The organism is Hydrogenophaga sp. PML113 (genome assembly GCF_001777155.1).
GTDB classification, from domain to species: domain Bacteria; phylum Pseudomonadota; class Gammaproteobacteria; order Burkholderiales; family Burkholderiaceae_C; genus Hydrogenophaga; species Hydrogenophaga borbori.
Window position 1 is genome coordinate 281,072 of the sequence record NZ_MIYM01000004.1, and the last position, 54,540, is coordinate 335,611.

The 54,540-nt window shown below is 71.4% G+C and carries 53 protein-coding genes, 1 tRNA gene, 4 pseudogenes and 1 riboswitch (2 of these 59 only partly in view); of the genes and pseudogenes, 34 read left to right on the forward strand and 24 right to left on the reverse strand.

The genetic code is table 11. The features are described 5' to 3' along the window. Positions 1-155, forward strand: partial view of a glycine zipper 2TM domain-containing protein gene (locus BHU06_RS09770; RefSeq protein ID WP_070398981.1) — the final stretch only. The gene continues 397 nt to the left of window position 1, outside the view; the window shows 155 of its 552 coding nt (coding positions 398-552); the start codon falls outside the window, past its left edge; its stop codon occupies positions 153-155. Positions 156-183: 28 nt separating this feature from the next. Here the strand turns inward: BHU06_RS09770 and BHU06_RS09775 are convergent, their stop codons facing one another. Further along, positions 184-567 carry a VOC family protein gene (locus BHU06_RS09775; RefSeq protein ID WP_070398982.1) on the reverse strand — a complete coding sequence of 128 codons (384 nt, stop codon included), beginning with the start codon at positions 565-567 and terminating at the stop codon, positions 184-186. Positions 568-636: 69 nt separating this feature from the next. Further along, positions 637-751, forward strand: a riboswitch (TPP riboswitch). 111 nt (positions 752-862) lie between these two features. On the opposite strand from BHU06_RS09775, the gene thiC reads away from it, so the two are divergent. The 7 genes and pseudogenes from thiC to BHU06_RS22970 all read left to right on the forward strand — a co-directional run bounded on the left by thiC (position 863) and on the right by BHU06_RS22970 (position 6,474). Continuing rightward, positions 863-2,761, forward strand: a complete 1,899-nt coding sequence (gene thiC, locus BHU06_RS09780; protein ID WP_070398983.1) for a phosphomethylpyrimidine synthase ThiC — start codon at positions 863-865, stop codon at positions 2,759-2,761. A gap of 2 nt (positions 2,762-2,763) precedes the next feature. Further along, entirely contained in the window at positions 2,764-3,852 is a 1,089-nt protein-coding gene (locus BHU06_RS09785) for an FAD-dependent oxidoreductase (protein ID WP_070398984.1), read from the forward strand. Then, complete coding sequence (gene thiS / locus BHU06_RS09790) at positions 3,849-4,064, forward strand: sulfur carrier protein ThiS (RefSeq protein ID WP_070398985.1); 216 nt, start codon at positions 3,849-3,851, stop codon at positions 4,062-4,064. The genes BHU06_RS09785 and thiS overlap by 4 nt, the downstream gene beginning before the upstream one ends. A 26-nt stretch (positions 4,065-4,090) precedes the next feature. Next, complete coding sequence (locus BHU06_RS09795) at positions 4,091-4,894, forward strand: thiazole synthase (protein ID WP_070398986.1); 804 nt, start codon at positions 4,091-4,093, stop codon at positions 4,892-4,894. A 33-nt stretch (positions 4,895-4,927) separates the two neighbouring features. Next, entirely contained in the window at positions 4,928-6,010 is a 1,083-nt protein-coding gene (locus BHU06_RS09800; protein WP_070398987.1) for a thiamine phosphate synthase, read from the forward strand. Beyond that, positions 6,007-6,246 (forward strand): annotated as a pseudogene (locus tag BHU06_RS22965) (DUF1653 domain-containing protein); the annotation flags it as partial. The gene BHU06_RS09800 and the pseudogene BHU06_RS22965, both read left to right, overlap by 4 nt. Before the next feature lie 18 nt (positions 6,247-6,264). After that, positions 6,265-6,474, forward strand: a complete 210-nt coding sequence (locus tag BHU06_RS22970) for an oxidoreductase-like domain-containing protein (protein ID WP_239478321.1) — start codon at positions 6,265-6,267, stop codon at positions 6,472-6,474. A 14-nt stretch (positions 6,475-6,488) separates the two neighbouring features. Here the strand turns inward: BHU06_RS22970 and BHU06_RS09810 are convergent, their stop codons facing one another. Beyond that, positions 6,489-7,577: a PA0069 family radical SAM protein gene (locus tag BHU06_RS09810; RefSeq protein WP_070398989.1), complete on the reverse strand. Its 1,089-nt coding sequence runs from the start codon at positions 7,575-7,577 to the stop codon at positions 6,489-6,491. Positions 7,578-7,829: 252 nt separating this feature from the next. Between BHU06_RS09810 and BHU06_RS09815 the strand changes: the two genes are divergently transcribed. From BHU06_RS09815 to BHU06_RS09860, 11 genes are all read left to right on the forward strand, one after another. Next, positions 7,830-8,864 carry a 3-oxoacyl-ACP synthase III family protein gene (locus tag BHU06_RS09815; RefSeq protein ID WP_070398990.1) on the forward strand — a complete coding sequence of 345 codons (1,035 nt, stop codon included), beginning with the start codon at positions 7,830-7,832 and terminating at the stop codon, positions 8,862-8,864. Positions 8,865-8,883: 19 nt separating this feature from the next. Beyond that, positions 8,884-9,153: an acyl carrier protein gene (locus tag BHU06_RS09820; protein ID WP_070398991.1), complete on the forward strand. Its 270-nt coding sequence runs from the start codon at positions 8,884-8,886 to the stop codon at positions 9,151-9,153. 13 nt (positions 9,154-9,166) lie between these two features. Beyond that, positions 9,167-10,303 carry a hypothetical protein gene (locus tag BHU06_RS09825; protein ID WP_175442830.1) on the forward strand — a complete coding sequence of 379 codons (1,137 nt, stop codon included), beginning with the start codon at positions 9,167-9,169 and terminating at the stop codon, positions 10,301-10,303. A 36-nt stretch (positions 10,304-10,339) separates the two neighbouring features. Further along, positions 10,340-12,283, forward strand: coding sequence for an asparagine synthase (glutamine-hydrolyzing) (asnB, locus tag BHU06_RS09830; protein ID WP_070398993.1), 1,944 nt, complete (start codon positions 10,340-10,342; stop codon positions 12,281-12,283). Then, entirely contained in the window at positions 12,280-13,812 is a 1,533-nt protein-coding gene (locus tag BHU06_RS09835) for a class I adenylate-forming enzyme family protein (RefSeq protein ID WP_254668145.1), read from the forward strand. The genes asnB and BHU06_RS09835 overlap by 4 nt, the downstream gene beginning before the upstream one ends. A gap of 35 nt (positions 13,813-13,847) precedes the next feature. Next, positions 13,848-14,105: an acyl carrier protein gene (locus tag BHU06_RS09840; RefSeq protein WP_070398994.1), complete on the forward strand. Its 258-nt coding sequence runs from the start codon at positions 13,848-13,850 to the stop codon at positions 14,103-14,105. Beyond that, positions 14,102-15,073 carry an NAD(+) synthase gene (nadE, locus tag BHU06_RS09845; protein ID WP_070398995.1) on the forward strand — a complete coding sequence of 324 codons (972 nt, stop codon included), beginning with the start codon at positions 14,102-14,104 and terminating at the stop codon, positions 15,071-15,073. The genes BHU06_RS09840 and nadE overlap by 4 nt, the downstream gene beginning before the upstream one ends. Positions 15,074-15,168: 95 nt before the next feature. Continuing rightward, positions 15,169-15,324 carry a hypothetical protein gene (locus BHU06_RS22810; protein WP_175442831.1) on the forward strand — a complete coding sequence of 52 codons (156 nt, stop codon included), beginning with the start codon at positions 15,169-15,171 and terminating at the stop codon, positions 15,322-15,324. A 39-nt stretch (positions 15,325-15,363) separates the two neighbouring features. Further along, positions 15,364-16,254, forward strand: coding sequence for a LysR family transcriptional regulator (locus BHU06_RS09850; RefSeq protein WP_070398996.1), 891 nt, complete (start codon positions 15,364-15,366; stop codon positions 16,252-16,254). Between the two features lie 96 nt (positions 16,255-16,350). Continuing rightward, entirely contained in the window at positions 16,351-17,340 is a 990-nt protein-coding gene (locus BHU06_RS09855) for a tripartite tricarboxylate transporter substrate binding protein (RefSeq protein WP_070398997.1), read from the forward strand. Next, complete coding sequence (locus BHU06_RS09860) at positions 17,340-18,302, forward strand: succinylglutamate desuccinylase/aspartoacylase family protein (protein ID WP_070398998.1); 963 nt, start codon at positions 17,340-17,342, stop codon at positions 18,300-18,302. Before BHU06_RS09855 ends, BHU06_RS09860 begins: the two co-directional genes overlap by 1 nt. Here the strand turns inward: BHU06_RS09860 and BHU06_RS09865 are convergent. Next, complete coding sequence (locus tag BHU06_RS09865; protein WP_070398999.1) at positions 18,299-19,627, reverse strand: glycerate kinase; 1,329 nt, start codon at positions 19,625-19,627, stop codon at positions 18,299-18,301. The two genes, BHU06_RS09860 and BHU06_RS09865, sit on opposite strands and share 4 nt — an antisense overlap. A 136-nt stretch (positions 19,628-19,763) precedes the next feature. Continuing rightward, positions 19,764-20,237, reverse strand: a complete 474-nt coding sequence (locus BHU06_RS09870) for an Lrp/AsnC family transcriptional regulator (protein WP_175442832.1) — start codon at positions 20,235-20,237, stop codon at positions 19,764-19,766. Positions 20,238-20,307: 70 nt separating this feature from the next. Between BHU06_RS09870 and BHU06_RS09875 the strand changes: the two genes are divergently transcribed. After that, positions 20,308-21,267: an EamA family transporter gene (locus BHU06_RS09875; RefSeq protein WP_070399000.1), complete on the forward strand. Its 960-nt coding sequence runs from the start codon at positions 20,308-20,310 to the stop codon at positions 21,265-21,267. On the opposite strand, the gene BHU06_RS09880 is transcribed toward BHU06_RS09875, so the two are convergent. Beyond that, on the reverse strand, positions 21,252-21,950 hold the full coding sequence (locus BHU06_RS09880) for an alpha/beta hydrolase (protein ID WP_070399001.1): 699 nt from the start codon (positions 21,948-21,950) through the stop codon (positions 21,252-21,254). The genes BHU06_RS09875 and BHU06_RS09880 overlap by 16 nt on opposite strands. Before the next feature lie 40 nt (positions 21,951-21,990). Here BHU06_RS09880 and BHU06_RS09885 point away from each other — a divergent pair, with 40 nt between their 5' ends. The 3 genes from BHU06_RS09885 to BHU06_RS09895 all read left to right on the forward strand — a co-directional run bounded on the left by BHU06_RS09885 (position 21,991) and on the right by BHU06_RS09895 (position 25,628). Then, positions 21,991-22,788, forward strand: a complete 798-nt coding sequence (locus BHU06_RS09885) for a 2-keto-4-pentenoate hydratase (RefSeq protein WP_070399002.1) — start codon at positions 21,991-21,993, stop codon at positions 22,786-22,788. Between the two features lie 96 nt (positions 22,789-22,884). After that, entirely contained in the window at positions 22,885-24,576 is a 1,692-nt protein-coding gene (locus BHU06_RS09890; protein WP_070399003.1) for an AMP-binding protein, read from the forward strand. Between the two features lie 74 nt (positions 24,577-24,650). Continuing rightward, positions 24,651-25,628, forward strand: coding sequence for an NAD-dependent epimerase (locus BHU06_RS09895; RefSeq protein ID WP_070399004.1), 978 nt, complete (start codon positions 24,651-24,653; stop codon positions 25,626-25,628). Here BHU06_RS09895 and BHU06_RS09900 read toward each other — a convergent pair. The 7 genes from BHU06_RS09900 to BHU06_RS09930 all read right to left on the reverse strand — a co-directional run bounded on the left by BHU06_RS09900 (position 25,616) and on the right by BHU06_RS09930 (position 30,329). Further along, complete coding sequence (locus tag BHU06_RS09900) at positions 25,616-26,110, reverse strand: low molecular weight protein-tyrosine-phosphatase (RefSeq protein ID WP_217494348.1); 495 nt, start codon at positions 26,108-26,110, stop codon at positions 25,616-25,618. The genes BHU06_RS09895 and BHU06_RS09900 overlap by 13 nt on opposite strands. A gap of 71 nt (positions 26,111-26,181) precedes the next feature. Beyond that, a complete protein-coding gene (locus BHU06_RS09905; RefSeq protein WP_070399006.1) occupies positions 26,182-26,607 on the reverse strand; it encodes a cytochrome c family protein in 426 nt (141 codons plus the stop codon). Positions 26,608-26,654: 47 nt separating this feature from the next. Continuing rightward, positions 26,655-27,224, reverse strand: a complete 570-nt coding sequence (locus BHU06_RS09910; protein WP_070399007.1) for a ferritin-like domain-containing protein — start codon at positions 27,222-27,224, stop codon at positions 26,655-26,657. A 102-nt stretch (positions 27,225-27,326) separates the two neighbouring features. Further along, complete coding sequence (locus BHU06_RS09915) at positions 27,327-28,025, reverse strand: RNA polymerase sigma factor (RefSeq protein ID WP_070399008.1); 699 nt, start codon at positions 28,023-28,025, stop codon at positions 27,327-27,329. Positions 28,026-28,090: 65 nt separating this feature from the next. Continuing rightward, positions 28,091-28,858, reverse strand: coding sequence for a metallophosphoesterase (locus BHU06_RS09920; protein ID WP_070399009.1), 768 nt, complete (start codon positions 28,856-28,858; stop codon positions 28,091-28,093). A gap of 115 nt (positions 28,859-28,973) precedes the next feature. Beyond that, complete coding sequence (locus tag BHU06_RS09925) at positions 28,974-29,282, reverse strand: H-NS family nucleoid-associated regulatory protein (RefSeq protein WP_070399010.1); 309 nt, start codon at positions 29,280-29,282, stop codon at positions 28,974-28,976. A gap of 72 nt (positions 29,283-29,354) precedes the next feature. Continuing rightward, positions 29,355-30,329 (reverse strand): RluA family pseudouridine synthase, encoded by a 975-nt coding sequence (locus BHU06_RS09930; RefSeq protein ID WP_070399011.1) that lies wholly within the window; start codon positions 30,327-30,329, stop codon positions 29,355-29,357. Between the two features lie 558 nt (positions 30,330-30,887). Here BHU06_RS09930 and BHU06_RS09935 point away from each other — a divergent pair. After that, the gene (locus BHU06_RS09935; RefSeq protein WP_070399012.1) at positions 30,888-33,818 is read left to right on the forward strand and encodes an Rne/Rng family ribonuclease; all 2,931 of its coding nucleotides are present in this window, start codon (positions 30,888-30,890) and stop codon (positions 33,816-33,818) included. A 114-nt stretch (positions 33,819-33,932) separates the two neighbouring features. On the opposite strand, the gene BHU06_RS09940 is transcribed toward BHU06_RS09935, so the two are convergent. From BHU06_RS09940 to hemC, 4 genes are read right to left on the reverse strand one after another with little or no spacing between them, the layout of a single operon-like run. Beyond that, positions 33,933-35,237 (reverse strand): heme biosynthesis protein HemY, encoded by a 1,305-nt coding sequence (locus BHU06_RS09940; RefSeq protein ID WP_070399221.1) that lies wholly within the window; start codon positions 35,235-35,237, stop codon positions 33,933-33,935. Positions 35,238-35,260: 23 nt separating this feature from the next. After that, positions 35,261-36,418: a uroporphyrinogen-III C-methyltransferase gene (locus tag BHU06_RS09945; protein ID WP_070399013.1), complete on the reverse strand. Its 1,158-nt coding sequence runs from the start codon at positions 36,416-36,418 to the stop codon at positions 35,261-35,263. Then, positions 36,415-37,242: a uroporphyrinogen-III synthase gene (locus tag BHU06_RS09950; protein WP_254668146.1), complete on the reverse strand. Its 828-nt coding sequence runs from the start codon at positions 37,240-37,242 to the stop codon at positions 36,415-36,417. Before BHU06_RS09950 ends, BHU06_RS09945 begins: the two co-directional genes overlap by 4 nt. Before the next feature lie 4 nt (positions 37,243-37,246). Beyond that, positions 37,247-38,191, reverse strand: coding sequence for a hydroxymethylbilane synthase (hemC, locus tag BHU06_RS09955; RefSeq protein ID WP_070399014.1), 945 nt, complete (start codon positions 38,189-38,191; stop codon positions 37,247-37,249). 148 nt (positions 38,192-38,339) lie between these two features. Between hemC and BHU06_RS09960 the strand changes: the two genes are divergently transcribed. The 8 genes from BHU06_RS09960 to BHU06_RS09995 all read left to right on the forward strand — a co-directional run bounded on the left by BHU06_RS09960 (position 38,340) and on the right by BHU06_RS09995 (position 47,422). Further along, positions 38,340-41,213: a phosphoenolpyruvate carboxylase gene (locus tag BHU06_RS09960; RefSeq protein ID WP_070399015.1), complete on the forward strand. Its 2,874-nt coding sequence runs from the start codon at positions 38,340-38,342 to the stop codon at positions 41,211-41,213. Between the two features lie 42 nt (positions 41,214-41,255). Further along, positions 41,256-42,119, forward strand: coding sequence for a 3',5'-nucleoside bisphosphate phosphatase (locus tag BHU06_RS09965; RefSeq protein ID WP_070399016.1), 864 nt, complete (start codon positions 41,256-41,258; stop codon positions 42,117-42,119). Beyond that, positions 42,119-43,024 (forward strand): DMT family transporter, encoded by a 906-nt coding sequence (locus BHU06_RS09970; protein WP_070399017.1) that lies wholly within the window; start codon positions 42,119-42,121, stop codon positions 43,022-43,024. The genes BHU06_RS09965 and BHU06_RS09970 overlap by 1 nt, the downstream gene beginning before the upstream one ends. Before the next feature lie 13 nt (positions 43,025-43,037). Next, positions 43,038-43,946 (forward strand): DMT family transporter, encoded by a 909-nt coding sequence (locus BHU06_RS09975; protein ID WP_070399018.1) that lies wholly within the window; start codon positions 43,038-43,040, stop codon positions 43,944-43,946. A gap of 94 nt (positions 43,947-44,040) precedes the next feature. Then, on the forward strand, positions 44,041-44,676 hold the full coding sequence (locus BHU06_RS09980; protein WP_070399019.1) for an L-threonylcarbamoyladenylate synthase: 636 nt from the start codon (positions 44,041-44,043) through the stop codon (positions 44,674-44,676). Between the two features lie 33 nt (positions 44,677-44,709). After that, positions 44,710-45,378 (forward strand): site-2 protease family protein, encoded by a 669-nt coding sequence (locus tag BHU06_RS09985; RefSeq protein WP_070399020.1) that lies wholly within the window; start codon positions 44,710-44,712, stop codon positions 45,376-45,378. Between the two features lies 1 nt (position 45,379). Then, complete coding sequence (locus tag BHU06_RS09990) at positions 45,380-46,681, forward strand: tryptophan--tRNA ligase (RefSeq protein ID WP_070399021.1); 1,302 nt, start codon at positions 45,380-45,382, stop codon at positions 46,679-46,681. A gap of 147 nt (positions 46,682-46,828) precedes the next feature. Then, entirely contained in the window at positions 46,829-47,422 is a 594-nt protein-coding gene (locus BHU06_RS09995) for a response regulator transcription factor (protein ID WP_009517829.1), read from the forward strand. Between the two features lie 52 nt (positions 47,423-47,474). Here BHU06_RS09995 and BHU06_RS10000 read toward each other — a convergent pair whose 3' ends face one another. After that, complete coding sequence (locus tag BHU06_RS10000; protein ID WP_070399022.1) at positions 47,475-48,899, reverse strand: HAMP domain-containing sensor histidine kinase; 1,425 nt, start codon at positions 48,897-48,899, stop codon at positions 47,475-47,477. 100 nt (positions 48,900-48,999) lie between these two features. Between BHU06_RS10000 and BHU06_RS10005 the strand changes: the two genes are divergently transcribed. Beyond that, positions 49,000-49,091: transfer RNA gene (locus BHU06_RS10005), tRNA-Ser, on the forward strand. Positions 49,092-49,235: 144 nt separating this feature from the next. On the opposite strand, the gene BHU06_RS22085 is transcribed toward BHU06_RS10005, so the two are convergent. After that, complete coding sequence (locus BHU06_RS22085; RefSeq protein ID WP_368072910.1) at positions 49,236-49,463, reverse strand: helix-turn-helix domain-containing protein; 228 nt, start codon at positions 49,461-49,463, stop codon at positions 49,236-49,238. Here BHU06_RS22085 and BHU06_RS10010 point away from each other — a divergent pair. Next, positions 49,434-50,021 (forward strand): lysozyme inhibitor LprI family protein, encoded by a 588-nt coding sequence (locus BHU06_RS10010; protein WP_139147036.1) that lies wholly within the window; start codon positions 49,434-49,436, stop codon positions 50,019-50,021. The two genes, BHU06_RS22085 and BHU06_RS10010, sit on opposite strands and share 30 nt — an antisense overlap. A gap of 301 nt (positions 50,022-50,322) precedes the next feature. Here the strand turns inward: BHU06_RS10010 and BHU06_RS10015 are convergent. The 6 genes and pseudogenes from BHU06_RS10015 to BHU06_RS23165 all read right to left on the reverse strand — a co-directional run. Next, positions 50,323-50,805 (reverse strand): annotated as a pseudogene (locus BHU06_RS10015) (transposase); the annotation flags it as partial. A gap of 59 nt (positions 50,806-50,864) precedes the next feature. Continuing rightward, positions 50,865-51,692: pseudogene (locus BHU06_RS23105) on the reverse strand (oxidoreductase); the annotation flags it as partial. A 10-nt stretch (positions 51,693-51,702) separates the two neighbouring features. Then, positions 51,703-52,482: an SDR family NAD(P)-dependent oxidoreductase gene (locus BHU06_RS10020; RefSeq protein ID WP_070399024.1), complete on the reverse strand. Its 780-nt coding sequence runs from the start codon at positions 52,480-52,482 to the stop codon at positions 51,703-51,705. Positions 52,483-52,490: 8 nt separating this feature from the next. Then, entirely contained in the window at positions 52,491-53,471 is a 981-nt protein-coding gene (locus BHU06_RS10025; protein WP_070399025.1) for a tripartite tricarboxylate transporter substrate binding protein, read from the reverse strand. Positions 53,472-53,513: 42 nt separating this feature from the next. After that, a complete protein-coding gene (locus tag BHU06_RS10030; RefSeq protein WP_254668148.1) occupies positions 53,514-54,449 on the reverse strand; it encodes an aromatic ring-hydroxylating dioxygenase subunit alpha in 936 nt (311 codons plus the stop codon). Between the two features lie 72 nt (positions 54,450-54,521). After that, a pseudogene (locus BHU06_RS23165) lies at positions 54,522-54,540 on the reverse strand (hypothetical protein) (its annotated part continues 59 nt past the right edge of the window); the annotation flags it as partial.

Genomic DNA, 54,540 nt, shown 5'->3' on the forward strand with positions numbered 1-54,540 from the left:
TGAACGACAAGTCGCAGAAGCTCTCCGGCTACGACGTGACCTACCGCCTCGACGGCCAGGACGCCACGGTCCGCACCTCGTTCAAGCCCGGCGCCACGCTGCCGGTGAAGGACGGCAAGGTGGACACCACGCCACCGGCCGCCGCGCGTTCCTGACCGGCCCCACCCGCGCAAGCGCGGGTGTTCAGCGCATCGAGTGCAGGCCGATCAGGTTGCCCTCGGTGTCGTTCACCAGGGCGATGAAGCCGTACTCGCCGATGGACATCTTGTCCTTGAAGACCGAGCCGCCGTGGGCCTTGGCGCGCGCCGCCTCGACGGCGCAGTCGTCGCAGACGAAGTACACCAGCGTGCTGTTGCCGCCGGAAGGCATGCCCGCCATCTTCACCAGCGCGCCGGGCGTGCCGTAGCCGTCCCTCACGGACGGAAAAGCCCACATATCCAGGGGTTCGCCGGGGGCCGGGTTGCCCAGCGGTTCCAGCGCGCCCTGAAACACCGCCTCGTAGAAGGCCTTGGCGCGCGGCATGTCCTGCACATAGATCTCGAACCAGCCCACGGGGTTGTTCTTCATGCGGGTCTCCTTGCAATCGATCGGTGGAAGGGCTTTCACTATGCCCACACCGGGCCCCGGCGTACACTCCCCTCTGCTCCGGGGTGCCCCGGCCTGTGAAGGCCCGGCGCTGAGATGGCTGAAATGCCGAACCCGTGAACTTGATCCGGCTAGTACCGGCGAAAGAAGAGCGCAGCCGAGATGAGCGGCATGCCAGCCCACCGCCCCATGGCGGCACGGGAGCCCGGCATGAACTCCCGCCCGGCGGTCCTCCGGAGCACACAGCCCCCGTTGCTCGCCACCAGGAGACCGCCCCATGAACGCCCCCGACAAGTTCGCCCCCCTGCTCACGCTCACGCGCGAGCCCTTCCCCGCCTCCACCAAGGTCTTCGTGCCCGGCGCGCAGGCCGGCGTGCAGGTGCCCATGCGCGAGATCGCGCTCACCAACGGCGAGCGCGTGACGGTCTACGACACCTCGGGCCCCTACACCGACCCGACGGTGAGCATCGACGTGCGGAAGGGCCTGGCCCCCGTGCGCGCGGCCTGGATCGAGGCCCGCGGCGACACCGAGGCCTACAGCGGGCGCGAGCGCCAGGCGCTGGACGACGGCGTGAAGCACGAGGTACCGGATGCGCACGCGGCCGAGCGCATCGCCGCCCTGCGCAGCGAGGCCGCCGCGCTGCAGCGCACGCCGCGCCGCGCCAAGGCCGGCGCCAACGTCACCCAGATGCACTACGCGCGCCAAGGCATCGTAACCCCCGAGATGGAGTACATCGCCATCCGCGAGAACGGCAAGCGCGACTGGATGCGCGAGTACCTCGGCGACCCCGAGCGCGAGGCACGCCTGCGCGGCAACCCCATGGGCGCGCGCATCCCCGAGATCATCACGCCCGAGTTCGTGCGCGAAGAGGTCGCGCGCGGGCGCGCCATCATCCCGGCCAACATCAACCACCCCGAGCTCGAGCCGATGATCATCGGCCGCAACTTCGGCGTGAAGATCAACGCCAACATCGGCAACTCGGCCGTCACCTCCAGCATCGAGGAAGAGGTGGAGAAGCTCGTGTGGTCCATCCGCTGGGGCGGCGACACGGTGATGGACCTCTCGACCGGCAAGAACATCCACACCACGCGCGATTGGATCGTGCGCAACTCGCCCGTGCCCATCGGCACCGTGCCCATCTACCAGGCGCTGGAGAAGGTGGGCGGCGTGGCCGAGGACCTCAGCTGGGAGATCTTCCGCGACACCCTGATCGAGCAGGCCGAGCAGGGCATCGACTACTTCACTATCCACGCGGGCGTGCGCCTGCCCTTTATCCACCTCACGACCAAGCGGCGCACCGGCATCGTCTCGCGCGGCGGCTCCATCCTGGCCAAGTGGTGCATCACCCACCACAAGGAGAACTTCCTCTACACGCACTTCGAGGAAATCTGCGAAATCATGAAGGCCTACGACGTGAGCTTCTCGCTCGGCGACGGCCTGCGCCCTGGCAGCGGCGCCGACGCCAACGACGAGGCCCAGTTCGCTGAGCTGCGCACGCTGGGCGAGCTCACGCAGATCGCCTGGAAGCACGACGTGCAGACCATGATCGAAGGCCCCGGCCACGTGCCCATGCACCTGATCCAGGCCAACATGGACGAGCAGCTCAAGCACTGCCACGAGGCGCCCTTCTACACCCTGGGCCCGCTGACCATCGACATCGCGCCGGGCTACGACCACATCGCCTCGGCCATCGGCGCGGCCATGATCGGCTGGATGGGCACGGCCATGCTGTGCTACGTCACGCCCAAGGAGCACCTGGGCCTGCCCGACCGCGACGACGTGAAGCAGGGGATCATTGCCTACAAGATCGCCGCGCACGCGGCCGACATCGCCAAGGGCCACCCCGGCGCGCGCGCGCGCGACGACGCCATGAGCAAGGCGCGCTTCGAGTTCCGCTGGCGCGACCAGTTCGCGCTCGGCCTGGACCCGGACACCGCCGAGGCCTACCACGACGAAACCCTGCCCAAGGACTCGTCGAAGGAGGCGCACTTCTGTTCCATGTGCGGCCCCAAGTTCTGCTCGATGAAGATCACGCAGGACGTGCGCGACTACGCCGAGCAGAAAGGCCTGGCCGAGGCCGAGGCGTTGCAGCAGGGCATGGCCGAGAAGTCGGCCCAGTTCAAGGCCGCGGGCGGCGAGTTCTACGTGCCGCTCGACACGCTGAAGAAGGGCTGAGCATGGCGCGCATCGCGATCGCGGGCGCCGGGGTACTGGGCCGCCTGCTGGCCTGGCGGCTGGCGAGCGAAGGCCATTCGGTGAGCGTGTTCGACCCGGCCGACGGCCCCCAGCCGCCCACGCCGGGCCAGGTGGCGGCGGTGAACCCGCGGCCGCACGCGGCGGGCTTCACCGCCGCCGGCATGCTGAGCCCCTTGGCCGAACTCGACGGCGCCGAGCCCGCGGTGGCGCGCCTGGGCTGGCGCTCGCTGCCGCTGTGGCAGGCCATCGGCCGGCAGCTGGCCGAGGGCGGGGCGCCCGGGCTGGTGCGCACCGAGGGCAGCCTGCTGCTTGCGCACGGCAGCGACCGGGGCAACGCGCAGCGCACGCTGGCGCGCCTGAACGGCGTGCCCGAAGCGCCCGCGCCCCAGCCCCTGGACGCCGCCACGCTGCGCGCGCTGGAGCCCGCGCTGGCCAGCGGCCTGCTGGCCTGGCTGCTGCCCGGCGAAGGCCAGCTGCTGCCGCGCGAGACCCTGCTGGCCCTGGCCGAGCAGGCCGGCGGCGTGCAATGGCACTGGAACACCCTGGTCGACACCGTGGACGCGGGCCGCCTGCGCCTGATCGGCGGCGACACCGCCGCGGCCGATCTCGCCATCGACACGCGTGGCCTGGGTGCGCGGCCCGAGGTGCCGCTGCGCGGTGTGCGCGGCGAGGTGCTGTGGCTGCACGCCCCCGGCGTGCGCCTGCGGCGGCCCGTGCGCCTGCTGCACCCGCGCCACCGCGTCTACCTGGTGCCGCGCCCGGGCGACCGGATCGTGGTGGGCGCCAGCGAGATCGAGAGCGAGGACCGCTCGCCCGTCAGCCTGCGCAGCGCCGTCGAGCTGATGTCGGCCGCCCACAGCGTGCTGCCCGAGCTCGCCGAGGCCCGCATCGACCACCTGGAAACCAACCTGCGCCCCGCGCGCGCCGACCACCTGCCCAGCATCGAGCACAGGCCCGGGCTGCTGCGCATCAACGGCCTGTTCCGCCACGGCTGGATGGTCGCACCCGCGGTGGTGCAAGACGCCCTTGCCGCCGCGGGCTTGGCGAGCGAGGGACAATCCCCGCCATGACAGCCCCCCTTCCCACCGTGCGCCTGAACGGTCGCGAACTGCCCTGCCCGCCCGGCACGACTCTGCACAGCCTCCTGGAGCGCGAAGGCCTGCGCCCCGAACGCGTGGCCACCGCGCTCAACGCGCGCTTTGTGCCGCGCGCCGCGCGCGCCGACACCCCCCTGCAGGCTGGCGACGAGGTGAGCACCTTCGAAGCCATCGTCGGAGGCTGAGCGTGGACCTCCAGACGACACCTCTCATGGACCCTGCGCCCTGGGTCGCCTATGGCGAAACCCTTGCCACGCGACTGATGCTGGGCACCGCCGGCTACCCCTCGCCCACCGTGCTCCAGCAGGCCCTGCAGGCCAGCGGCGCGTCCGTCGTCACGCTGGGCCTGCGCCGCATGGCGGCCGCCGGTGGCGCCGAGGGCAACGCCTTCCTGGCCGAGCTGCTGCCGCCGCTGCGCGCGCGCGGCGTGCGCCTGCTGCCCAACACCGCCGGCTGCCGCAGCGCGCGCGAGGCCGTGGCCCTGGCGCACATGGCGCGCGAGTTGCTCGACACGCACTGGATCAAGCTGGAGGTGGTGGGCGACGAGCACACCCTGCAGCCCGATCCCTGGGGCACGGTCGAGGCCGCCGCCGAACTCGTGAAGGCCGGCTTCGCGGTCTTTCCGTACTGCACCGATGACCTCGTCACCTGCCAGCGCCTGCTGGACGCCGGCTGCGAGGTGCTGATGCCCTGGGGTGCGCCGATCGGCTCGGGCCAGGGTCTGCTCAACCCCTGGGCCTTGCGCACGCTGCGCGCGCGCCTGCCGGGCGTGCCCTTGGTGGTGGACGCCGGCATCGGCGCGCCCTCGCATGCGGCGCAGGCGCTGGAGCTGGGCTTCGACGCCGTGCTGCTGAACTCCGCCGTGGCGCACGCGCGCGAGCCCGTGGCCATGGCGCGCGCCTTCGGCGACGCGGTGCGCGCGGGCCGCCTGGCCTTCGAGGCCGGCGTCATGGCGCCGCAGGACATGGCTGTGGCGAGCACGCCCGTGAGCGGGCGGCCCATGCTGATCGGCTGAGCACCGCCCCCGATCGGCGACACTCCCGCGACCATGCAATCCCCCGCTCCCACCGAATCGCCCAGCGACGCCACCACCGACGCCGTACTGCGCCTCACCGCCCACGAGGCGGCCGCGCGCCTGGGCCTGCCCGCCGGCCGCCTGTCCGTTCCCGAACTCGCCCGCGCGCTGCGCGACCAGGGCGCCAGCGACGTGGTGATCACCGGCGACCCGCACGACTGGCTGGACACCCTGAACGCGCAGGGCTGGCTGACGCGCCCGCGCTCGGGCCCCACGGACCACGCCCTGCGCTTCAGCGCCGCGCTGGCGCAAGGCTGGGTCGCCGCCGACGCGGCCGTGCTCGCGCGCCTGCCCGACCGCGCCAGCTCGCTCGATCTGCCGGTGCTCTCCGTCGACGAGACCCCGGCGCGCTGGACGGCGCCGCTCTCGCACGTGCCCGCGCTGGGCGTTTACGCCATCGTGGACAGCGCCGAGCGCGTGCGCGCCTGCGCCGAGGCCGGCGCCGGCCTGATCCAGCTGCGGATCAAGGCGCGGCGCGACGACCCCGCGCTGGTGCCCGAACTGCGCGCCGCGCTGGACGCCGCGCGCGGCGCCGGCCGCGCCGCCCTGGTGGTGAACGACCACTGGCGCCTGGCGCTGTCGCTGAACGCGCCGGCCCTGCACCTGGGGCAGGAAGACTGGCTGGCGCTGCGGCACACCGAGCGCACCACCATCGCCACCGCACAGGCGCGCGGCCTGCAGCTGGGCATGAGCTCGCACAGCCTGTGGGAGCTGTGCCGCGCGCGCGGCGCCGGGGCCGACCTGATCGCCTGCGGCCCGGTCTGGCCCACGCTCACCAAGGACATGCCCTGGCACGCGCAGGGCCTGGACAACCTGGCCTGGTGGGTGCGCATGGCCGGACGGCCGGTGATCGCCATCGGCGGCATCCTGGACCCCGACCAGCTCGAACAATGCGCCACCACCGGCGCGGCCACGGTGTGCGTGGTGCGCGGCCTGGGCGAGGACCCGCGCGCCACGCTGCCGCGCTGGCAGCGCGCTTGGGAAGCGGGACACGCCGCGCCGCGCCGCCCCGCCCCGGCGTGGCCACATCCCACGCTGTCGCCCGAGTGCGCGTGAACGACGACGACCTGCCCCCGCTGACCCCCACACCGCCCGGCCTGTACCGCCACTACAAAGGCGGCTGGTACGAGGTGATCGACACCGTGCGCTGCAGCGAGACGCTGCAGCCGCTGGTGCTGTACCGCGCGCTCTACGGCGCGGGCCTGAAAGGCGGGGGCCTGTGGGTGCGGCCTTCGGCCATGTTCAATGAGACCGCTGTCTTCGAGGGCCGGGAGCAGAAGCGCTTCCGCCGCGTCCGCGCGGCCGAGCTCATGCCCGCCGACCGGGCCAGCGCGCAGGCGCTGATCGCGCACCTGCGCGGCCGCGCGCAGCGCCAGGGCGTCGACCTGGACAGCGCCCTGCGCGCCCCGCCACCCGAGCCCGGCACCTGCTGCGGCCGCGGCTGCCACGGCTGCGTGTGGGAGGGCTACTACCACGCCGTGCGCTACTGGGCCGACGACGCGCTGGAGCGGCTGGGCTGAGGCCGCCGGCCGCGTCAGAACAATTCCCGCTGCGCCGACAGCGCCGCCGGCTGGAAGCGCGACAGGTCCATGGCCTCGCGCTCGGTGGCGTAGCCCAGCCGCGCGCAGGCCTTGTGGAAGCGCTGGCGCAGCAGCTCGGCCCAGGGGCCGCTGCCCTTCATGCGGGTGGCGAAATCGCTGTCGTAGTCACGACCGCCGCGCATGTCCTGGATGCGCGCCATCACCCTCCCCGCGCGCTGCGGGCAGTGCTGCAGCAGCCACTGGCGGAAGATGGGCGCCAGCTCCCAGGGCAGGCGGATCACCTGGTAGAAGGCGCGCCGCGCGCCGGCCTCGCGCGCGGCCTCCAGCACCTGCTCCATGTCTTCGTTCAGGAAGGGAATCTGCGGCGACACGCTCACGCCCACGGGGATGCCGGCCTCGGCCAGGGTGCGGATGGTGCGCAGTCGCCGGTGCGGCGCGGCGGCGCGCGGCTCCAGGGCGCGCGCCAGCTTGGGGTCCAGCGTGGTGATGGTGACGTAGACCGCCGCCAGGCCCTGCTCGGCCAGCGGCGCGAGCAGGTCGATGTCGCGCTCCACCCCGCTGCCCTTGGTGACGATGCCCACCGGGTGGCGCGCGCGGGCCAGCACGTCCAGCGTGGCGCGCGTCAAGCGCAGCTCGCGTTCGATGGGCTGGTAGGCGTCGGTCACGGTGCCCAGGGCCACCATGCTGGGCTCGTAGGACGGGCGCTGCAGCTCGCGCGCCAGCACCTCGGCGAAACCACGCTTGGCGATGAGGCGGGTCTCGAAATCCAGCCCCGGCGAGAGGTTGAGGTAGCTGTGGCTGGGCCGCGCGTAGCAGTACACGCAGCCGTGCTCGCAGCCCCGGTAGGGGTTGAGGCCGTGCACGAAGCCGATGTCGGGCGAGGCGTTGGTGGTGATCGCGCTGCAGGCGTCCTCCCAGCTCACGCTGGTGGCGGGCGCGGCGTGTTCTTCGGCCTGCGCGGCGTCGAGCGTGCTCCAGCCGTCGTCGAAAGCGGCGCGCGCGGCGGACTCGAAACGGTGGGGCTGTCGGAAGGACACGCCTCGCCCTTTGAGGGCCGCCACGGGGATGTGGACCTCGGTCATGAGGGCCTCCAAAATACTGTACAAAACCACAGTATATGAAGCACCCAGCCGGCGCGCACGGCCGCCCGTCGTCGCCGCCAGGGCCACGAACTGGCCCGGTTCCCCGCGCGCCCCCCACTTGTGTGACTTATGCCCGTCGCCCAATGTGGGGGCACGCATCGGCCCCTCCTTATACTGACCAGGGTAAGCCAAAAGACGTCCAGCCCTCGCGCTGAGATCGCCCGTTCTTCCAGATTTCAAGAGGGACCCCGGTTGAGCCAATCGAACATCGGCGGCTTTCGCCTGGCCGGCGTGAGCACCTGCCTGCCGCCGACGGTGGTGGACAACCTCGACCCGGCCCTGGGCTTCGCCCCCGAGGACGTGCGCAAGGTGGTGGCCATGGCCGGCGTGCGCGAGCGCCGCGTGGTCACGCCCGGCCTCACCTCGGCCGATCTGTGTTTTCGCGCCGCCACGCGGCTGATGGAGCGCCTGGGCTGGGCGCCCGACACCGTGAGCGCGCTGATCTTCGTCACCCAGACGCCCGACCACTTCCTGCCCTCCACCAGTTGCCTGTTGCAGCAGCGACTGGGCCTGCCCGACAGCTGCGCCGCCTTCGACGTCGGTCTGGGCTGCTCGGGCTACCCCTATGGCCTGTACCTGGCGGCCGCCATGCTGCGCGGCGGCGGCCACCGGCGCGTGCTCATGCTGCACGGCGAAACGCCCAGCCGCTTCGTCAGCCCCGAGGACCAGGCCACCGTGCTGCTGTTCAGCGACGCCGGCTCGGCCACCGCGCTGGAACTCGACGACGACCCGGCCGCTGGCGGCCAGTTCGTGCTGCACACCGACGGCAGCGGCGCCGAAGGCCTGATCCTGCGCGGCGGCGCCTTCCGCGACCGCGAGCCGGCCGACCCGCGCCACCGCTTCCTGGAAATGGACGGCGCGGCCATCTTCAACTTCACCATCAAGCGCGTGCCCGCGCTGATCGCCGACACCCTGGCCTTCGCCGGCAAGGCGGTGGCCGACGTCGACGCCTTCGTCTTCCACCAGTCCAACCGCTTCATCATGAAACACCTGATGAAGAAGAGCGGCCTGCCGGACGAGCGCGTGCCGATGTCGATCGAGGACAGCGGCAACTGCGGCGGCCCGTCGGTGGCGGTGGCGCTCACGCGCCGGATCGCGCCGCCGCCGCCCGGGCAGCACCGGCTGTGGATGCTGCTGGGCTACGGCGTGGGCCTGTCCTGGGGCGCCGCCCTGGTGCGGGCCGATCACCGCACCCTGCTGCTGCACGACGACGGCGAAGGCCTGTGATCCACCCCAACCGCTCCGCATGACGCCCAGCACCCGCCCCACCATCACCCAGACCGAGGCCCTGGCCATGCTGGCCGAGTGCTTCAACGTGCCGCCCGAGAGCCTGCACCCGGACGTGGAACGCGAGTCCATCGAAGACTGGGACTCCATGGGCGCGCTGATGCTGATCGCCGAACTCGACGAGCGCTTCGGCATCGAGCTCACGGCCGAGGTTTCGCGCGAGATGACGCGCATCGGCCACGTGCTGGACTTCCTGCGCGAGCAGGGAGCGCTGCGTGCGGGCGACTGAACCGAGCCGCCCCGTGGCGCCGGCACCGGCGCCACGCGTGCCGGCGCACGACAAGCTCGGCCGCCTGGTGGCGCGCAGCCTGGGCCTGGACGAAGCCGCGCTGCGCGAGGGCCTGCGCCCGGCCACGCTGGACGACCTGCCCCAGCTCATCGCCCTGCGCCGCGAGCACCTGCTGCCCGGCCACGAATGGGACGACGACGCCTACCTGCGCTGGCGCTACCGCCTCGGGCGCGAGGGTGCGGGCTTCGGCGAGCTGTGGTGCCTGCACGCCCACGGCCGGGTCCTGGCCACCATCGGCGTGGAAGACCTGCCCATCGAACTGGACGGCCAGGCGCTCGCCGGCGCGCAGGTGATGGACCTGCTGGTGCGGCCGCAGGCGCAGGAGTCGGGCCTGGGCATCTGGCTCAACCAGGCCATGCTCGCGCGCCACGGCTTCACGCTCGCGGTGGGTGCCAACCAGAACTCGGCCGGCATCGTGCGCCGCCTCTTCGAGCCGCTACCGCCGCGCCTGACCTTCACCCACCCACTGGACCTGCAGCCCTTCGTTCAGCGCCGCTGGCCCGCGCTGGCCGCCACGCCACTGGCCATGCGCCTGGCCAACGCCGGCCTGGCCCTGCGGCGCCTGGCGCTGCGCCGCCACCGCCCGCGCGGCTTCACGCTGGAGAACACCCCGCGGCTCGACCCCGCGCTCAGCGCGCCGGTGGCGCGCGGGGCCGCCGGCGTGCACCTGCGCCACGGCGGCGCCTACCTGCAGCGCCGCCTGCTCGACAACCCGCGCCGGCCCCTGAGCCTGCGCGTGGCGCGACGCGGCGACGCCGTGGCCGGCCTCATCGCCTGGTCGGTGGAGACCGACGACCGCGGCCGGCCCGAGCTGCACCTGGTCGATTGGCACCACGACGGCGACGACACCCTGCTGGTGCTGCTGCACGAGGCCATCCGCGAGGCCGCCGCGCAGCGCTGCACCTGCGTGCGCCTGCTGCTGCAGGACGAGGCCTCGCGGCGCGTGGCCGCGCGCGCCGGCTTCCTGCCGTCCCAGGACGACGGGGGCCGCCCCTGCGGCGTGCAGTCGCGCGACCCCGAACTGGCCGCCCGGCTGGCCCGCGCGCCCTGGCGCCTGACCGACCTGCGCGACGACGCCGATGGCTTCTAGGAAGCCTGAGCGCCCCTTGCCGAGCGAGGCCTGAGCATGTGCGGCATCGCCGGTCTCTTCAGCCCCCGCCAGCCGCCCCGGCGCGAGGAACTCGCCGCCATGGCGCGCGCCCTGCACCACCGCGGCCCCGACGGCCAGGGCGTGTGGCACGACGGGCCGATCGGCCTGGCGCACGCGCGCCTGGCCATCATCGATCTTGACGGCGGCGCCCAGCCCATGGCCAGCGCGGACGGCCGGGTGCAACTGGTCTTCAACGGCGAAATCTTCAACTACATCGAACTGCGCGCCGAGCTGCGCGCCTTGGGCCGGCGCTTCCGCACCGACTCCGACACCGAGGTGCTGCTGCAGGCCTACCAGGCCTGGGGCGATGGCTTCCTGTCGCGCCTGAACGGCCAGTTCGCCATCGGCCTGTGGGACGCCGCGCGCCAGCGCCTGCTGCTGGCGCGCGACGGCGTGGGCATCCGCCCGCTGTTCTGGACGCGGATGGGCGAACGCCTGGCCTTCGCCTCCGAGGCCAAGGCCCTGTTCGCCCTGCCCGCCGTGCCGCGCGCGCTCGACCCGGCCGGCCTCGCCTCCAGCCTGGGCTGGTGGGCGCCACTGGCGCCGCACACGGCATTCGAAGGCATCCACTGCCTGCCGCCGGGCCACCGCCTGGTGGTGGACGCGGCCGGTGAGCGCCTCAGCCGCTGGTGGGACTGGGACTTCCCCGACAGCGACCCCTTCGCCCCCGTGGACGAGGACGCGCTGGCCGACCAGCTGCACGCCCTGCTGGTGGACGCCGTGCGACTGCAGCTGCGCGCCGACGTGCCCGTGGGCGCCTACCTCAGCGGCGGGCTGGACTCGTCCATCCTCACCACCATCATCCGCCGCCACACCGACACACCGCTGCGTTGCTTCTCGCTCACCTTCGACGAGGCCGAGTACGACGAGAGCGAGCACCAGCGCCTGATGGTGCGTCACCTGGACACGCGGCACAGCGCCATCGGCTGCGGCCGGGCGGACATCGCCGCCGCTTTCGCGCGCAGCGTGTGGCACGCCGAGACCCCGCTGGTGCGCACCGCCCCCGCCCCCATGCTGCGCCTGGCCGACAGCGTGCGCGCGGCCGGCTACAAGGTGGTGCTCACCGGCGAAGGCGCGGACGAGGTGTTCGGCGGCTACGACCTGTTCAAGGAAGCCAAGATCCGCCGCTTCGTTGCGCGACTGCCCGGCTCGGCGCGGCGCGCGCGCGCGGTGGAGCGGCTCTACCCCTGGATGGCGCGCTCGCCCGGCGGCGCCAACAACGTCCTCGCGCAGCGCTTCTTCACCGACAGCCGCGTGCCCGACGGCGACCCCGGCTTCGCCCACCAAACGCGCCTGGCCAGCACGCGCCGCGCCTGGGCCTTCTTCACGCCCGAGTGGCAGCACAGGCTCGCCGCGCACGAGCCCGCCGCGCAATGGCGCGCGCGCGTGCCCGAGGCCTTCGCCCGCTGGCAGCCGCTGGCGCGCGACCAGTACACCGAGGCGCACACGCTCATGAGCGGCTACCTGCTGGCCGCGCAGGGCGACCGCATGGCCATGGCGGCGTCCATCGAAGGCCGCTACCCCTTCTTGGACCCGCGCGTGATCGCCTTCGCCGCCGCCCTGCCGCCGCGCCTGAAAATGCGCGGCCTGCGCGAGAAGCTGCTGCTGCGCCAGGCCTTCGCGCGCGAGCTGCCACCCGCCATCGGCCAACGCACCAAGCAGCCCTACCGCTCGCCCGACAGCGCCAGCTTCTTCGACAACGGCCAGCCCCTGCCCTGGGTGCGCGAGCTGCTGAGCGAGGACAGCCTGCGCGAGGCCGGGCTGTTCGACGCCCCCGCCGTCGCGCGGCTCAGCGCCAAGTGCGCGGCCGGCCGCGCCATCGGCTTCGCCGACAACATGGCCTTCGTGGGTGTGCTGTCCACCCAACTGCTGCACCGGCAGTTCGTGCGCGCCGAGGCACCGGCGATGGAGCCGTCATGAGCATGGGCCCGTTTGTGCACAGCGCCTTCGAGGCGCGCGGCCGCGAACAGCCGGGCAAGACCGCCGTGGTGGTGGGCGAGCGGCGCCTGAGCTACGGCGAACTCGCGGCCATGGCCCAGGGCATCGCCGAGGCCTTGCAGATGGAGGGCCTGCGGCGCGGTGATCGCGTGGTGCTGCTGCTGGACAGCGGCGCCGAGTACGTGGCCGCCCTGCACGCGGTGTGGCGCCTGGGCGCGGTGGCGGTGCCGCTGGGCCCGCAGACCAAGGCGGCCAAGCTCGCCCACGTGCTGGCCGACACCGGCGCGCGCGCCCTGCTCACGCAGGCCACGCTGGCCACCGTGTGGACCGCCGCGCTCGCGCAGGCGCCCGGCACGCTGGTGTGGGCCCATGGCCCGGTACCCGCGGCCACGGCCACCCAGCCCTGGCCCCGGCCCGCCCCCATCCCCGCGCCCCTCGCCGGCCCCACCAGCCCTGGCGAGCTGGCCACCCTGATCTACACCTCAGGCACCACCGGGCAGCCCAAGGGCGTGATGCTCAGCCACGCCAACATGCTCGCGGCCTGGCGCGCGGTGCAAACCTACCTGCAGCTGCGGCCCGACGACGTCATCGGCCTGGCGCTGCCGCCCAGCTTCAGCTACGGCCTGTACCACGTGGTGATGGGACTGGGGCTGGGCGCCACGCTGGTGCTGGAAAACAGCGCCGCCTTTCCCGCCAGGCTGCTGGAGCGCCTCGCGGCCGAGCGCGTGAGCGTTTTCCCTGGCGTGCCCATGCTGTGGGCCAGCCTGCTGGCGCTGGACCTGGGCGCGCACGACCTGTCCGCCCTGCGCCTCATCACCAACGCCGCCGCCGCCTTGCCGGCCGCGCACACCGCGCAGCTGCGCCAGCGCCTGCCCCGGGCGCGCCTGCTGCTCATGTATGGGCTGACCGAGTGCATGCGCGCGAGCTACCTGCCGCACGACGAGGTGGACATCCGTCCCGACAGCGTGGGCCGCGGCCTGCCCTTCCAGGCCCACTGGCTGATCGACGAGCATGGCCAGCGCCTGCCCGACGGCGGCCTCGGCGCCACCGGCGAGCTGGTGGTGAGCGGCCCGCACGTGAGCCCCGGCTACTGGAACGCGCCGCCCGGCCAGACCGGCCGCATCACCCCGGGCCCACGCCCCGGCGAACACACCCTGCGCACCGGCGACGTCTTCCGCTGCGACGCGCACGGCTGGCTCTACTGCGTGGGCCGTACCGACGACATGTTCAAGTCGCGCGGCGAGAAGGTCTACCCGCTGGAAGTGGAGCACGCCATCTGCGAGCTGCCCGGCGTGCTGGAGGCCGCCGTCGCCCCCATGCCCGACGAACGCCTGGGCCTGGCCGTGAAGGCCCACGTGCGGCTGCAACCCGGCGCCACGCTGAGCGAGCGCGAGGTCATCCGCCACTGCCAGGCCCGCCTGGAAAGCTGGATGGCGCCCAAGGCCGTGGCCTTCGTCGACCAGCTGCCCCAGACCGAGTCCGGCAAGCTGCGCCGGCGCGACCTGGCCTGAGCCCTTTTCCTTGACTCCCCAACGAGCACACCACCATGAGCACCATCAAAGCCGAGGTCCGGCGCTACATCGAAGAGAACCTGCTGCTGGGCGCGGGCGCCGTCTCGCCGGGCGACGACGAGTCCTTCCTGGAGCACCAGGTGCTCGACTCCACGGGCTTCCTCGAACTCGTGGCGCACCTGGAGGCGACCTATGGCATCACGATCGGCGACGAGGAAATGGTGCCGGAGAACCTCGATTCGCTGAACGCGATCGAGGCATTCGTGCGCAGCAAGCAGGAGGCCGCGGCATGAGCGCCGCACCGCTGGGCCCGCACAGCCTGCAACTCGACTGCGCGGCCGAACTCGCGCGCATCGGCGAATGGATTCCACGCGTGCTGACGCAGAAGCTGCGCCGCCGCGGCCTGGTGGTGGCCATCAGTGGCGGCATCGACAGCTCGGTCTGCGCCGCGCTGAGCGTGCGCGCCGTGGGCGCGGACAAGGTCTTTGGCCTGTTGCTGCCCGAGCGCGACTCCAGCGGCTTCAGCAGCGAGCGCGGCCGCTTGCTGGCCGAGCACCTGGGCATTCGGTACCAGGTGCACGACATCGCGCCCGCGCTGGAGGCCCTGGGCTGCTACCAGCAGCGCGACGAGGCCATCCGCCGCGTGGTGCCGGCCTACGGCGAGGGCTGGAAGAACAAGATCGTGCTCGCGGGCGGCCTGGAGGGTGGCATCAACTTCTTCAAGCTGGTGGTGCAGTCGCCCGACGGCCAGCAGCAGAGCGTGCGCCTGCCCCCGCGCGAGTACCTGCAGATCGTGGCGGCCACCAACTTCAAGCAGCGCGTGCGCAAGACCATGGAGTACTTCCACGCCGACCGCCTGAACTACGCCGTGGTGGGCACGCCCAACCGGCTGGAATACGACCAGGGCTTCTTCGTGAAGAACGGCGACGGCTCCGCCGACCTCAAGCCCATTGCCCACCTCTACAAGACCCAGGTCTACGCCATGGCGCGCCACCTCGGCCTGCCCGAGGCGATCTGCGCCGCCGTGCCCACCACCGACACCTACACCCTGCCGCAGGGCCAGGACGAGTTCTACTTCGCCCTGCCCTACGCACAGATGGACCTGGCGCTGTGGGCGCTGGAGCATGGGCACACGGCCGACGAGCTGGCCAGCGCCCTGGGCATGACACCCGCGCAGGCGCAGCGCGTCTACGACGACATCCGCGCCAAACGGCGGGCCACCGAGTACCTCACCGCGGCGCCGGCGCTCATGCCCGCTTGAGGCCGGGGCGCCCGGCGACGCCACCGCCGGGCGTTGGCGGGCGGGTTCGCCGGGTTACATTGGCGCCCTCGCATCACGAGCACCAGGAGGCCACCATGCCCAAAGGCGAACAGCGCAGCAACAAGATGGTCAAGAAGCCGAAGAAGGACACCAGCCCGCCGCAGGAAGCCTCGGCCGGGGCCTCGCTGTCCCCCCGCCCCACCCCACCCGTCACGGCGGTGATGCCCAAGGGCAAGATGAAGAACAAATAGCCGGTCGGCACCGGCCACGGCCCGGCCGGCCGCGCTTGCATGGACATCAAGCTCATCGAAGATCTGGCCGCGCTGGAACGCTGCGCGAGCTTCGTGAAGGCGGCCGAGGCCCGCCACGTCACCCACCCGGCGTTCGGGCGGCGCATCCGCGCACTGGAAGACTGGGCGGGCGTGCCCCTGGTGGCCAGCACGCGGGCCCCCGTTCGCCTGACCCCCGAGGGACAGGCCCTGCTCACGCAAAGCGCGCCGCTGCTCGCTGGCCTGCGGCAGCTGCGCACGCAATGGGGCGCGCGCGACCGCGCCGACGGGCAAGGGACCGGCCTGCTGCGCGTGGGCACCGGCCGCACATTGGCGCGCACCCTGGTGGCCGACTGGCTGGGCCGGCTGCGGGGCACCATCCGCGGCGCCCGGGTGCAGCTGCGCACGCAAGCCATGGAAGAGATCTGCGCCACCTTCGAGCGCGGCGAGGTCGATCTGCTGATCTGCTACGAACACCCGGCGCTGTCCTACGGCCTCACGGGGCAGCGCTTTCGCCACATCACCCTGGCCACGGACCGCCTGCTGCCGGTGGCGCGCGTCGACGCCTCGGGCCGCCCGCGCCACGACCTGTTCGATGCCACCTGGATCGGCTACGCGCCCAGCCTCACCCTGGGCCGCCTGCTGGAGGACCACCTGGAGGCCACCCGCAGCGGGCAGCAATCGCCACCCACCATCGTGTGCGACTCCGCCGACGCGGTGCTGGAGTTGGCCATCAAGGGCCTGGGCATGGCCTGGCTGCCCCATTCGCTGGCCGCGTCCGCGGTGCGCGCCGGACTGCTGAAGGTGCTGGGCGGCCGTGGGGACCAGATCCACTTCGAGGTCCGCCTGTACCGGCACCGCGCCCGGCAATCGGATCTGATCGAAGCCGCCTGGGAGCACAGCAATCGCTAGTCGGCACGCATCGGTGCCGATCCGGCACCTTGCCCCCCGGCGAGCCACCTAGAGTCCGCTTCACCGCTGCGCCGTCGCAGCCAACCAGGAGCGCCGATGAAGTCCCCACTGATCCGCCGCCGTGAGGTTCTGCTTCTCACGGGCGCCGCCGCCACCCTCGGGTGCGCGCCGGCGTTGGCCCAGAGCAACCACTACCCGAACCGCCCGATCACCCTGGTGGTGGGCTACCCCCCAGGTGGCAGCACCGACCTCACGGCGCGCGTGCTGGCAGAACAGCTGGCCCGCTCGCTGGGGCAGCCGGTCGTGGTCGAAAACGTGGGCGGGGCCGGTGGCGCACTGGGCGCCCAGCGGGTGGCGCAGGCCACGGCGGACGGGCACACCCTGCTGCTGGGCAGCAACAACGAGATGGCCATCGCCGGGTTGATCAATCCCGCGCTGCGCTACGACCCCGTCAAGCAGTTCACGCCGGTGGGCATGGTCGCCTCGCAGCCCATGGTGCTGGTGGCCAGCCCCAGCGCCGGCATGCCCAACATCGCCGGCTTCATCGAACGCGTGAAGCAGAACCCGGGCAAGTTCAGCTACGGCTCCGCGGGTGTCGGCACCGCCCTCAACCTGGCGGGCGAAATGGTCAAGCAGGCCGCCGGGCTGTTCATCGTTCACATCCCTTACCGCGGCGTGGGTCCGCTGACGACCGATCTGATCGGCGGCCAGGTGGAGCTGGGCGTGTACGTGCTGTCCAGCGGCCTGCCCCAGATCAAGGCGGGCAAGGTGGTGCCGCTGGGCGTGACCGAGCGCGAGCGTTCGCCCGTGGCGCCCGACATTCCCGCGCTGGCCGAGACGCCCAGCCTGCGCCATGTGGACATCGGCACCTGGTTCGGCCTGTGGGGGCCCGCGGGCCTGCCGGCGCCCGTCGCGCAGCGGCTGCGCGGCGCCCTGACCGAGTCGCTCAAGGTGCCCTCCCTGGTGGAAAAGCTGACGGCTTCGGGGGCGACCATTGCCCCGGCCAGCGCGGTATTGGCCGACTTCCAGGCGGCCGAAATCGCCAAGTACCGCCGCATCGTCGACCACGCCGGCATCCGCGTGTGATGCCGCCGCCGTTCGAGATTTCTCCGCCCGACATGGGCCCCTGGCTGGCCGGCAACACCGGCACGCCCGGCGTGTGGCAGTGGACGGCCAGCGAACCCGGTCGCCGCGTGATGGTGAGCGCGCTCGTCCACGGTAACGAGCTGTGCGGTGCCTGGGCGGTGCGCGATCTGCTGGCCAGCGGTTTGAGGCCGCGCCGCGGAACGCTCACCGTGGTACTGGCCAACCTGGAAGCCTTCGCGCGCTTCAACCCGCAAAGGCCCCATGTTTCGCGCTGCGTGCACACCGACATGAACCGCCTGTGGGGGGACATGCCCTGGCGCCGCGACGGCACCGAGCTGGCGTCCGAGCACCGGCGGGTGCTGGAACTGCAACCCCATGTGGAGGCCAGCGATTGGCTGCTGGATCTGCACTCCATGCACGAACCGGGCCCGCCGCTCGCACTCACCGGGCCGCTGGCGCACCACGCCAGCCAGGCGGCCGCCCTGGGACTGGGCGCCCTGCGGGTGGCCGATCCCGGTCACAAGGCGGGCGTTCGTCTGCGCGACCATGGCCGCTTCGGCAGGGCCGACGCGCCGGATGCCTTCGCCTTGCTGGTGGAATGCGGCTACCACGGCGCGCGGGCATCGGTGGCCGTCGCCCGCGACGCGCTGGCGCGCTTTCTCGATCTGAGTGGCGTGGTGGACGCGCCGGACATACCAGCCGACTGGCGCCAGCCCCATGCCCATGGCAGCGGCCCATTGCTGGTGGTCACCGACGCCGTGACCGTGGCGCCCCACGCCGTGCCGGCGTTCACGCAGCCCTGGAAAAGCGGCGACCGGATCGCCAAGGCGGGCACCCTGATCGGGTGGAACGCGGCGCTGCCGGTCATCACGCCATACGACGATTGCGTGCTGGTGATGCCCACGCTGCTGCACGCGCGGCCCGGCGCCACGCTGGTCCGCTTCGCCCGCGCCACGCCCTAGGCGTGTTGGCCCGCCGGCAGCACCAGCAGCGCCCGGAAATCGTTCACGTTGGTGTGCGTGGGCCCGGTGATCACCAGGTCACCCAGCGGCTCGAAGAAGCCGTAGGCGTCGTTGCGCTCCAGGTGCTGGCCCACCTTCAGGCCTTGGGCCGCCGCGCGCGCCAGGGTCTCGGGCGTGACCAGCGCGCCCGCGTTGTCCTCGATGCCGTCGATGCCGTCGGTGTCGGCCGCGATGGCCCACACGTTCGCCTGACCGCCCAGGGCCTGGGCCAGGCCCAGGCAGAACTCGCCCGCGCGCCCGCCGCGCCCTCTGGGTTGGCCCTCGGCGCGCGGGCGCACGGTGACCGTGGTCTCGCCACCGCTGAGCAGCACGCAAGGCGCCTGGAACGCGCTGCGGCCCAGGGCCACCGAGCGCGCCAGCGCTGCGTGCACCTTGCCCACCTCGCGCGATTCGCCTTCGATCTCGTCGCTGAGGATGTGCGCGGCCAGCCCCAGCGCGCGCGCGGCCTCGGCCGCGGCCTCCAGGCTTTGCTGCGGCGTGGCGATCAGGCGCGTGTCGTGGCCAGCCAGGCGCGCATCGCCGGGCTTGGGCGTTTCCAGCGCGCCCGATTCGAGCGCGGCGCGCACGGGAGCCGGCACGGCGATGCGGTAGCGGTCCAGGATGGCGAGCGCGTCGGCGCAGGTGCTGGCGTCGGCCACGGTGGGGCCACTGGCGATCACGCTCACGTCGTCGCCGGGCACGTCGCTGATGGTGAGCGTGACCACCTGCGCGGGCGCGCAGGCCGCCGCCAGCCGCCCGCCCTTGATGCGCGAGAGGTGCTTGCGCACGGTGTTCATTTCGCCGATGTGCGCGCCGCTGTCCAGCAGCTCACGGTTGATGCGCTGCTTGTCCTGCAAGGTAAGGCCTTCGCAGGGCAGCGTGAGCAGGGCCGAGCCGCCGCCCGAGATGAGGCACAGCACCAGGTCGTCGGCCGTGAGACCTTGCACGAGTTGCAGGATGCGCTGCGCGGCCGTCAGGCCGGCGGTGTCTGGCACGGGGTGCGAGGCCTCCACCACCTCGATGCGCTCGCGCAGCCCCTCCGGGCGCGGCGGCGTGTGGTGGTAGCGCGTGACCACCAGGCCCGACAGCGGCGCCTCGGCCGGCCACAACGCCTCCACCGCCTGGGCCATGGCGCCGCCGGCCTTGCCCGCGCCGATGACCACCGTGCGGCCCTTGGGCGGCGGCGGCAGGAAGGCGGCGGTGTTGTGCAGCGGCAGCGCGCGGCGCACAGCGGCGTCGTACAGGTGGCGCAGCAGGGCGCGGGGGTCTTGGGTGGCGAAGTTCATGTCGGGCGGGGCTGGGTGGGGGTATCGCGGCCAGCCGGCATTGTCCACAAGGCCGCGAGGGCCGCGGGAGAGCGGCGTGCGTCAGGGGCCCGGCCCTGACACCCGCTACCCAACAAGACCTGGACAGGGACGCGCCTCAGGCCGCGCCGGGCCAGCGCAGCGGCCGTTCTTCGAACTCGGTGCTCAGCACCACCGTGCTGGTGGTGCGCGCCACGCCCGGGATGGCCTTGATGGCGTAGAGCACGTCTTCCAGCGCGCGCGCGTGCGTGGTACGCAGCTTGGCCATGAAGTCGTACTCGCCCGCCACGCTGTGCAGCTCCAACACCTCGGGCAGCTCGCGCAGGCGCGGCGCGATCTCGCGGCAGTGCACGCCGCCGTCGTTGCGGATGGCGACGAAGGCGGTGAAGTGCAGTCCCACGCGCTCCGGGTCTACGCGCAGCGAAAAGCGCTCGATCACGCCGCGCTCGACCATCTTCTTCACCCGCTCGTGCACGGCCGCCGTGGACAGGCCCACCTCGGCCGCCACGTCGGCATAGGAACGGCGGCTGTCAGCGCTCAGCGCCGTAAGAATTCCGGCGTCGATGTCGTCGAGCTGAATATTTGCTTGCATGCGCGCCCAGTTCTGATAAAAATACGGACCCTCGGCCAATCGCCGGAAATCTTACGACACAGGTGGCCGCATGCCGTCCATTTTCAACCGATTCGGGGCGAACAACGCCTCCTGGCGCCTTGCCCTGGCGCTGCTGATCGTCTACCTCGTCTGGGGCACCACCTATTTCGCGCTGGCGGTGGCCATGCAGACGCTGCCGCCGGTGCTCATGAATGGGGCCCGCTTCATCGCGGCCGGTCTGGCCATGCTGGCCATCGCGCGCTGGCAGGGCCTGGCCTGGCCCACGGCGGCGCAGTGGCGCGCCAGCGCGCTCATCGGCGGGCTGATGGCCTTCGCCGCCATGGCCCTGGTGGTGCTGGCCCAGCAGGCCGGGATCGGCTCCGGCCTGATGGCCACGGTGGTGACCACCATGCCCATGTGGCTGGCGCTGTGGACGCGCTGGGGCGGCGAGCGCGTGCCGCTGACCAGCTGGCTGGGCCTGGTGCTGGGCGCGGCGGGCGCCGCGTTGCTGGCGCTGGAGGGCGACTTCTCCACCACCCTGCTGGGCACGCTGTGCGCCTTCGGTGCGCCGCTGGCCTGGAGCCTGGGCTCCTATGCCTCGCGCAAGCTCGCGCTGCCGCCGCCGGCCATGGCCTCGGCCGCGCAGTGGCTGCTGGGCGGTCTGCTGTGCACGCTGGCCGCGCTGCTGTTCGAGCCCGGCGCGCGCGGCTTCCAATGGGCGCAGGTGTCGCTGGCCTCGGCCCTGGCCTGGCTCTACCTGGTGGTGATGGGCACCATGGTCACGCTCAACGCCTACCTGTGGCTGCTGAAGAACACCAGCGCCGCGCTGGCGGGCAGCTACTCCTTCGTGAACCCGGTGGTGGCCCTGGCGGTGGGCGTGGGCTTCGGCGGCGAGCGGCTCACGGGCTGGGTGTTCGTGGCCCTGCCCCTGATCGGCGCGGCGCTGGCGCTGATCCTCTACGGCCGACCGGTGGTGGACGCCGCCGGCGCGCTGTGGCGGCGGCTCGCGCCGTCTCAGGCCAGGACCTGAAGCAACCAGCGGTTGAGGTCGCCCACCTCCTCGGGGCACACGCTGTGGCCCATGGGGTAGCTGTGCCATTGCACCGGGTAGCCCAGCGCCAGCAGGGCGTCGCGCGAGGCCTCGCCACGCGCGGGCGCCACGATCTCGTCCGCATCGCCGTGCGCCATGAAGATGGGCAGGCCGGCGTGGGCCGCGCTGCGCTCGGCCGCCGTGCGATCGGGCAGCGGCAGGTAGCCCGAGAGCGCCACCAGCCCGGCCAGGCGTTGCGGCGCGCGCAGGCCGGTGAGCAGCGCCATGGCGCAGCCCTGCGAGAACCCCATCAGCACGATGCGCGAGGCCGGCACGCCCTTGCCGATCTCGCGGTCGATGAGCGCCTGCACCTGCGCCTGGGAGGCGCGCAGGCCGGCCTCGTCCTCGCGGCGCGGCAGGCCGGGGTCGGCCGGCGGCGGATAGATGTCGTACCAGGCGCGCATGGCGTAGCCGCCGTTCAGCGTGACGGGCCGCACCGGCGCGCTGGGGAAGACGAAGCGCACCGGGCCGATGGCCGACAGGTCCAGCATCTGCGCCACGGGCACGAAGTCGTTGCCATCGGCACCGAGGCCATGCAGCACGATGAGGCTGGCGGCGGTGGGCGCGTCGGGCGCGCCCGAGCGGCCTTCGAGCAGCTCGAGTTCGAGGGGGGTGTCGTTCATGGGATGGCAGCATAGCCGCGCGCCCACCACAATGCCCCGGATGACCCCCGACACCCTGCTGCACCACTTCGACACCGGCCAGCCCTGGGCCGCGCGCCTGAGCACCCGCCCCGGCTACGGCCTGGACACCGCCTACGCCGACGCCCTGGCCGTGCGCGCGCTGCGCGTGGCGCGCGGCGAGCGCCCCCTGGGCTACAAGGTGGGCTTCACCAACCGCGGCATCTGGCCGGTCTACAACGTCTACGCCCCCATCTGGGGCAGCGTGTACGACAGCACCGTGGTGTTCTGCGACGGCGAGGGCCGGCTCGACCTGTCGCACACCTGCGAGCCGCGCATCGAGCCCGAGGCGGTGTTCGGCTTTCGCTCGGCGCCCGCCGCCGAGGCCTCCATCGGCGATCTTTTCGACGCCCTGGACTGGGTTGCGCCGGGCTTCGAGATCGTGCAGTCGCACCTGGCGGGCTGGAAGTTCGAGGCCCCCGACACCGTGGCCGACGGCGGCCTGCACGCGCGCCTGCTGGTGGGCCGGCGGATGCCGGTGCGCGAGATCGCGGCCGACGCCGCCGGCCTGGACGCCGCCCTGGCCGGCGCGGGCGTGGTGCTGGCGCGCGACGGCCAGGCGCTGGACCGGGGCACGGGCGCGGCCGTGCTCGACGGCCCCGTGCAGGCCCTGTGGCATTTCGTGCAGGCGCAGCGCGCCTGCCCCGGCGCGCCAGCGCTGCGTGCGGGCGACATCGTCACCACCGGCACCTGGACCGACGCCTGGCCCGTGGCCCCGGGCCAGACCTGGCACGGTGCCTTCGACGCGCCGCTGTCGCCGCTGAGCCTGCGGCTGGAGTGAGCTCTCCAATCCAGGGGGACACGGGGAAAACCCACTGAGGAAATCGCGCACCGATCGCTAGGCTGGCCGGGTTTCAGACATCAAGGAGACCCGTCCATGAGCGAGAAGATCGCGCCCGCGCTGCTGGCCCTGCAACGCCTGTACGACTGGGAGGCCAAGGCGCCCACGCGCGTGGCCCTCACGCAGCCCATGGGCGGCGGCGTGGTGCACGATTTCACCTGGGCCCAGGTGGCCGACCAGGTGCGCCGCATGGCCGCCCACCTGCAGGCCCAGGGCTGGGAACCCGGCAGCAAGGTCGCCATCCTGTCCAAGAACTGCGCCTGGTGGATGATGAGCGACCTGGCGATCTGGATGGCCGGCCACGTATCGGTGCCGCTGTACCCCACGCTCGCGCCCGAGACCATCCGCCAGATCCTCACGCACAGCGAGTCCAAGGCCCTGTTCGTGGGCAAGCTCGACGGCTGGGACGGCATGAAGCCCGGCGTGCCCGCCGGCCTGCCCTGCATCAGCTACCCGCTGTCGCCGGTGGACGCGATCCAGGACTACGACGGCTGGGACGCCATCTGCGCGCGCACCGAGCCGCTCCAGGGCCAGCCCGTGCGCGCCGAGGACGATCTCGCCACGCTGATCTACACCTCGGGCACCACCGGCCTGCCCAAGGGCGTGATGCACAGCTTCGGCAACTTCGCCTGGGCCATCGACCGCGGCCTGCAGCGCATCCCGCTCACGGCCAAGGACCGCATGCTGAGCTACCTGCCGTTGGCCCACGTGGTGGAGCGCATGCTGGTCGAGCACGGCTGGCTGCGCACGGGCATGCACGTGTTCTTCGCCGAATCGCTGGACACCTTCGCGGCCGACCTGCAGCGCGCGCGGCCCACGGTGTTCTTCTCGGTCCCGCGCCTGTGGGTCAAGTTCCAGCAGGGCATCCACGCCAAGATGCCGCCGGCCAAGCTGGAGCGGCTGCTGCGCATCCCCTTGCTGGGTGGCATCGTGCGCCGCAAGATCCAGAAGGCCCTGGGCCTGGACCAGTGCCAGTTCGCCGCCGGCGGCGCCGCGCCCATGCCGCCCGCGCTGCTGCAGTGGTACGCCCAGCTGGGCATCCCCATCAACGAGGGCTACGGCATGACCGAGAACCTCGCGCTCTCGCACATCACCGAGCCGGGCAAGAACCAGCGAGGCACCGTGGGCCCCCCCTACCCCGGCGTGGAGCAGCGCCTGGACCCGCAGACCGGTGAAATCCAGATGCGCAGCCAGGCGCTGATGCAGGGCTACTACAAGGAACCCGAGAAGAGCCGCGAGGCCTTCACCGAGGACGGCTGGCTGCGGACCGGCGACAAGGGCAGCATCGACGCCGCCGGCCTGCTGAGCATCACCGGCCGCGTGAAGGACCTGTTCAAGACGGGCAAGGGCAAGTACGTGGCGCCCGCGCCCATCGAGGACAAGCTGGTGATGCACGAGGCGGTGGAGGCCTGCGTGGTGACGGGCGCCAACCTGGGACAGCCCCTGGGCATCTGCATGCTCAGCCCCGAGGCCGCCGCGAAGACGAGGAACGCCGACGAGCGCGCCGCGCTGGAGCGCTCACTGGCCGAGCACCGGGCGGCCATCAACGCCACCCTGGACCCGCACGAGCAGATGCAATGCCTGGTGGTGGTGTCCACCCCCTGGACGGTGGACAACGACATGATCACGCCGACCTTCAAGGTCAAGCGCAACCGCATCGAGGACGTGTACGCCCGCCACTACGAGAAGTGGGAGGTCACCGGCAAGCCGGTGATCTGGGCCGACTGAAAGAACACCCCCGCCGCGCCGCGCGCCCCACGGGCTGGCAGCGCCGCGTCTTGCGGCCCCGCTAACATCCGGCCATGCACATCCTGCTCACCGGCGCCGCCGGCTTCATCGGCATGCACACCGCGCTGCGGCTGCTCGCGCGCGGCGACACCGTCACCGGCATCGACAACCTGAACGACTACTACGACCCGGCGCTCAAGCAGGCCCGGCTGGAGCGGCTGCGCCCGCACGCCCCGTTCCGCTTCGAGCGCCTGGACCTGGCCGACCGCGCCGGCATGGAGGCGCTGTTCGCGCGCCAGCGCTTCGACGCCGTGGTGCACCTCGCCGCGCAGGCCGGCGTGCGCTACTCCATCACGAATCCGCACGCCTACCTGGAGAGCAACCTCACCGGCTTCGGCCACGTGCTCGAAGGCTGCCGCGCGCAAGGCCTGGGCCACCTGGTCTACGCCTCCAGCTCCAGCGTCTACGGCGGCAACACCAAGATGCCGTTCGAGGAAAGCGACCCGGTCGACCACCCCGTGAGTCTGTACGCCGCCACCAAGAAGGCCAACGAGCTGATGGCGCACACCTACAGCCACCTCTACCGTCTTCCCGCCACCGGCCTGCGCTTCTTCACGGTGTACGGGCCCTGGGGCCGGCCCGACATGGCCTACTTCTCCTTCACCAAGGCCGTGCTCGAAGGCCGCACCATCGACGTCTTCAACCACGGCGACATGAAGCGCGACTTCACCTGGATCGACGACATCGTCGAGGGCCTGCTGCGCGTGCTCGACAAGCCCGCCACGCCCGAGACCGAGGGTGGCGCGCCGCACCGCGTGTTCAACATCGGCAACCACGACCCGGTGCAGCTGATGGAGTTCATCGCCTGCATCGAGCGCGCCACCGGCCGCGAGGCCAGCAAGCGGCTGCTGCCCATGCAGCCCGGCGACGTGCCCGCCACCTACGCGAGCACCAAGGCCCTGAACGACTGGGTGGGCTTCGCCCCGGCCACGCCGCTGGCCGAGGGCATCGAGCGCTTCGTGCGCTGGTACCGCGACTACTACAAGGTCTGAGGCCGTGCCTCGGGCGCCAGCCCCGCCAGGCGCTCGATCACGCGCGGCGCCGCGCGCTCGCACAGGACCATCACGTTCTCGAAACCTTGCAGGGGGCCGTAGTAGGGGTCGGGAACCTCTTCGAACCCCAGACCCGCGTAATCCAGGAACAGGTGCAGCTTGTGCGCCTGCGGCGGCGGGCAGCGGCGCCGCAGCTGCGCAAGGTTGCCCTCGTCCATGGCGAGGATGGCGTCGAAGCGCTCGAAATCCTCGGGCCGCACGGCGCGCGCCCGCTCGGCGTCGATGGCCGCGTAGCCGCGCGCGCGCGCCAGCTTGACTGCGCGGCTGTCGGCGCGCTCACCCGTGTGGCCGCCGTACACGCCCGCCGAGTCCACCGCGACGCGCCCTTGCAGGCCGCGGCGTTGCACCTCAGCCTGCAACACCGCGCTGGCCATGGGCGAGCGGCAGATATTGCCCATGCAGACCACCAGTACCTGTTGCATGGGCCCGAGCATAACGAGGCGCGGGCCGCGCCCCTTCACTGGCCGGTTCGCCCGCCCCCGCCGGACCGCGCTCAGCGCGGTCCGGCGCTGCCCAGCGCGCGGCACTCGGGCGTGCCGTTGGCCTGGCGCAGGTAGGCGATGAGGTCGGCGCGCTCGCGCGGATCGGCCACGCCGTCGTAGGTCATGCTGCTGCCCGGCACCACCTGAAGGGGGCGGGCCAGGAAGCGGTCCAGCGTCTTCTCGTCCCACCTGAGGCGCGCATCCTTCATGGCCTGCGAATAGGCAAAACCGGGCACGCTGCCCGCGCGCCGGCCGAGCAGGCCGCAGTGACGTGGACCCACGCGGTCCTGGGCCAGCGCATGGCAGGCCAGACAACGGTTGTAGACCTGCGCGCCGCGCTGCGCGGACGGCCCCTCGGCCCAGGCGACGCCCAGCGCGGCCAGCGCCAATGCCCCGACCAGTCCCAGCCGCACACCGTTCACTGGACGGCCCTGCATGCGGCGCGCGGCGGGGGCCGTGTGCCTGGGGAACGGCCCGGCGGCGCTCATGACACGAAGGCCGAGGGCACCGGCGTCTCGCCCAGGGCCTGGCGCAGCACGGCCCAGTGCATGGCCTCGTCGCCCAGGATGCTGGCCGCGGCCTTGGACAGGTCGCGGTTGCCGAACAGCGGCACGGCACCCAGGTAGGCGCTCACGGCGCCCTGCTCCAGCCGCGCCGCGAAGCGCAGCACATCGGCCTGCGACTTCAACTGCTCCACGGGAAAGCCGTAGGCGGCCTTGGCGGCCACGGGCTTGCCGCCCAGCTTCTCCACCGTCTTGGCCAGTACCTCGGCGTGCTCCTTGTGGTGCGCCTGGAAGCTCAACGCCAGGTCGAGCGCGGTTTTTTGCAGCAGCTGGCTCTCGGCGCCCAGCTGGTAGGCCGCGATGGCCTCGAGCTCGGCGCCCAAGGCGGTGTTGAGGATTTGCACGTCCTGCGGCGCGGCGGCGCCGGCCTGCGCCGCGAGCGCGTCGCGGCCGGCGAGCAGCGCGACGGTGGTGCCGGAGAGGATGAGGCCGGACTGGCCGAGGAAGCGGCGGCGGGCCGCGGCGGGGTGGGGCATCTGCAGGAAAGACATGGGGGTCTCCATCGGGGGTTGGGGTCACGATCGACCCTTTGCCCATTGGATGGAGCGCTTTTGCGCCCCGTTCCCGCGCGGCGCGGGAACGGGGAGGCGGCCTCAGCTCAGGCGCTGGAGCACGCGGGCCACGATGCGGTCGCAGCGCTCGCCGTCGAACGAGAAGGCGTCGGCGATGGCCATGTCCACATCGCGCGAGAGCCCTTCGCGCAAGAGGCTGCGCGCGCGGAAGAAGCGCGTGCGCACCGTGGCCTCGGGAATGTCCAGCGCCTGCGCCACCTCCTCCACGCTCAGCTCTTCCACGCCGCGCAGCACGAAGACGCTGCGAAAAGCCTCGGGCAGCCCGTCGATGCGCGCCTCCATCAGCCGGCGGATCTGCTCGCGCATGGCAAGGCGGTCCGGCTGGCGGTCCACGTCGTCGCTCAGCCAGCGCTGCATGTCGGGCTCGAGGGACGCCATCGCAGCGTCGAGCGGAATCACCGGCACCTCGCGCCGGCGCAGCCGCCCCAGGGCTTCGTTGATCACGATGCGCGCCAGCCAGGTCGACAGCCTGGCGTCGGCGCGAAAGCCGCCCAGCGCGCGCCAGGCGCGCAGGTAGGCGTCCTGCAGCACGTCCTGTGCCTCCTCGTCGTTCTTCAGGATGCTGCGGGCCGTGCGAAAGAGCAGTCGGTTGTGGCGTCGCATGATGGTCTCGAAGGCGGCCTCGTCACCGTGGGCGGCGCGCGCCGCCAGCGTGTTGTCTGCGGCGTCCGCCGGCTGCTCATCGGCCGGCACGGGCGTGCCGCCTTGGGTGCTGTGCATAAGAACCTCCGCCCATTGGATGGCCGGCCCGGCGGCGCCGTTCCCGCCGCCGCCGGGCGGTGGCGTCAGGCCACCTCGACCACCAGCGCCGCATCGAAGGCGGCGTTCTCATTCACGCCGTCACGGGCATAGCCGCGCGGGTTGCACAGCACACGCGTGCCATGCAAGGGGTAATCGAAGCTGTCGTGCGTGTGGCCATGAATCCACAGTTGCGCGCGCCGGCCGTCCACCAGGTGCTCGGCGTCGGACACGAAGCAGGCGTTCAGGGCCGAGCCGGCGAAGCGCGGGTGGATGCTGCGCGGCGAGGGCGCATGGTGCGTGATCACCACGGTCGGCCCCGGGTGTGGCACCGACAGCGCCCCGTCCAGCCAGCGCGACTGGACAGCGAACAGATCGGCCGTATCCCGCGGCGCCAGCACGGCGTCCGAGGGCGGCGCGTCCCGGCGGATGCGGCTGAAGTCGCGCATGAAACGCTGTGCCTCGGCCATGGCCTCGGCCTCACGCTCCCCCTCGCCCTGAAGTCGGAAATCGGTCCAGAGCGTGGTGCCCAGGAAGCGCACGCCCTGCAGGATCACCGCGTCGCCGTCCAACAGGTGCACCGGCGTGCCTTCGCACAGGCGCCGCAGCTCGTCCCTTACCTCGGGCAGGCTGGAGCCGTAGAACTCGTGGTTGCCCGGCACGTAGAGCACCGGCTTGCCCAGGCCCAGGGCCCAGGCCACCGCCTCCCGGGGCCGCGCGATGTCGCCCGCCAATACCACCGCGTCGGCCTCGGTGGGCGGCGGCGCCATGCCCTGGACGCCCAGGTGCAGATCCGACAGCACGTGCAGTTTCATGCGATGGCCCTTTCACCGGCCTTGGCGGCGCGCGGCGGCTGATCGGGTGCCGCCAGTCTGGTGAAAAGAAAAAACCCGCCGGATGGCGGGTTTTTGTCGAACAGGGGCGGTGGGGTCAGATCTTGTACGCGTCCAGATCCTTGCCAGCGGCGAGCGCGTCGCGCACCCACTGCGGCTTGCGGCCCGGGCCGCCGGCCCAGAGTTCGCCGTTGGGGCCACGGTACTTGGGCGCCGCGCCCGACTTGGACTTGGCCGCCTTGCGCCCGCCCGCGCTGGCGCCGCCCAGATCGGCCACGCTGATGCCGTACTGCTTCATCTTGGCCTTGATGTCGGCGATCACATTGGACAGTTCGTCCTTGCGGGCCTGCTCGGCCTGCGCCATCAGCGATTGCGCCTGGGCCATCAGTTCGGAATACGTTGCCATACCGGTAATCCTTGTCGCTCTGTGAAATGAATCGGGGCATCGATGCGATGCGCCGCGAATTCTATTCGGTTTTCACAGCGAATCGACGAAGCCTTGCAGTTCGTTCGGCAATTCCGTTTGCAATTGCAAAGGAGATTGACTTTGCGGATGGGTCAGGCGCAGGCGCCAGGCGTGCAGGAACATGCGTTTGAGGCCATGCCGCGCCAATTCCCGGTTGCGTTCGAAATCGCCGTATTTGTCGTCGCCGGCGATCGGGTGGCCGGCGCTCGCCAGGTGCACGCGGATCTGGTGCGTGCGCCCGGTCTTGATGGTCACCTCCAGCAGGCTCAGCGGCCCGCCCCCGCCGGGCGAGGAAGCCCAGCGGCGCGCCACTTTAACGAGAGTGATCGCCCGCATGCCATCGGGATCGTCGGCCGAGGTCACGCGCACGCGCCGCTCGCCGTCGGCCAGCAGGTACTTGTGCAGCGGCACGTCGATCACCTTGCGCGCCGCCGGCCAATCGCCCAGCACCAGTGCCAGATAGGTCTTGCCGGTTTCCCGTTCGCGAAACTGGTCTTGCAAGGCCTTCAGCACGCTCTTCTTTTTCGCAATGAGCAACAGACCGCTGGTTTCGCGGTCCAGCCGGTGCACCAATTCGAGCAGACGGGCGGTCGGCCGCGATTGTCGCAATTGCTCGATGACGCCGAAACTGACGCCGCTGCCGCCGTGCACGGCCACCCCCGCCGGCTTGTCGATCGCGAGCAATCCCTCGTCTTCGTGCACCACCGGGAATTCGCGCGCCGGGGCCGGCCGTTCGGCCTTTTCCTCGATGCGCGCGGACAGCCGAATGGGCGGGATGCGCAGCACGTCGCCGGCCGCCACGCGCTCGTCGGCGCTGGTGCGCGCCTTGTTGCGGCGCACCTCGCCGGAACGGATGACCCGGTAGATGTGGGTCTTGGGCACGCCCTTGAGGTGGCGCATGAGGAAGTTGTCCAGCCGCTGGCCGTCGGATTCCTCGTCGACGGTGAGATGGCGGACGGCGGGCGGGGTGTCTATCGGGGCTTTCATGTATCCACCACGGACGCGGGGGACGTGTCTATAATGCGCGACGCCCGTTGTGTGCTGTAAGTGTTTGATTTGCCTTGAGTTTAAGGCAGCGAACACCACAGTGGCCGACCCGGATGCCGGGAGCCCGGCGGGCGAAGGTGGCCAGCCGCGGCACCCGGCCCTCGCGCCAGACCCCGATGCCGCTTCGCGCATCCCGGTCGGCCCCCGTGCCGGAGGACGCCGCGGTGGAATCCGCAGACCCACAGCGAACCGACAACGGAATACCCCAATCGCCCAGGCCCCGACAGCAACGGCCTGGACGAGGAGACGACCCAGCAGCCACCGAGGCCCGACGCTGTCACCGACAGCCGTCGGCCCCTAGCGGCCCTGCCCTCGGCTCCACGCGCCCATGCCCGACCCGGCACCCTGTCGCAGCGCCCGAGCGCGCGCGCACCGTGCCCGGTCACGGCTCTCCGGCAATTCCTCCTACGTTCGTTGCGTGTGCGGCTTCCCGGCCTTGCGGGCGGCCCGGGCAGATCAGCCCGAGCGCCGCCGTGTGCCAACGAAGGGAAACGCACCATGAAACGCATGCTGATCAACGCCACGCAGGCCGAAGAGCGCCGGCTGGCGATCGTGGACGGGCAGAAACTGCTCGACTACGAAATCGAGATCGAGGGGCGCGAACAGCGCAAGGGCAACATCTACAAGGCCGTCGTCACCCGCGTCGAGCCCTCGCTGGAGGCCTGCTTCGTCGACTACGGCGAAGACCGCCACGGCTTCCTGCCGTTCAAGGAAATCGCCCGCCAGTTCTTCCAGGGCAACGTCTCGCCCTCGCAGGCGCGCATCCAGGACGTGATCAAGGAAGGCCAGGAGCTCATCGTCCAGGTCGAGAAAGAGGAGCGTGGCAACAAGGGCGCGGCCCTCACCACCTTCATCAGCCTGGCCGGCCGCTACGTGGTGCTGATGCCCAACAACCCGCGCGGCGGTGGGGTCTCGCGCCGCATCGAAGGTGAAGAGCGCGCCGAACTCAAGGCCGCGCTCGACCAGCTCGAGTACCCCAACGGCATGAGCATCATCGCGCGCACGGCCGGCATCGGCCGCGACGCCGCCGAGCTGCAGTGGGACCTGAACTACCTGCTCAAGCTCTGGACCGCCATCGACGGCGCCGCCGGGGCCGGCAAGGGCGCCTTCCTGATCTACCAGGAATCGAGCCTGGTGATCCGCGCCATCCGCGACTACTTCAACAGCGACATCGGCGAGATCCTCATCGACACCGATGACATCTACGAGCAGGCGCACCAGTTCATGAGCCACGTGATGCCCGAGCACGGGCACCGCGTGAAGCGCTACCGCGACGACGCGCCGCTGTTCAGCCGCTTCCAGATCGAGCACCAGATCGAGACCGCCTACAGCCGCATCGTGCAGCTGCCCAGCGGCGGCGCCATCGTGATCGACCAGACCGAGGCCCTGGTGGCCGTGGACGTGAACTCGGCGCGCGCCATCAAGGGCGGCGACATCGAAGAAACCGCCACACGCACCAACCTGGAGGCCGCCGACGAGGTGGCGCGCCAGGCCCGCCTGCGCGACCTCGGCGGCCTGATCGTGATCGATTTCATCGACATGGAGGAGAGCAAGAACCGGCGCGAGGTGGAAAACCGCCTGCGCGACGCGCTGCGCCAGGACCGCGCGCGCGTGCAGTTCGGCTCCATCAGCAAGTTCGGCCTGCTCGAAATGAGCCGCCAGCGCTTGAAGCCCATGCTCAGCGAGGGCGCCTCCATCCCCTGCCCGCGCTGCGGCGGCTCCGGCCACATCCGCGACACCGAATCCTCGGCGCTGCAGATCCTGCGCGTGATCCAGGAAGAGTCGCTCAAGGACAGCACGGCCGCCGTGCTCGTGCAGGTGCCGGTCGAGGTGGCGAGCTTCCTGCTCAACGAAAAGCGCACCGAGATCACCAAGATCGAACTCAAGCAGCGCATCAACGTGCTGCTGGTGCCCAACAAGTCGCTCGACACGCCCAACTACAAGCTCGAGCGCCTCAAGCACGACGACCCGCGCCTGGACAACCTCGACTCCAGCTACAAGCTGGCCGAGGAGGTGGACGACGTGGCCAGCTTCACGCGCCGCAGCCAGGAACGCACCAACAAGCAGGAACCGGTCATCAAGGGCGTGCTGCCCGATGCGCCGGCGCCCGTGGCCGTGCCCAAGCCGGCACCCGCCCCCGCGGCCCCGGTGGCCGTGGCCGCGCCCGTACCGGCCGCCGCGCCGGCCGAAAAAGGCTTCTTCGGCTGGCTCAAGGGCCTCTTTGGTGGCGCGCCCGCCGCCACCCCCGCGCCGGCGCCGGCCACCACCCCCGCCGCCAAGGACGCTGGCCGGGGCGATGGCCGCCGCGATGCCGGCCGTGACGGCGGTCGGGGCCGTGGCAACCGCGGTGGCCGTGGCGGCGAAGGCCGTGAGGGCCGCGCCGAAGGCCGCGACAACCGCGAAGGCCGTGGCCAGCGCGACGGCCAGCCGCGCGAGGCGCAGGCGGCCGAGGGCCAGCGCCCGGCCGGTGGCCGCAACGGCGAGAGCCGCCGCGGTGAGGGCCGCCAGGACAACCGCGGCGAAGGCCGCGCCGACAACCGCGAAGGGCGCGGCGAAGGCGCCCGCGGCCAGAACGAGCGCCGCGAACGCCGGGGCGAGCGCCGCGACGCACCCGCCGCCGAGACCGCCGAGCTGAACGCCAACGCCGTGCCGTCCACCGACACGGCCGACAACGCCGACGCGCCGAACCGCCGCGAGCCGCGCCGTGGCCGCGGACGTGGTGACGGTCGCGAGGGCCGCGAAGGCGAACAGCGCCGCCGCCCCGAGGGCCTGGATGCGCCGCGCGGTGACGAGGAAGCCGCCGCTTCCGCCGACGCCGTCGCCGCCAGCCCGGAGCAAGGCGACGACAACGCCCAGCGCGCGCCGCGCGAGCGCCGCACCCGCGACCGCTACGGCCGCGACCGCCGCGAACGCGGCCCGCGCGAGGAAACCGCCGCCGAGGCGCCCGCCGAAGCCGGCGACACCGTGCCCATGGCCATGGAAGGCGAGGCCACCGAGGACACGCCGCCGGTGCGCAGCTACTTCACCCTGCCCGCCGCGCCCGTGGCCGCCCCGGTGAACGCGCCCGCTCCCACCCCCGCACCGGTGGCGGAGAGCGCCCCGCGCGCCGCCGCGCCGGTGGCCGCCGCCCCGCTCGCCGTCGCACCCGCGCCGGCCCCGGCCGACGCGCCGCGTGGCATGCCCAAGGTGCAGGCCTACCAGCTCGGCGTCGACGAACTGCGCGCCGTGGCCGCCTCCAGCGGCCTGGAATGGGTCAACTCCGACGCCGAGAAGGTCGCCCAGGTGCAGGCCGCCATCGCCGCCGAGCCCGCCCCCATCCACGCGCCGCGCGAGCCCAAGCCGCCGGTGGTTGTGGACGAAGGCCCGCTGGTGCTGGTCGAGACCCGCAAGGACCTGCGCGACATGACGCTGCCCTTCGAGCAGCGCTGACCGGCCGGCGCGGCGCCACTGGCGCCGCGGGGTGGTCCCGGAAACAAAAGGCCAGCGTACGCGCTGGCCTTTTTGTTGGCGGCTTCGCCCTGGGTCCGCCCTACGGCGACGGCGTCAGTCGATCTGCGCGGCCTGCCGCCAGGCCTCTTGCGCGGCCTCGGTGTCGCCCCGCTCCTCGGCCAGCCGCGCCAGCGAACGCCAGGTGCGCCGGCGCAGCGTGGCGTCGCGCAGCCCGCTGCGCGCCAGCCCCAGCAGTTGCGCGGCCTTGCCCCACAGCTGGCGGTGCAGGCAGGCCTGGCCCGCCAGGTACTGCAGGTGGGGGTTCTGCGGCCACTGGCGTTGCAGCAGCTCCAGGCGCGCCAGGCCGGCGGCGTCGAGTTGCGCCAGGTCCGGCTCCAGCGCGAGCGCGAGGCGGGCCTGGTGGCGCTCGTCGAGTGCGCCGAAATCGTCCCACAGGGGCGCCAGCCAGCCCCGCACGCGCATGGCGACGTCCTCGCGGCGCATGTCCTCGCGGCTTTCGTCGGCGCCCTCGTCCTCGTCCAGCCGCGACAGCGCGTGCGCGCGGTCGGCCGCCGCCAGCGCCAGCTCGGGCATGGCGCGTTCGGCGGCGTCCAGGCCGTCCCATACCCGCTGCAGCTGGGTCAGGTCGTGCGCGCCGCGCAGCGCGTCCAGGGCCAGGCCCAGCAGCAGGCTGCGCGCGGCCTCGGGCGAGAAGGCGCGGTGCTTGGCGAGCAGGCGGGCGGTTTCCAGCGCCTCGCCGGTGGCGTCGCCCAGGCGCGCCACGCGCAGTTTCAGGCGCAGGGCCTGCACGCGGCGCTGCGCGCCCTGCGGCAGCTCGGCCAGGCGCGCGCGCGCGGCGCTGGCGTCGCGGTCTTCCACCGCCCAGCGCGTGGCGCGCAGCAAGGCGCCCTCCAGCACCTCGGGCGAGTGGCGCGCCATGGCGGGATTCAGCGCGGATTGCAGGTGCTCGTCGCGCTGCGCGCGGTTCTGCAGGGAGTGCGCGCTCTCGGCCGCCAGCAGGTGGGCCAGGGCGCGCAGTTGCTCTCGGCGCGGCCAGTCGGCGCTGGTGCTGCCGTTGAGGTGGTCGAGCGCGTTCTGCGCCGCCGACTGCGCGCGCACGAAGCGCCCCGCCAGCTGGTTGGACAGCGCGTCCAGCACCCAGCCCACCACCGCACGTTCCATCTGCTGGCTGCGCCAGCGCCGCGCCTGCAGCGGCAACTCGCGCAGCAGGGCCAGCGCGCGCAGCGCGGCGTACAGCAGCACAAAGCCCCCCACCAGCACGAACAGCACGAGGTTGAAGGACACGTCGAAGCGCCAGGGCGGCCAGAACAGCGTGACGGTGCCGCGGTTGTCGCCCATCAGCATGGCCAGGGCCACGGCCAGGGCCGCCAGGCCGAGCAGCCAGAACACACTGCGCATGGCGCCCCGCTGCCGCGCCCGCATCAGCGGCCTCCGGCGGCCGCGGCCAGCGCCGCGAGCGTGTCGTCGGGGCGCGGCAGGTCCTGTGCCACCAGGTCGCGGCGCAGGCGGCCCAGGCCGCCGAGCGCGCTGGCCACGGCCGGCGCGCTGGTGTCGAAGTAGTGCTGCAGCAGGCCTTCGACGGCCACCACGTCGGCGCGCGCGGCGCTCATCTGGCGCGCCAGCAGGGCCAGGCGCGCGTTGAGCAGCTTGAGCTTGATGTTCTCGCGCAGGAAGAAGGCCTGCTCGGGCGCGAGCAGCGCGGCGTCGGGGTGGTCGATGCGGCTCACGTGCACGAGATCGCGCGAGCCCTGGACGACCTGCCCGAAGGCCTCACGCCACCAGCGGTTCCAGCGCTCGGCGAAGCGCTGCCAGGGCGAGGCGTCGGCGGCCGGGTCCCCCTCGGCGGCGGGCGTGTCGGGTGCCGCGGCGGGCGCGCCCGCCTGCGGCGCGGGCCGGCGCGGCTTGCGCGGCGCGGCGCGCTCCACGCCCACGGCGTTGAGCGTCGGCCAGCCATCGACCTGGCGCACCAGTTCGTCGATCTGCAAGGCCAGGTTGGGGATGTCGGCGAGTGCGGCGGCGCGGATGCGGTCGACGTCGCGCGCGATGGCGCGCTGCACCGGGTTCAGGCGCGGCTGCGCGGCGCGCTGGATGCGCTGGTCGGCCGCCTGCAGGGCCGACACCAGGGGCTGTGCGCTGCCGGTGAGCTGGGCCTGCTGCAGCGCCAGGCGCAGCGAGGCCTCGAGGTCCTGGATGAGGTTGTCGTCGCGCGAGCGCGACAGCGAAAGCATCAGCTCCTCGAGCTGGCTGCGCTGCAGGCTGACCTCGGACAGGCGCACCTCGGCCACGCCCAGGCGCGCCTGCAGTTCCTGCACCTGCGCCTCGGCCTGCGAAGCGACCGTGCGGGCCTCCACCACCTGCAGCTCGGCGTCGTGCGCGCGCCGCGCGAGCTCGGCCTGCGTGAGGTTCAGGCGCTGCCACATCATGCCGGCCATGACCAGCGCGGCGGCGGCCACCAGCAGGGCCAGCAGGGTCAGGCCCACGCCCGCACGCCGCGGCGCCTCGGGCGCAGGACTGGTGGGGGAAGGGGCGCTGGGCGCGGGGGCCGCCACGGGCGCGGGATCGTTGTCGGGTGCGTTCATGGCGAGGCAGATGCCCAGGATTCTAGGCCGCGCCCCACGTCGGCCAATGTAGGACGGCACCGGATCACCCGGGTGAAACCCAGGGCCCGCGCCGCCTCGGCGATGCGCGGGTGTGTGGCCAGGGCGACCGCGCGCGCGCCGGCGGGCCAGTGGCCCTGCAGGGCCTGCACCGCCTCGCTGCTGCTGAACAGCCACACGGTGGCGGCGCCGCTGGCGGCGCGCAGGCGCTCGCGATCGGCCTCGCCAGGCGGCAGGCGCTCGCGCCGGTAGGCCACGCAGGCCTCGACCTCGGCACCGGCCGCGCGGCACTGTTCGATGAGCCAGTCGCGGCCCTGGCCCGACGGGTCGCCCTCGGCGGCGCCGCTGGTGCCGCGCACCACCAGCACGCGCCGGCCCGGCGCCAGCTGGGCGCGCACCACGGGCCACAGGTGCTCGGAGTCAAACTGCTCGGCCGCCGGCGGGGGCGTGTCGATGCGGTCCTCGCCCACGCCCAGCGGCCACAGCGCCTGGGCCAGCGCGCGCGCGGTGCCGGGGCCGGGCGCCCAGAAGCGCGTGTGCGCGTTCGGCGGCGCCACGGGCTCGGCGAAGAAGCGCTGCGCGGCGGCGCTGCTGACGAACATCAGCGCGTCCTGCTTCGGCCAGGCCGCGCGCCAGGTGCGCAAGCGCTCCAGCGCGGGGCCTTCGGACGGCTCGGCGATGCGCAACAGCGGCCAGGCCTCGGCGGGCCAGCCGCGCTCGCGCAGCGACGCCACCCAGCGCCCGGCCTCGGGTTCGGGACGCGTGACGATCACCCGTTCGATGGCGTGCGCGGCAGCGGCGGCCAAGGCCTCAGGCCTCCCCGTGCGGGGCGTGCGCGCCGGCGGCGCGCAAGGCGGCGGCGACGCGCGCGCCCAGGGCCTCGGCTTCTTCCAGGCTGGCCACCGAGGCGGTGTCCTCGGCGCGCACCAGGGTGGTGGCGCCCTCGGGCTCGCCCCAGGCGGTGCGCAGCCACAGGCGCTCGCCCACCCATTCGGCGTGCGCGGCCAGCGGCATGGAACAGCTGCCACCCATGGCGCGCGAGACGGCGCGCTCGGCCGCCACGCGCAGCCAGGTGGCCTGGTGCGCCAGCGGGCGCAGCGCCTCGATCAGGTCGGCGCGGTCGGCGCGCACCTCGATGCCGAGCGCACCCTGCCCCGCCGCCGGCAGCGATTGCGTGGGCTCGAAAACAGCGCGGATGCGATCGCCGAGGCCCAGGCGCTTGAGCCCGGCGGCGGCGAGCACGATGCCCTGGTACTGGCCCTCATCGAGCTTGCGCAGGCGCGTGTCGAGGTTGCCGCGCAGGGGCTCGATGCGCACGTCGGCGCGGCCCAGGGTGGCCAGCGCCTCGCGCAGCAGCACGACACGGCGCAGGCTGGAGGTGCCCACCACCGCGCCCTGGGGCAGATCGGCCAGGCCCGCCGCGTGCGGCGACACCCAGGCGTCGCGCGGGTCCTCGCGCTCCATCACGCAGGCCAGGGCGAAGCCCTCGGGCAGCTCCATGGGCACGTCCTTGAGCGAGTGCACGGCGATGTCGGCGCGGCCGTCGGCGAGCGCGTGCTCTAGCTCTTTCACGAACAGGCCCTTGCCACCCACCTTGGACAGCGTGCGGTCGAGGATCTGGTCGCCCAGGGTGGTCATGCCCAGCAGCGTGACCGCGTGACCGCGCGCTTCGAGCAGGGACTGCACGTGCCGGGCCTGCCACAGGGCGAGGCGGCTTTCGCGCGTGGCGATGGTGATGGCCGGGGGCGAAGACATGGGCAAACTCGAAGGACGGACACCCGGCTGACGGAGCGCGGAACACGGGGAATTCGGTACCCGTTTCGGAACCGGAACAGGGCGCGGGCGATGCTAGCATGCCCCCTCCCCCACACTTGGTAAGCCTTCCGTCAAGGCCCCTCCCGCCATGAGCCGATCCACCGCGGGCGCCGCCCGACGCGACAAGGACCAACCCCTCATCCTCGACATCCGCCTGCTCGGCCGCATCCTGGGCGACGTGATCCGCGAGCAGGAAGGCAAGGACGCCTTCGAACTCATCGAGCGCATCCGCCAGCTCTCGGTGGCTTTCCGCCGCGACGACGACCGCTCGGCCGACAAGTCGCTGAAGAAGCTGCTCAAGTCGCTCAGCGCCGACCAGACGGTGAGCGTGATCCGCGCCTTCACCTACTTCAGCCACCTCGCCAACCTTGCCGAGGACCGCCACCACATCCGCCGCCGCGCCGTGCACGAACGCGCGGGCGAACGCTCGCAGACCGGCAGCCTGGCGTTCGCGCTGGGGCGCCTGCGCGAGGCCGGTGTCGCGCCCGCCCAGGTGGCGCGCACGCTGGCCAGCGCCCACCTCTCGCCGGTGCTCACCGCCCACCCCACCGAGGTGCAGCGCAAGAGCATCCTGGACGCCGAGCGCGCCATCGCGCGGCTGCTGGCGGCGCGCGACGAGGCCACGCCGCGCGAGCAGGCGGCCATCGACGCGCAACTGCGCGCGCGCGTCACCCAGCTCTGGCAGACGCGGCTGCTGCGCTTCACCAAGCTCAGCGTGGCCGACGAGATCGAGAACGCGTTGAGCTACTACGAGAGCACCTTCCTGCCCGAGATCCCGCGCCTGTACGCCGAGCTGGAGGCCGGCCTGGGCCGCCCCGTGGCGCCCTTCCTGCGCATGGGCCAGTGGATCGGCGGCGACCGCGACGGCAACCCCAACGTCACCGCCGGCACGCTGGAGCTGGCCCTGCAGCGCCAGGCCGAGGTGGCCTTGCGCCACCACCTCACCCAGGTGCACCTGCTGGGCGGCGAGCTGTCCATGTCCGGCATGCTGGTGGGCGCCAGCGAGGCCATGCAGGCCCTGGCCGCGCGCTCGCCCGACACCAACGCGCACCGCCAGGACGAGCCCTACCGCCGCGCGCTCACCGGCATCTACGCGCGGCTGGCGGCCACGCTCACCGCGCTCACCGGCGCCGAGGCCGCGCGCCACGCCGTGGCGCCGCAGGACCCATACGCCAGCGCGGCCGACTTCCTGGCCGATCTGCGCACCATCGAGGCTTCGCTGCGCGCCCACCACGGCGAAGCCCTGGTGGACATGCGACTGAGCGGCCTGATCCGCGCGGTGGAGGTGTTCGGCTTTCACCTCGCCACCATCGACCTGCGGCAAAGCTCCGACCAGCACGAGCTCGCCGTGGCCGAGCTGCTGGCCGCCGCGCGCCTGGCGCCCGGCTACGCCGCGCTCGACGAGGCCGCCAAGCGCGCCGTGCTGCTGCGCGCGCTCGACGACGTGCGCCCGCTGCGCGTGCCCGGCACCGCCTACAGCGAGCACACGCGCAGCGAACTCGCCATCTTCGAGGCGGCGCGGCGCGGCCGCGAGCGCTTCGGCCCGCAGGCCATCCGCCACGCCATCATCAGCCACACCGAAACCGTGAGCGACCTGCTCGAAGTGCTGGTGCTGCAGAAAGAGGCCGGGCTGCTGCACGGCACGCTGAACGACGGCGCGCAGGCGGACCTGATCGTGGTGCCGCTGTTCGAAACGATCGAAGACCTGCGCAACGCCGCGCCCATCCTGCGCGACTACTACGCCCTGCCCGGCGTGCGGGCCATGGTGCAGCGCGGCGCGGCCGACGGCTACGGCGAGCAGGACGTGATGCTGGGCTACTCGGACAGCAACAAGGACGGCGGCATCTTCACCAGCAACTGGTCGCTCTACCAGGCCGAGACGGCCCTGGTGGCGTTGTTCGACGAGCTCAACGCAGGGAAGGAAGCATTCGCCGCCGGGCCGCCCCAAGGCGAATCAGCCCCCCCGGGGGGCAGCGGACCACGCGCAACGGGGAAGCGTGGGGGCCCCGTTCGGCCCATCAACCTGAGGATGTTCCATGGCCGCGGCGGCACCGTGGGACGCGGCGGCGGGCCGAGCTACCAGGCCATCCTGGCGCAGCCGCCGGGCACCGTGCGCGGCCAGATCCGCCTGACCGAGCAGGGCGAGGTGATCGGCGCCAAGTACGCCAACCCCGAGATCGGCCGGCGCAACCTGGAAACCCTGGTGGCCGCCACGCTGGAGGCCACGCTGCTGCAGCCCACGCGGGACGCCTCGCCCGCGTTCCTGAAGGCGGCCGAGGCGCTGTCGCAAGCCAGCATGGCGGCCTACCGCGCGCTGGTCTACGAGACGCCGCGCTTCGCCGACTACTTCTTCAGCGCCACGCCGATCCGCGAGATCGCCGAGCTCAACATCGGCTCGCGCCCCGCCAGCCGCAAGGCCACGGGCCGCATCGAGGACCTGCGCGCCATTCCCTGGGGCTTCAGCTGGGGCCAGTGCCGGCTCACGCTGCCGGGCTGGTACGGCTTCGGCTCGGCGGTGCAGGCCTTCGTCGCCGCAGACCCGAAGAACGCCGCGCTGCTCAAGCGCATGCACCGCGACTGGCCGTTCTTCAACACCCTGTTGTCCAACATGGACATGGTGCTGGCCAAGAGCGACCTGGCGCTGGCCTCGCTGTACGCCGAGCTGGTGGAAGACAAGGCGCTGCGGCGGCGCGTGTTCCAGGCCATCGAGGCCGAGTGGCAGCGCACGGCGCAGGCACTGGCGCTGATCACCGGCGAGCGTGAGCGCCTCGCGGGCAACGTCGCGCTGCGCCGATCCATCGAGCACCGCTTCCCCTACATCGACCCGCTGCACCACCTGCAAGTCGAGCTGATCCGCCGGCACCGGGCCGGCAGGCTGAATGCCGACGACGAGGGCCGGGCCAAGCGCGGCATCCACATCGCCATCAACGGCATCGCGGCGGGTCTGCGCAACACCGGCTGAGCCGACCCCGGTGACAGCGCGGCCAATACCCCCACTTTTACAATGTCAAGCGTGAACCCCCTGCTCAACGCCGACCTGCACTGCCATTCCACCGTCTCGGATGGCACGCTGGCGCCCGAGGTCCTGGCCGCACGCGCCAAGGCCAATGGGGTCGAGCTCTGGGCCCTCACCGACCACGACGAACTCGGCGGCCAGCAGCGCGCCCTGGCCGCCGCGCGCGCCCAGGACCTGCCCTACCTCACCGGCGTGGAAATCTCCGTCACCTTCGCCGGCATCACCGTGCACATCGTCGGTCTGGGCATGGACCCGGGCGACCAGGCCCTGCTCGACGGCCTGCGCGCCACGCGCGGCGGGCGCGAGCAGCGGGCCCGCGAAATGGCCGATGGGCTGGCCCAGGTCGGCATACCAGACGCCTTCGACGGCGCGCTGCGCTACGTCGGCAACCCGGACCTGATCTCGCGCTCGCACTTCGCGCGCCACCTGGTGGACACCGGCGTCTGCAAGGACATCCCCGAGGTCTTCCGCCGCTACCTCAGCGAAGGCAAGCCCGGCTTCGTGCCGCACCGCTGGGCCGCGCTAGGCGATGCCGTGGGCTGGATCACCGGCGCCGGCGGCATCGCCGTCGTCGCCCACCCGGGCCGCTACAAGTTCACCCCCACCGAGGAATACGCCCTGTTCACCGAGTTCAAGCAGCACGGGGGCCGGGCGGTGGAGGTGGTCACCGGCGCCCACAGCCAGGCCGAGTACGCCAAGTACGCCGGCTTCTGCGCCGAGTTCGGTCTGGCCGCCTCGCGCGGCAGCGACTTCCACAGCCCCGACGAGAGCCACACCGACCTCGGGCAGCTGCCAGACCTGCCCGGCAGCGTGACCCCCGTGTGGACCCTGCTGGAAGAGCGGGTGCGTTGATGGGCGCCGCCGCGCCCCGGCCCGGTCAGGCCCTGGCCGGCATCGGCTTCCTGGTGGCCGCGACGGCCTGCTTCGCGGTGCTCGACACCACCGTCAAGGTGGTGGGCGCGGTGGTCTCGGTGCTGCTGGCGCTGTGGTTCCGCTACACCTTCCACGCGGTGGCGGTCACGGCCGTCATGCTGCCGCTGCGCGGGCGCGCGCTGCTGCGCACCGAGCACCCCCGCTACCAGGCGCTGCGCGGCGCGCTGCTGCTGTCGGTGAGCCTGGTGTCCTTCGTCGCCGTGCAGTACATGCCGGTGGGCGAGTTCACCGCCATCGTGATGGTCACGCCGCTGGCGGTGACGCTGCTGGCCGCCCTGTTCCTGGGCGAGCGCGTGGCCCCGCTGCGCTGGCTGCTGGTGGCGGGCGGCTTCGCCGGGGCGCTGATGGTGGTGCGCCCGGGCGGCGGTGTGCTGGGCTGGGCCGCGCTGATCCCGCTGGGAATGGTCTTCCTCTATGCCTGGTTCCAGATCCTCACCGCCAAGATGGCGCGCACCGAGGACCCGATGACCATGCACTTCTACACCGGCTGGGTCGGCGCCCTGATCGCCAGCCTGGCACTGCCCCTGGTGTGGCAGGCCGTGCCGGACGCGCGCACGCTCGCCCTGCTCTGCCTCATCGGGCTCATGGGCACGGTCGGGCACTTCCTGCTCATCCTGGCCTTCCAGCGCGCGCCGGCCTCCACCATCTCGCCCTTCCTCTACACCCAGATCGGCTTCGCGATGTTCTGCGGCTGGCTGGTGTACGGCCATGTGCCCGGCGCGCTCGAACTCGCCGGCATCGGCCTGATCGTGCTCTGCGGGGCGAGCGCGAGCTGGCTCACCGCGCGCGAGCAGCGCCTGCCGGTGGAGCCGCCGGAGGCCTGAGCGCGCCCGCACCATGACGGCCCTCACCGCGTCCGCCCCCGCCGCCCGCGCCCTCGCGGGCATCGCCTTGCTGATCGCGGCCACGGCCTGTTTCGCGGTGCTCGACACCACCGTCAAGCTGGTGGGCGCGGTGGTCTCGGTGCTGCTGGTCATCTGGTTCCGCTACCTGTTCCACGCGGTGGCCATGACGGCCTGGCTGCTGCCGCGCCGGGGCCGCGGCGCGCTGCGCACCGCCCACCCGCGCTTTCAGCTGTTGCGCGGCGCGCTGCTGCTCTCGCTCAGCCTCATGGGCTTCGTGGCGCTGCAGCGGATGCCGGTGGGCGAGTTCACCGCCATCCTCATGTTCACGCCGCTGGCCGTGACGCTGATGGGCGCCACCGTGCTGCGCGAGCGCGTGTCGGCCGGGCAGTGGCTGCTGGTGGCCGGCGGCTTCGCGGGCGTGCTGCTGGTGGTGCGCCCCGGTGGCGGCGACATCGGCTGGGCCAGCGCGCTGCCGCTGGCCATGGTGCTGCTCAGCGCCTGGTTCCAGATCCTCACCGCCAAGATGGCGCGCACCGAGGACCCCATGACCATGCACTTCTACACCGGCTGGGTCGGCGCCCTGGTCACCAGCGCCCTGCTGCCCCTGGTGTGGCAGGCCATCCCCGACGGGCGCACCCTGGGCCTGCTCGTGCTGGTGGGCATCGCGGGCACCGTCGGCCACCTGCTGCTCATCATGGCCTACCAGCGCGCCCCGGCCTCCACGCTCTCGCCCTACCTGTACTCGCAGATCGCCTTCGCCATGGCCTTCGGCTGGCTCGTGTTCGGCCACGTGCCGGGGGCGGTCGAACTCGCCGGCACGGCGCTCATCGTGCTGTGCGGTGCGCTCAGCGGCTGGCGCACCGCGCGCGGCCACCTGCCGATCCGCCCGCCGGAGGACTGACCACATGAGCCCCCACGCCCATCACTTCGTGTATTCGCTGCCCCCCGAGGGGGCGCAGACCGCCCTTGGGGCGGCCCGGCGGGTGGTCTGAACCATGTCCCAGCTCTTCAGCGTCCACCCCGACAACCCGCAGCCGCGCCTGCTCAAGCAGGCGGCGGCCGTGCTGCAGCGCGGCGGCGTGATCGCCGTGCCCACCGACTCCAGCTACGCCCTGGCCTGCCACCTGGACGACAAGGCCGCGGCCGACCGGCTGCGCCGCATCCGCCAGGTGGACGACAAGCACCACCTCACCCTGCTGTGCCGCGACCTGAGCGAGCTCGCCAGCTACGCCAAGGTGGACAACCGCCAGTACCGCCTGCTCAAGCTCGCCACGCCTGGGCCCTACACCTTCATCCTGGAGGCCAGCAAGGAGGTGCCGCGCCGCGTCAGCCACCCCTCGCGCAAGACCATCGGCCTGCGCGTGCCCGAGCACCGCGCGCTGCGCGAGCTGCTGGAGCAGCACGGCGCGGCCCTGCTGGCCACCACGCTCATCCTGCCCGGCGAGCCACACCCGCTGAACGACCCCGAGACCATCCGCGACCGCCTGCAGCACGAGGTGGACGCGGTGATCGACGCCGGCGCCTGCGCGCTGGAGCCCACCACCGTGCTCGACCTGGTGCCCATGGGCACCGGCGGCGAGCCCGAGGTGGTGCGCCAGGGCCAGGGCTCGCTGGCCCCGCTGGGGCTCTGAGGCCCCGGCGCCCGCGTCTGGGACAATCCGCGCATGGATATCGCCCTCATCGTCCAGACGGTCACGCTCTACGCCATCCCGGTGCTGTTCGCCATCACCCTGCACGAGGCGGCGCACGGCTACGTGGCGCGCCACTACGGCGACCCCACGGCCTGGCAGCTCGGTCGCGTCACGCTCAATCCGATGAAGCACATCGACCCCTTGGGCACCATCCTCATGCCGCTGCTGCTGTATTTCGCCACGGCCGGCACCTTCCTGTTCGGCTACGCCAAGCCGGTGCCGGTCAACTTCGGGCGGCTGCGCAACCCCAAGCGCGACATGATCTGGGTGGCCCTCGCGGGCCCGGCCTCCAACCTGCTGCAGGCCGCGCTGTGGCTGCTGCTGCTCTACGTGCTGCAGTCCATCGGTGTCAGCGAGCGCTTCTGGCTCGCCATGTGCCGCGCCGGCTTCGTCGTCAACCTGGTGATGTTCGCCTTCAACCTCTTCCCGCTGCCGCCGCTGGACGGCGGGCGCATCCTCACCGGCCTGCTGCCCTGGAAGCAGGCCGCCGCCTTCTCGCGCATCGAGCCCTACGGCTTCTTCATCGTGCTGGCGCTGGTGGTCACGGGCATCGTGGGCAACCTCTGGCTGCGCCCGCTCATGAACATCACCGGCAGCGCCATCGAATGGCTGCTCACCCCGATCCGTCTGCTCCTGCTCTGATATGAATCCCGTTCGCGTCCTCACCGGCATCACCACGTCCGGCACGCCCCACCTGGGCAACTACGTCGGTGCCATCCGGCCCACCGTGCGCGCCAGCCGCCTGCCCGGCGTCGAGAGCTTCTACTTCCTGGCCGACTACCACGCGCTCATCAAGACCAGTGGCGACCCGGCCCGCGTGCAGCGCTCCACGCTGGAGATCGCCGCCACCTGGCTGGCCTGCGGGCTCGACCCCGAGAAGGTCACCTTCTACCGCCAGTCCGATATCCCCGAGATTCCCGAACTCACCTGGATGCTCACCTGCGTGACCGGCAAGGGCCTGCTCAACCGGGCCCACGCCTACAAGGCCGCGCTGGACAAGAACGCCGCGGCCGGCGCCGAGCCCGACGACGGCGTGACCGCCGGCCTGTTCATGTACCCGGTGCTGATGGCGGCCGACATCCTGATGTTCAACGCCCACCAGGTGCCCGTGGGGCGCGACCAGGTCCAGCACCTGGAGATGGCGCGTGACATCGCCTCCAGCTTCAACCACCTCTATGGCGAGCACTTCACGCTGCCCGAAGTGGTCATCGAGGAACAGGTGGCCACCCTGCCCGGCCTGGACGGCCGCAAGATGAGCAAGAGCTACGACAACACCATCCCGCTGTTCGTGCCGCGCGAGCAGCTGAGGAAGCTCATCATGGGCATCGTCACCGACTCGCGTGCGCCCGGCGAACCCAAGTCCACCGAGGGCTCGGCCCTGTACCAGCTCTACCAGGCCTTCGCCAGCGCGGAGGAAACCGCTGCCCTGGCCAAGGCCTATGCCGAGGGCATCGCCTGGGGCGAGGCCAAGCAGCTGCTGTTCGAGCGGCTGGACCGCGAGATCGCGCCCCTGCGCGAGGTCTACGACGACCTGATCCAGGACCCCGCGCGCATCGAGAAAACCCTGAAGATGGGCGCGGCCAAGGCGCGCGCCACCGCCACCCCCTTCACCCAGCGCCTGCGCCACGCGGTGGGTCTGCGCCCACTGGACGCCCAGGCCGATAGGGCCGGTGCCTCGGCCAAGGCCGCCAAGGCGGCCCTGCCGGTCTTCAAGCAGTACCGCGAGAAGGACGGCCTCTTCTATTTCAAGCTCGCCGACGCCAAAGGCGAGTTGCTGCTGCAAAGCCAGGGTTTCGCCGCCCCGCGCGAGGCCGCCCAGGCCATGGCCCGGCTGCAAGCCGAGGGAAAGACCGCGCTCGATGCCTTGGCACCCCAATTGATTGCGCCCAATGATGTGGAGCGCGTCACGTCCGCGCTGCTGCAGTTGCGCGAATCGGCCACCTGAATTGGTTCACAATCGGCCCCCAGGCGGATAGCGCAACCCTCCTCCGCCTTCAGCGTGCCCCTGGGGAAGGGCGCCCGGCTATCGCCAAATCGGTTATATGCCGATATGCTGTGCCGTTAAACCAAATCATGAATTGCGCATCCTGACATGAGTATTTTTGTCATTGACGATCACCCGCTGATGCGCGAGGCCGTGGTCATGTTGCTGCGCCGCCTGCGCGCCTCGACCCAGGTGGTCGAGCTCGAGCGCCTGGCCTCGGTGAGCAAGGCCATCGCCGAACACGGCGAGCCCGAGCTCGTCTGTCTTGACCTGAAACTGCCCGACACCAACGGCGTCTCCGGTGTGCGCGAGATCCGTCAGATGCTGCCCGACACCTCGCTGATCGTGCTGTCGGCATCCCCTTCATCCGATTACGAAGACCTGGCCCGCGAGGCTGGCGCCGACGCCTATGTGGAAAAGTCCGCTGGCGCGGCCCAGATCGCCAAGGTGCTGCGCGAATTCCTGGCCGATGAGGTCGAGGACGAGAACGCCCCCACCATCCCCGACAAGCTGTCCAAGCGCCAGAAGCAGTTGCTCGTGATGCTGGACCGCGGCCTGTCCAACCGCGACATCGCCGAGCAGCTGCAGATCAGCGAGCACACCGTCAAGGTGCACCTGTGGCGGCTGTTCCGCCGCCTGAACGTGAAGAGCCGCTCCCAGGCCAGCCACCTGGCCCGCACCGCTGGCCTGCTGGACCTCTGAAGACCGAGCCCCTTCCCGCCAAAACCGCCGTCCACACGGCGGTTTTGTTTTGTCAGCCCCGTGCCACCACCGTGGGCTGCGGGTCGGCGGTGTCGTCCTGCTGGGTATAGGCCGGCAGCATCACACGAAACACGCTGCCCCGGCTGGCCTCGGACTGCAGCGCCAGTTGGTACCCCATGAGCGTGGCCAGCTTGGAGACGATGGTCAGGCCCAGGCCCAGGCTGTCCTCGGTGCCCTGGTGCTGGGAGACGCGAAAGAACTCCTGGAAGATGGCCTGCTGGTGCTCGCGCGCGATGCCCACGCCCGTGTCCCAGACCTCGAACACCACCATGTCCTGGCGGCGGCGCAGCGCCAGCAACACGCCGCCGCGCGTGGTGTGGCGCAGCGCGTTGGACACCAGATTGCCCAGGATGCGGCGCAGCACCACCGGGTCGGACCACAGCGTGATCTGCTGGGCCCGCGTGCGCAGCCGCAGCTGCTTGCCCGCGGCCACCGGCTCGAACTGCAGCGCGATGTCGGCGAACAGCTTGTGCACCTCCACGTGCTGCAGGCGCACCTTGTAGTTGCCGGCGTCGATGCGCGTGAGGTCGAACAGCGAGTCGAACAGCTCGTTGATGGCGCGCGTGGACTGCAGGATGCGCGGCGCGATGTCGCGCGCCATCTCGGGCTCGCTGGCCAGCCAGTCGGCGTACAGGCTGAGCGCGTGCACCGGCTGGCGCAGGTCGTGCGCGGCCGAGGCCAGGAATCGGTTCTTGGTGGACACGGCGCGCAGCGAAGCGCGCGTCTGCAGCGTGAGCGAGTCGATCAGTTCCTGGTTGGAGAACTGCAGCTCGAAGCTGGACCGGTAGACCTGGTGCAGGCGCACGCCGGCCATCTGCAGCAGGGCCCAGAAGACCACCAGCACCGCGAACAGGGCCGTGGTCTGCAGCGGGTCGGTGCGATCGAAATGGAGGACGGTGGCCAGCACCAGGCCGATCAGGGCGGACAGCGACAGCGCGTTGGTATAGGAGCGGTAGATGGGCCGGTAGGCGCTGTAGGCGGCCAGCGTCACCAGGCCCTGCCCCACCACCAACAGCGCGCAGATGAACTGGGTAATGAAACTGGCCTGCAGGTAGCTGAGCGCCACGGGCCCGCCCCAGAGCAGGCCGATGGCGGGCCAGGACCAGCCGTAGCGCTCGATGAACGCCTGGCGCTGCGGGCCGTCCACGCTGTCGTAGCGCAGGCGGTAGATGCCAATGAGTCGAAAACGGAGCACCAGGCTGATCAGCATGGCCGCCGTCCAGAGCACCAGGGCCGGGGTGGAAACCTCGCCGGCCATGAGGTAGACCAGGATCGGCAGCGACAGCCCGCCCAGCAGCAGGGTGGACCCGAGGTTGTCCATCATCACCCCCACGAGCTGGGAATTGACCCAGGCGTCGCGCACCTCTGGCGCGGCCGGAACGTGCTGGTGGGTGGCGGGCTGGGTGTCGACGAGCATGGCGGCGGCGGAAGGGTCGCGCGATTGTGCACGGCGAAACGGCGGCTGCGGCGGAACCTGGAGGGGTTTCGCCGCCTGCTAGAATCGCGGGCTTCGACACGGAGAGATGGCAGAGTGGTCGAATGCACCGGATTCGAAATCCGGCGTACAGGTTCTCCTGTACCGAGGGTTCGAATCCCTCTCTCTCCGCCACCCCTTGTTGTCCTTCAAGGGTTCTCGGCCAGTTCGGCCACCCTCCCCATCCCTTCACCCATCATTCGGCGGGGTGACTGCGCGATACGGGGCGAGACTTCTGCACCCAGTTTGGCCGCCTCAGTCGCAGAGGACCGTCGTAACCTAGGCCTTCGCCCCTTTGCGGCGCGGGGTAGGTAGATCGGCCACCAAGTCAGCGGCCGTCATTCCCAGTCCATGGGCGATGCGCCAGATGTTGAACAGCGAAACATTCCGTTCGCCCCGCTCCACGGAACCAATGTAGTTCGCGTGCAGGCTGGCTCGCTCCGCCAGTTCCTCCTGCGTGATGAGCTTGTCGTGTCGATGCTTTCTGACAGTTGCACCGAACGCCACCTGAACGCGCGCCAACTGCTTCTCCGTCTCCGGATCACGCGGCTGCGGTTGGACTACCGCGTCCAACTTTCCGACGACGGATCGACCACCCGCGTCGAAGCCAGAGGTTTCCGGACCTTCACGGAGGTGGTGGCCGGCGTGGCCAGCGCCCTCTACATCAGTGATGCGCAGGAAAAGGTCCTGGCCGCGGAGGCAGCGGCCAAGAATGGGCCATCTGCCACGGCTCCCTCGCCCGAGCCCGCCACCCCCGTATCCCCGACAACCGCTGTGCCTGACGCGGGGGCTATCGCAACCCAGGAGTACCAAGCCGCCGACAAACTGCTCAATGAGGCCTATCAGGCCGCAAGGGCAACAATGACCGACGCACAGCGAGTCGCCCTACGTGACCAGCAACGCGAATGGATCAAGACACGTGATGTAACCTGCTCGGCCGAGCGAATCGAGGTCGACTCGAAAGGCGACATTGCTGGTGGCACCGCCATGGAACTGGCCATCGTCGGGTGCAAGTCCCGCCTGACCAGCGAGCGCGCAAAGCAGCTCTCGGCCAGCAAGGGCTGACCGAGGTGGCGCCCATGACCATCTTCGAGCCGCGCAAGGACTTCCGGGCATTTGAGTCCGAGACAGGAATTCAGTCGCTAACGGAAGTCTTTGCGCTGTATCTCGCCGACTATCAAGACATCTCTGTGCGCGTGGCTGGTCAACGCATCGACCCGAAGGCTGTCATCGCAACGCGCAGGGCCTTTCCCCTGGCCGACATCGTCGCCGACAGCGTGGCGCATGCCGTCCGCTTGGAGATCGTCGAGTGGCGCGGCATCTCGCAGCGAGCCCTCTTCCTCTGCAACGAGAAACGATTTCCGTTGTCGGCCAGTGGAGCGTGCTCACCGAAGAACTGCAGTCGGCCATCGCGATGCGCCTGCTGCAGCGCTTCGAGGAAGCGCCGCCGGAACAACCGAGAGAGCACGCGCACCGGCAGGAAGAACCCGCGACGGCAGGTGATCCAGTGCTCGCCGTCCCGCGCCACGCCACCACCAGGAACGATGCCGTGGACGTGCGGGTGATGTGTAAGTGCCGAGCCCCAGGTGTGCAGCACCAATGTCACGCCCAGTCGAGCGCCCAGGTGCTTCGGATCGGCGCCAATGGTCAGAAGGGCCTGTGCGGCGATATCGAACAGCAGACCGTAGACCACCTCCTTGTTGAAGTACGCGATCTCGGCGATGGGCGCTGGCAGTGTGAAGACCACGTGGTAGTACTCCACTGGCAGCAGATCGACGGTGCGTGCCTGCAGCCAACGCCGCGCGGCGCTGGATTGGCACTTCGGGCAGTGGCGGTTGCGGCAGGAGTTGTAAGGATGCTGTCGAGGTGTTCCACTTCGCCCGCAAGAACGCGCGTTTCGCAAGCGCCGCAAAGCCCCTCGCGGCAACTGTGATCGGGCGATAGTCCTGCCTCCAGCATGGCGTCCAGCACCGAGCAGTCGGCACGTACCTCAATACGCCGCGTGCTGCGACGCAATTCCAGGGTGAAGGTCGTGGGCTCGGTCGACGCGGTCAGTGTCGGCACAGCCGCGAAGCGTTCGATATGCGCGTTAGGCAACTCCAGCACTTCGCAAGCCGACAGGAAGGCGTCCAACATCGGACCGGGTCCGCAGGCGTAGAAGTGGCTGTGTTTGGCAAACGGACGCAGCCGTTCGCGCAGGTCCGGGGGCCCACCCGCCTCGTCGTCGAAATGCCAGTGCACGCGCAGCGTGGGCGAGGCTAGCTCGTTCAGGCGCTCTAGGAAGGCCGCATCTGCGCGCGAGCGCGCGCAGTAAACAAGGTCAGCCGAACGCCCTGAGGCAGACAGGCGGTCGAGCATGCACAGGATGGGCGTGATGCCGATTCCGCCGGCCACGAACACCGAATGCGCGGCCGAATCGTGCAGAGGAAAGTTGTTGCGCGGTGCCGAGATCGTTAGCAGTTGCCCCACGCGCAACTGCTCATGCACGAAAACTGAACCGCCGCGGCTCTTGCGGTCCTTGAGCACGCCGACCACGTAACGCCCGGTCTCACCGGCCGGGTTTAGCAGCGAGTAACTGCGCACTAGGCCGTTGTCCAGGTGTAGGTCGATGTGCGCACCAGGCGCGTGCGGCGGGAACACCACTCCCGCGTGCTCGGGGCGCAGTTCGACGCTCACCACGTCGCGCGCCTCGTAACGCAGGCAATGGACGCGGGCCTTGAGGGTGGCAGTCGTCATCGCCTATCCCTCACATGATGTGAAGGCCGCCATCCACCATCAGCGTGGTGCCGGTGATGAAGGAAGCCTCGCCTGAGGCGAGCCACAGGATCGGCCAGGCAATCTCCTCAGGGCGCGCCCAGCGTCCTATGAGCGAGGTGTCCTTGCGTTCGGTGCTGAGCTGTTCCACGCTCTTGCCCGCCGCCGAAGCGCGGCCCACGTGAAAATCGGTCAACGTGGATCCCGGGCATACCGCATTGACGCGCACACCGTGCGCCGATTCCTCGAACGCCAAGGTGCGTGTGAAGGCCAGTTGTGCGGCCTTGGTGGCGTCGTACAGCGCCATGCCCCTGCGGCCGGTGACAGCGTAGCAGGAGGACACGTTGACGATGGCGCCCGCGCCCGAGCGGCGCAGCGCCGGCAGCGCGGCCTGGCAGTAGTTGGACATGCCCGCCAGGTTCACCGCCACGATGGCCTGCCAGTCGGCGGGCGACACCTCGGCCGCCGGCAGGTAGTTGCGCATGGCGGCGTTGTTCACCAGCACGTCCAGCGCGCCCCAATCGTCCAGGCAGTGGGCCACTGCGGCCTGCGCTCGCGCCGGGTCCGACACGTCGGCCGCGACACACAACAGGCGCGCCTCGGGCTGCGCTTCGAGGATCGCCGCGCGCGTGCGCTCCAGCGCCTGCGCGTCAGCGTCCACCATCGCCACCGCCGCGCCCTCGCGGCAGAACAGGGCGGACGCGGCCGCGCCGATGCCGGCGCCCCCGCCCGTGATCATGGCCACGCGGCCGGCCAGTCGCAACGATGCCATGCCTGTCCTCAATCCAGCTTGATGCCGTTGTCCTTGATGACCTTGCCCCAGCGCGTGATCTCAGACGAGATCCAGGCGCTGAACTCGCGCGGCGTGCCGGCCACCACCTCGAACTCCATCTCGTGCAGGCGGGCCAGGATGTCGGGCGACTTCAGGATCTTCACCATCTCTTCGTTGTAGCGCTTGATGATGTGCGGCGGCGTACCCGCCGGCGCGAGGAAGCCGATCCACGAAGTGGCCTCGAAGTCCTTCAGACCCGACTCCGCCAGCGTGGGCACATCGGGCGTGCTGGGGAATCGCTTCAGGCCAGTGCTGGCCAGCAAGCGCAGCTTGCCTTCCTTGACGAAGCCCTGCACGTTGCCCGGCACGAAGAAGCCGGTCTGCACCATGCCGGCCACCAGGTCGGACACCGCGGGTGCGGCGCCCCGGTAGGGGATGTGCGTGATGTTGAAGCCGGCCTCCGACTTCATCATCTCCATCGTCAGGTGCGAGGCGCTGCCCACCGAGACCGAGCCGTAGTTCAACTTCTGCGGGTTCGTCTTGGCGGTTGCGATGAATTCCTTGACGCTGGTGATGCCCGTGGCCGGGTTCACCACCAGATACTGGGGCGACTTCACCGCCAGCGTGATGGGCGCCAGGTCCTTCATCGGGTCGTAGGGCATCTTGTTGAAGAGGCTCACGTTGATGGCCAGCGGCCCGTTGTAGCCCACCAGCAGGTGGTGGCCGTCGGGCGCGGAGCGCACGATGTCCAGCGCGCCGATGTTGCCGCCCGCGCCACCCTTGTTCTCCACCACGAAGGGCTGGCCGAACACCTCCTGCAGCTTGGGCGCCACCAGGCGGGCGAGCACGTCGTTGGTGCTGCCCACGATGGGCACCATGATGCGCACCGGCTTGGTGGGCTTCCAGTCGGCCGCGCTCTGAGCCCACGAGGGGCTGGCGGCGGCCACACCCAGCAGGGCGGCGGCGAGAAGGGATCGGCGTGGGAACATGTCTTGTCTCCTATGGTTGGTGTGTGTGGCCGGCTCAGGCCCTTACAGAGTGAAAACCGGCTTCTCGATACTGTTGGCCAGATGCTCTTTGGCCCACTCGACGGGGTTCTGCTCCTTGGGCAGCAGGACGCCGGCGGGCCGCACCCGCTGCTGGCTGGCGTCCAGCGCAGGAGGAGTGATCCCCTGTTCAATTCCCGTTGCGGCTTCTGCCAGCATGCGACGCGCCATCACGATGGCCTTGTCGGTGGGCAGCAGTTGCTCGGCCTCGTGGTTCTGGATCGGGCCCATGCTTTCCTGCAGGGAGTAGTCCTGCGCGGAGAAGCCGAACACGCCGCTGTACGAACGCTTCTCGCGCTGCGCCACACGGTCCATCAGGTAGTCGTTGTCGCGATTGGCCTTGGGGACGAAACTACCCGGGGCCTCGTACTCCACGTGGATGCCCTGACCTGCCTCCATGGCCGAACGCTCTTCGTCGGTCAGCGGACGGAAGGGCTGCCAGTTGATGCTCCACGCCCAGCAATGGTGGTCGTCGATGGGGACCCACACGTGGCCACCCAGTGCGTGCTCGCCGAAAGGCGCGATCAGCGTGAACCAGGGGAACAGCCACTGCGTGACGCGCCAGTAGTAGGAGTCGGGCTCGCCATTGCGACGGCCGAACAGACCCAGGCCGTATGGCGTTTTTTCGATCTCGAACACCACGTTGCCATCGGCCTTGATGTAGTCGAGCGCCTTCACGCCCTGGTGCATCGGGTCGGTGTCCACCTCGTAGCGGTGCACGTAGGACACGTGCGCGGTGTCGATGCCACCTTCCATCGCCTGCAGCCAGTTGCTGTATTGCAGCCGCTTGGACACGTACACGTGGCTCTCGGGCAGTGTGCACCACTCGATTTCGGGCGGGGCGGGCTGGTGCTCGGCTGGACCCATGTACGCCCAGACAATGCCGCCGCGCTCCACGCAGGGATAGCCCTTGATGTGCATGCGCGCGCACGACTGGGGCGAAGACGGGACGTCCACGCACTTGCCGTCGCCGTCGAATTTGACGCCGTGGTACGCGCAACGAATGCCGTTT

Excerpts from the sequence above, each read along its gene's own strand:
- BHU06_RS09775 (WP_070398982.1), bottom strand. The coding sequence starts at position 567 with ATGAAGAACAACCCCGTGGGCTGGTTCGAGATCTATGTGCAGGACATG.
- thiC (WP_070398983.1), top strand. The coding sequence starts at position 863 with ATGAACGCCCCCGACAAGTTCGCCCCCCTGCTCACGCTCACGCGCGAG.
- BHU06_RS09785 (WP_070398984.1), top strand. The coding sequence starts at position 2,764 with ATGGCGCGCATCGCGATCGCGGGCGCCGGGGTACTGGGCCGCCTGCTG.
- thiS (WP_070398985.1), top strand. The coding sequence starts at position 3,849 with ATGACAGCCCCCCTTCCCACCGTGCGCCTGAACGGTCGCGAACTGCCC.
- BHU06_RS09795 (WP_070398986.1), top strand. The coding sequence starts at position 4,091 with ATGGACCCTGCGCCCTGGGTCGCCTATGGCGAAACCCTTGCCACGCGA.
- BHU06_RS09800 (WP_070398987.1), top strand. The coding sequence starts at position 4,928 with ATGCAATCCCCCGCTCCCACCGAATCGCCCAGCGACGCCACCACCGAC.
- BHU06_RS22970 (WP_239478321.1), top strand. The coding sequence starts at position 6,265 with ATGCCCGCCGACCGGGCCAGCGCGCAGGCGCTGATCGCGCACCTGCGC.
- BHU06_RS09810 (WP_070398989.1), bottom strand. The coding sequence starts at position 7,577 with ATGACCGAGGTCCACATCCCCGTGGCGGCCCTCAAAGGGCGAGGCGTG.
- BHU06_RS09820 (WP_070398991.1), top strand. The coding sequence starts at position 8,884 with ATGACGCCCAGCACCCGCCCCACCATCACCCAGACCGAGGCCCTGGCC.
- asnB (WP_070398993.1), top strand. The coding sequence starts at position 10,340 with ATGTGCGGCATCGCCGGTCTCTTCAGCCCCCGCCAGCCGCCCCGGCGC.
- BHU06_RS09835 (WP_254668145.1), top strand. The coding sequence starts at position 12,280 with ATGAGCATGGGCCCGTTTGTGCACAGCGCCTTCGAGGCGCGCGGCCGC.
- BHU06_RS09840 (WP_070398994.1), top strand. The coding sequence starts at position 13,848 with ATGAGCACCATCAAAGCCGAGGTCCGGCGCTACATCGAAGAGAACCTG.
- nadE (WP_070398995.1), top strand. The coding sequence starts at position 14,102 with ATGAGCGCCGCACCGCTGGGCCCGCACAGCCTGCAACTCGACTGCGCG.
- BHU06_RS22810 (WP_175442831.1), top strand. The coding sequence starts at position 15,169 with ATGCCCAAAGGCGAACAGCGCAGCAACAAGATGGTCAAGAAGCCGAAG.
- BHU06_RS09850 (WP_070398996.1), top strand. The coding sequence starts at position 15,364 with ATGGACATCAAGCTCATCGAAGATCTGGCCGCGCTGGAACGCTGCGCG.
- BHU06_RS09855 (WP_070398997.1), top strand. The coding sequence starts at position 16,351 with ATGAAGTCCCCACTGATCCGCCGCCGTGAGGTTCTGCTTCTCACGGGC.
- BHU06_RS09860 (WP_070398998.1), top strand. The coding sequence starts at position 17,340 with ATGCCGCCGCCGTTCGAGATTTCTCCGCCCGACATGGGCCCCTGGCTG.
- BHU06_RS09865 (WP_070398999.1), bottom strand. The coding sequence starts at position 19,627 with ATGAACTTCGCCACCCAAGACCCCCGCGCCCTGCTGCGCCACCTGTAC.
- BHU06_RS09870 (WP_175442832.1), bottom strand. The coding sequence starts at position 20,237 with ATGCAAGCAAATATTCAGCTCGACGACATCGACGCCGGAATTCTTACG.
- BHU06_RS09875 (WP_070399000.1), top strand. The coding sequence starts at position 20,308 with ATGCCGTCCATTTTCAACCGATTCGGGGCGAACAACGCCTCCTGGCGC.
- BHU06_RS09880 (WP_070399001.1), bottom strand. The coding sequence starts at position 21,950 with ATGAACGACACCCCCCTCGAACTCGAGCTGCTCGAAGGCCGCTCGGGC.
- BHU06_RS09885 (WP_070399002.1), top strand. The coding sequence starts at position 21,991 with ATGACCCCCGACACCCTGCTGCACCACTTCGACACCGGCCAGCCCTGG.
- BHU06_RS09890 (WP_070399003.1), top strand. The coding sequence starts at position 22,885 with ATGAGCGAGAAGATCGCGCCCGCGCTGCTGGCCCTGCAACGCCTGTAC.
- BHU06_RS09895 (WP_070399004.1), top strand. The coding sequence starts at position 24,651 with ATGCACATCCTGCTCACCGGCGCCGCCGGCTTCATCGGCATGCACACC.
- BHU06_RS09900 (WP_217494348.1), bottom strand. The coding sequence starts at position 26,110 with ATGCAACAGGTACTGGTGGTCTGCATGGGCAATATCTGCCGCTCGCCC.
- BHU06_RS09905 (WP_070399006.1), bottom strand. The coding sequence starts at position 26,607 with ATGCAGGGCCGTCCAGTGAACGGTGTGCGGCTGGGACTGGTCGGGGCA.
- BHU06_RS09910 (WP_070399007.1), bottom strand. The coding sequence starts at position 27,224 with ATGTCTTTCCTGCAGATGCCCCACCCCGCCGCGGCCCGCCGCCGCTTC.
- BHU06_RS09915 (WP_070399008.1), bottom strand. The coding sequence starts at position 28,025 with ATGCACAGCACCCAAGGCGGCACGCCCGTGCCGGCCGATGAGCAGCCG.
- BHU06_RS09920 (WP_070399009.1), bottom strand. The coding sequence starts at position 28,858 with ATGAAACTGCACGTGCTGTCGGATCTGCACCTGGGCGTCCAGGGCATG.
- BHU06_RS09925 (WP_070399010.1), bottom strand. The coding sequence starts at position 29,282 with ATGGCAACGTATTCCGAACTGATGGCCCAGGCGCAATCGCTGATGGCG.
- BHU06_RS09930 (WP_070399011.1), bottom strand. The coding sequence starts at position 30,329 with ATGAAAGCCCCGATAGACACCCCGCCCGCCGTCCGCCATCTCACCGTC.
- BHU06_RS09935 (WP_070399012.1), top strand. The coding sequence starts at position 30,888 with ATGAAACGCATGCTGATCAACGCCACGCAGGCCGAAGAGCGCCGGCTG.
- BHU06_RS09940 (WP_070399221.1), bottom strand. The coding sequence starts at position 35,237 with ATGCGCAGTGTGTTCTGGCTGCTCGGCCTGGCGGCCCTGGCCGTGGCC.
- BHU06_RS09945 (WP_070399013.1), bottom strand. The coding sequence starts at position 36,418 with ATGAACGCACCCGACAACGATCCCGCGCCCGTGGCGGCCCCCGCGCCC.
- hemC (WP_070399014.1), bottom strand. The coding sequence starts at position 38,191 with ATGTCTTCGCCCCCGGCCATCACCATCGCCACGCGCGAAAGCCGCCTC.
- BHU06_RS09960 (WP_070399015.1), top strand. The coding sequence starts at position 38,340 with ATGAGCCGATCCACCGCGGGCGCCGCCCGACGCGACAAGGACCAACCC.
- BHU06_RS09965 (WP_070399016.1), top strand. The coding sequence starts at position 41,256 with ATGTCAAGCGTGAACCCCCTGCTCAACGCCGACCTGCACTGCCATTCC.
- BHU06_RS09970 (WP_070399017.1), top strand. The coding sequence starts at position 42,119 with ATGGGCGCCGCCGCGCCCCGGCCCGGTCAGGCCCTGGCCGGCATCGGC.
- BHU06_RS09975 (WP_070399018.1), top strand. The coding sequence starts at position 43,038 with ATGACGGCCCTCACCGCGTCCGCCCCCGCCGCCCGCGCCCTCGCGGGC.
- BHU06_RS09980 (WP_070399019.1), top strand. The coding sequence starts at position 44,041 with ATGTCCCAGCTCTTCAGCGTCCACCCCGACAACCCGCAGCCGCGCCTG.
- BHU06_RS09985 (WP_070399020.1), top strand. The coding sequence starts at position 44,710 with ATGGATATCGCCCTCATCGTCCAGACGGTCACGCTCTACGCCATCCCG.
- BHU06_RS09990 (WP_070399021.1), top strand. The coding sequence starts at position 45,380 with ATGAATCCCGTTCGCGTCCTCACCGGCATCACCACGTCCGGCACGCCC.
- BHU06_RS09995 (WP_009517829.1), top strand. The coding sequence starts at position 46,829 with ATGAGTATTTTTGTCATTGACGATCACCCGCTGATGCGCGAGGCCGTG.
- BHU06_RS10000 (WP_070399022.1), bottom strand. The coding sequence starts at position 48,899 with ATGCTCGTCGACACCCAGCCCGCCACCCACCAGCACGTTCCGGCCGCG.
- BHU06_RS10010 (WP_139147036.1), top strand. The coding sequence starts at position 49,434 with ATGCTTTCTGACAGTTGCACCGAACGCCACCTGAACGCGCGCCAACTG.
- BHU06_RS10020 (WP_070399024.1), bottom strand. The coding sequence starts at position 52,482 with ATGGCATCGTTGCGACTGGCCGGCCGCGTGGCCATGATCACGGGCGGG.
- BHU06_RS10025 (WP_070399025.1), bottom strand. The coding sequence starts at position 53,471 with ATGTTCCCACGCCGATCCCTTCTCGCCGCCGCCCTGCTGGGTGTGGCC.
- BHU06_RS10030 (WP_254668148.1), bottom strand. The coding sequence starts at position 54,449 with ATGCACATCAAGGGCTATCCCTGCGTGGAGCGCGGCGGCATTGTCTGG.